Raw genomic sequence first — 41,065 nt, 5'->3', positions numbered from 1 at the left:
ACGTCATCGCCCAGGCCCTCAAGCCCGACTTCGACGCCCAGGCGCTGAGCGCGCGCGTGCGCGCGCTGGCCGCCAAGCACCCGCTCTACCCCAACCTGTAGAGCCCTGCCGTGCGGGGCCCCGTGCCCCGCACGGCAGTTCTGTACCAGGGCCCTGTACTCAACGAGGAGGACAGCCATGGCCATCAGCGTGTTCGACCTGTTCAAGATCGGTATCGGACCGTCGAGTTCGCACACGGTCGGCCCGATGAAGGCCGCCCGGACGTTCGCGGGACGGCTGCGCGAGGAAGGGCTCCTGGTCGCCACGGCGCACGTGCGCGCGGAACTGTACGGTTCGCTGGCGCTCACCGGCAAGGGGCACGGCAGTGACACCGCGGTGATCCTAGGGCTGATGGGGCACACGCCCGAGCACGTGGACGTGGACGCGGTCCCCGGCCTGGTCCAGCGGGTGCGCGAGGAGCGCACTCTGGAGCTGGGCGGGCCCGAGGGGCCGAAGGTGGCCTTCGACCCCGCCGTGGACGTGGACTTCCGCCGCAAGGAGAGCCTGCCCGACCACCCCAACGGCATGCGGTTCGTGGCGCTGGACGCCGCGGGCGCGGAGCTGGCGGCCAAGGTGTACTACTCCGTCGGCGGCGGCTTCGTCGTGGACGAGCGGGCGGCGGGCGCCGACCGGATCAAGGCCGACGACACCGAGGTCCCCCACCCCTTCGCCAGCGCCGAGGAGCTGCTGGCGATCTGCGCGGACACGGGGATGTCCATCAGTGCCGTGATGCTCGCCAACGAGCAGGCCTTCGGCCGCACGGCCGCCGAGATCCACGCGGAGCTGCTCACGATCTGGACGGCGATGCGCCAGTGCGTGCGCCGCGGGGTCATGACCGAGGGCAGCCTGCCCGGCGGTCTCAAGGTGCCGCGCCGCGCGCACCGGCTGTACCGCCAGCTGGGCGGGGCGTGCGACGAGTCGGGGCTGCTGGCCCCCACCACGGCCGACCCGGACCCGATGCGGGGCAGCGACTGGATCACCCTGTACGCGCTGGCGGTCAACGAGGAGAACGCCGCGGGCGGCCGGGTGGTGACCGCGCCGACCAACGGAGCGGCGGGGATCGTTCCGGCGGTGCTGCACTACTACCTGCACTTCAGCCCGGGCGCCGGGGACGACGGGGTCGTGCGGTTCATGCTCACCGCCGCCGCGATCGGCCTGCTGTTCAAGCAGAACGCGTCGATCTCCGGCGCGGAGGTGGGCTGCCAGGGGGAGGTGGGCTCGGCGTCCTCGATGGCCGCCGCGGGCCTGGCCGAGGTGCTGGGCGGCACACCCGCCCAGGTGGAGAACGCGGCGGAGATCGCGATGGAGCACAACCTGGGCCTGACCTGCGACCCGATCGGGGGCCTGGTACAGGTGCCGTGCATCGAGCGCAACGCGCTGGCCTCGGTCAAGGCCATCAGCGCCGCCCGCATCGCCCTGCGCGGCGACGGCAGCCACTTCGTGTCGCTGGACAAGGTCATCCGGACCATGCGCGACACCGGCCGCGACATGATGGACAAGTACAAGGAGACCTCGCGCGGCGGCCTCGCCGTCAACGTCATCGAGTGCTGAGGCGCCAGGGGACCGCGGAGGCTACTCGTCGCGGTCGGTGTCGCGGGGTACGAGCACGCTGAGGCGGTAGGTGGTGGGGTGGGCCCCGCGCCCACAGAGGACGTCGACGCGCAGGTCCTCGTCCCGGACTTGGGCCAGGTCCGTGCGCACGCGCCCGTGGCGGCCGCGCCACTCCGCCTCGTCGGTGGTCTCGAAGACCACCTCCCAGCGGCCCTCGCTCTCCCGCTGTTCCCGAGCCGCGCGGCGGCGCGCCTCGCGTTCGCGTCTGCGTCTCTGCCCCGGCATGGACCCCATCGTAGAGCGGTCCCCCGCCGTAACGGGGTCAGCGGAACGATTCCTGTCCGGCTTCGCGCGGGCGCAACCGCCGTTCGTCCACCACCACGTCCAGCAAAGCGAGTTCGACCACGTAGGCGACGTTCGCCTCCCACAGCCCGGCGCCGTTACGCCCTCGCCACCGCTTGAGCAGCCCCTTGCACCAGCTTCCGCCGTGCCGCACCCAGCACAGCTTCATCCCTCGCGGCACGTAGTCGGGAAAGCAGTGGATGCGCGGAGACCGGTCGTGCAGGACACGCACCAGGGATACCACCTGCGGGTCGTGTACTAACGGCGCAGATCACACGGTGGTCACCTACACGAAGGCGGCGGCGCCAGTGAAAACGGTGACGCCCCTACTCGTGACGTTCCAGCGTCTCGGCCATCACCTCGGACATGGGCACGGTCGGGGAGTCCCTGCGGGCCTCGACGAGCCGCCGCGTTTCCTGCTCGCCGTGCCGTCGTGGGTACACCAGGGTCACGTCCTCAGGCGATCTGGAAGCGCTGGTCACCCAGCTCCACCTCCACGTGCAACTCTCCACCGAGCGCCTCAACGTACCGGCGGAGAGTGTCGACCTGGGCACGGTCGATGTCACCGCGTTCAATGCCCGAGACACGGTTCTGGCTGACCTCCAGCCTGCTGGCGAGCTCGACCTGCGTGAGCTGGGCCGCCTCACGCAGTTCACGCAGCCGATAGGCGAGAACCTCTTCCCGCATCTGCCTCTTGTGCTCGTCCACCGCGTCACGATCGACCGGCCGCTTGGCCAGCATGTCCTGAAAACTCGTCCCCATCACAGTTCTCCCTTCAACCGTTCAACGTGAGTGTCGAGCAGATCATCGGCGATCGGGATGTTCTTGCGGTACCACTTGTCCCAGTCCCCGGCCTTGTCTCCCGCCACCAACATGATCGCCTCGCGCTTCGGGTCGAAAGCGAACAGGACACGCAACTCCGTACGACCGGTGGAACCTGGCCGAAGCTCCTTCATGTTCCTGTGGCGTGAAGCGTGCACGGTATCCACCAGCGGACGCCCCAACGATGGCCCGCTCTCCGCGAGGAGTTCGAGGGCCGCGACCACCTGCTCGTAGGAGCCCCTGGCCGAGGTCGTCCAACCACGGCGCTATCAGTTCGATTTCTATCTTCCACACCATGGTAACGGTACAACCCACAGGTTGTATAGGCTGTAGGTTCTACACATTCGCTATGGGCCGCCCACTCGAAGGAGGAAGAGGGGGCCACGGCGGCGGGATGATGTCAGGTCAGGCTGAGGACCGGGGCACCGGGCTCCGGGCGCGCGAACCGATCCGAGTGCGGCCACAGCAGGAGCGGGAGGGCGTCGACGTCGACGGCCTCGTGCAGGCCGGTGGGCGTGGCGACCCAGAACGACTGCGTCGCCTCGCCCCACCAGGTGACCAGATGGCGGTGCCGGGCCTGGATCGCGGCGGCCTGGGCGTGCTCACGGGCGGGCACCTCGCGGTGCGGCACAACATCGACGTCCAGGTATTGCCCTACGAGGCAGGCGAGTACCTAGGGATGGAGGGAGCGTTCACCGTCCTCGACTTCCCAGAGCCCAAGGACACACCAATCGTGCACGTGGAGACCGCCACCACAAGTCTCTTCCTCGAACGCTCCGAGGAAGTCGAGGAGTATAACGTTGCCTTTGGCAACCTTCAGGGGATAGCGCTGTCTACGTCCCGATCGGCCAAGTTCATCAGCGGTGTCGCCGAGTCACTGGAGAAGCGGACATGAGCCACCGGCTGGAATTCCAGAAGAGCAGTTACAGCGGCGCCGGTCAGAACTGTGTGGAGGTCGCCCAGATCCCTGCGAGCTTCCGCAAGAGCAGCTACAGCGCACAAGGCCAGGACTGTGTCGAGGTCACGCACCTCCCTGAGAGCTTCCGCAAAAGCAGCCACAGCGGCCGGGGCCAAGACTGCGTCGAGGTGGGCGACCTGCCCTGCGGCGCGGCGATCCGCGACTCCAAGCACCCCGGCGCCCGGCACCTCCCCTTCCCCGCCGCCGAGTGGGCCACCTTCCTCACCACCGCCCTCTCCGAGTAACCCCTCACGCGAAGGCCCCCATGAACCTCACGGAACGCTACGCACGGCTCCACGACGGCATCGGCCTGACCATCCAGGCCGCCGAGGACGCCTACCGACTCCCCCGGCACCTCGACATCCTCCTCAAGGAGTGGGTGAACAGGGCGTGGGAGAACCGACGACTCAGCATCAACTCGTGCGACAACGACCTCGACGTGGCCGACGCCGTGAGCGGTCTGACCTCGTTCGGGTCGTCCTACCTGGAGCTGCGCCGAGAACTCTTCTCCGACCTGCACCACTTCCGCGTCGAGCCGCCGTGGCGCGAGGTCGGCGGCGGGCTCACGGTCCGCGCGCCACTGAACTATTTCCGCAGGCCCCATACCGAGTTCGCCCTGCGGTCCGCCCGCCCCGCGGGGATGAGCGTCCAGCGGGTGTGGACGTTCTTCGTGTTCGTCAGCGCACGCGACGAGGACGACCAGAACCGCACACGGACGCACGAGTTCGATATCACTGAGGTCTCCGACCACGTGGCCCGCGTCCCGGACTCCCTCAACCAACACGGCGACTGGATGGAACAGCTCTTCTACGGTCTGAGAACCCTCACGGGCAACCACTACCGCCTGCGCACACTAGCCAGCGAGATCGCCCAGGACGCTTGATGGCAGCTACGCCCTCAGGACGAGGGCGAGGGCCTGTCCTGACGCCCCGCCGTCAGGCGTTCGCGCCGCCCATGTCCATGTGGACGAACTCCCACAGGTGGCCGTCCAGATCGGCGACCGTGCGCGAGTACATGCCGGACTCGTCCATCGTGGAGACCGCCCGGCCTCCGGCCGCGTCCGCCGCCGCGGCCAGGGTGTCGGCCTCCTGCCTGCTGCCCACGGTCACCGCCGTGATCACCTCCGAACCGGCGGCGGCGGTGGACGGCGCCCCCTCGGGCAGGAAGCTCCGGAAGAAGGACTCCTCCAGCAGCATCACGAAGGCGGAGTCGCTCACGATCATGCACAGGGCCTGCTCGTCGGAGAACTCCGGGTTGAAGGAGAACCCCATGGACGCCCAGAACGCGTGCGTGGCGCCGATGTCGCGCACGGGCAGATTCACGAAGGTCAGTCTCGTCATGGCGCCAACGTAACCCCGCACCGTGCTCCTGGCGCGCCTCCCACACCGACTTCGCCGACCTGTTCGCTCCTGCTCCGCCTCACCGGGCGTGCCGCGCTCCGGTCGGTGAACCCCGCGCCCGGTCAGGCCAGGCTGCGGCGGGGGTTCTTGGCGGGAGCCGTCATCGACATCCGCACCACCGCCGGGACCCGTTCCAGCTCCAGCGCGCGGCGCAGGTTGGCCAGGGCCTCGGACCGCACCCGCCGCCACACCCCCGCCACGTCCGCGTCGTCCTCCAGCGTCAGCGCCAGGCGCACGTGCGGCGCGTCGCTGGACTCGGTCAGCCGCGCCCGAGCCCGGCGCACGCCCGGGTACTCGGCGACCTCCTGCTCCAGGGCGCCGCGCGCCACGCTCTCGCTGACCTCCACCCGGCCCCCGGGGTCCTGCTCCAGGACCAGGCGGCCCAGTGTGTCGTTCATGCCCTGCGCGAGCAGCCAGCGCAGCGCCAGGAAGGCCGCGACGAAGGACAGCGCCACCGCGACGTAGGGCACCCACTGCCGGTCGAGCACCTCCAGGGCCGCCGGGCCCAGGAGGGCCTCTCCCGCCAGGTCCGTGCCGAGCAGGCCCTGCCCCAGCGCGAGCGCGAGCAGCCCGCCCGCCAGGAGCACTCCGCCCACCAGCGCCAGCCCGATCCGGTTACCCCGCGCCGACCTGCGATTCCTGTCCCGCGCCATCGTCAACCCTCCGCGTGCCGCACGTGCGTGACGATCCGCATGCTGCGCAGCGGCGCCAACTCCTCCAGCCGCCGCTCCACCGCCGCGGTCACCGCCTCGGCCAGCCCCTCCGAGGTGCGCATTCCGGTGCGCACATGCACCCGCAGCCGGTGGCCGCGGACCGCCACGTGCGCGCCCTCGACGCCGTCGACCTCCTGGGCCGCCGCGCTCACCGCCCGGCGCAGCGCCGGGCGGGTCAGTCCGACGACCAGGGCCGGGTCGCCCGTGCGCAGCACCGTCCACCGGCTCCGGCCCGGCGCCAGGGCCAGGACGATCAGGGCCAGCCCGATCAGCGCCAGGACGGCGGAGGCGATCTGCACCGACGGCTGCGACCAGGTCGTGGTGGCGGCGAACTCCCCGGCGCGCCCCACCGGGATCAGCTGCAGCGGGCTGCCGGCCAGGGCGGAGATGACCTCGGCCGCCGACACCACGGCCACCATCAGAATCGCCAGACCCGTGATCACCGCGGGCCACGACCGGCGCGGGCGGAACGTGTGGACCGCCACCCGCGTCGCCTTCCGCTCCACGCCCTGGTCCGGGCGGCCGAGCACCTCTTCGACGGTGGTCATGTCAGCGCACCAACTCCGCGATCTCGATGTCGATGTGGTGGACGTTCCTGCCGGTCATCCACTCGACCCGGTCCTTGACGTGTTCGCGTACCCGGGCCGCGACCTCGCGCGCGGCCCGCGGGTAGCGCACGGCGATCCGCAGCCGCAGCAGGACGACGTCGCCGCTCGTCCTGGCGCGGGCGGGGCGGGCGCGGACCGCGCTCGCCCCGTCCACCTCGCCCACGGCGCGGGCCGCCGCCTTCTCGATGACGCCCGAGGCGATGTCCGTCCGGCCGCCGGGGTCACGGGCGGCACCGCCCTCGCGGTGCCGCCCCGCCGATCCCGGCGGCTCGACACGCTGGCGGGGTACCGTGTCGGTTCGTGTTCCGGCCACAGCGCCCCTCAGGCCGATCGCCGCGTGAACATCTCGGCCAGGTCGATCTCGCCCTCCATCGCCCGGCCCGCGACGAAACCGACCAGTCCCAGGACCAGGACCAGCGCGAAGGCCGTGAATCCGCCGAACGCGCCGGCCAGACCCAGTACGGTCCCGTAGGACAACCCAACGATCGGCCACATGGCTTCCCCCTCTTGTCCAGCTGTGTCCAGCACTGCCACCTCAACCGCTCGCGCGGCTGCCCTCCCCGAGCCCGGCGACCACGTCCTCGACGTAGACGTGGACGGGCCGTCCGGCCGCCAGCGGCGCCAGGACGTCCCGGATCTCGGCGGTGATGTCCGGGATCGCACGGCCGAACCGGACCACCACGCCGACCTCGACGTGGTCCCCGCGGACCGCGATCCCGCGCACCCGGCCGCCCGGTACGGGAGTCTGGAGCGTTCCGAACCCCCCGGCGGACAGCTCCACGACATCCGGGCAGTCCCTGACGGCCCGCGCCATGCCCCGGGCGACCTCGCCCGGGTCCCGGGTGTCGGCCGCCACTACTGGACCCGGGGCTCGGAGGAAGCGTCCTCGTCGCCCTGGTCGTCGTCGGGCAGGTGGATGTCGTCCACCTTGATGTTGATCTCGGTGACCTCCAGGCCGGTCATGCGCTCGATCGCCGTGGTGACGTTGCGGCGCACCGCCGCGGCCAGGTCCTGGATGGCGGCGCCGTACTCGACGACGACGTCGATGTCGACGGCCGCCTGGCGCTCACCCACCTCGACCGCCACGCCGCGCGCGACTGACGAGTCCCCCCTGGTCATGGCGTCCCTGACGGCACCGACCGCGCGGGCGGCCCCGCCGCCCATGGCGTAGACCCCGCCGATCTCGCGGGCCGCCATGCCGGCGATCTTGGCCACGACGCCGTCGGCGATCTGCGTCCGGCCCGCCCCTTCGTGCGAGGCGCTGTCCCTGCGTCCGCCTGCGCGCGCTTCCGGCACGCCGGCCTCGGTCCTCGTATCCGACACTGGTTCCCCTTCCGCGGTGGTCGAACGGCTGTGACGCGACGGTGTCAGCGCTCGAAGACGCCCTTGACCCGCTCAGCCGCCGACTCGGCCGCCTCGCCGGCCTTGCCCTTGAGCTCCTCGGCCTTCTCCTTGGCCTGGTCCGCGGCGTCCTTGGCCTGGCCCTTGGCCTGGTCGACCTTGCCCTCGGCCTCCGTGCCCCGGTCCCCGGTGGCCTTGCCGACCGCTTCCTTGCCCTTGCCGACCGCGTCGTCGAAGTGCTTGCCCATGAGTGCCCCCTGCCGGATCACACGACCCGGAATTAGTTGACCGAAACCCGCCGACCGTGCACTCCGCACGACCGCACGAGTATGGAACCATTCACACCATATACACACCGTGAGTCACAGACAAGATACTCTAAGCGAAAATTCGCAGGTCACGAGGGTCATGTCAATACCATCTGTGCCCCAATTCCTGACCGGAAACCCACCCGGGCCCAGAAACGCCGAAGGGGCGCCCGAAGGCGCCCCGATGTGTCCGAAAAAAAGTTCCCGATCCCGGCGGGTCAGCCGAAGATGACGGTCTTCTCGCCGTTCATGAGGACACGCCGCTGCGCGTGCCAGTTCACCGCCCGCGCCAGCGCCACCGACTCCAGGTCCCGACCGATCGCCGTCAGCCGCTCCGGACTGTCGGTGTGGGCCACGCGGGACACCTCCTGCTCGATGATCGGCCCCTCGTCGAGGTCGGCGGTGACGTAGTGGGCGGTCGCGCCGATGAGCTTGACACCGCGCGCGTGCGCCTGGTGGTAGGGGCGAGCGCCCTTGAAGCTCGGCAGGAACGAGTGGTGGATGTTGATGATCCGGCCGGACATCTTGGTGCACAGCTGCTCCGAGAGCACCTGCATGTACCGGGCCAGCACGATGAGGTCCACGTCGTAGGAGTCGACCAGCTCCAGCAGCCGCGCCTCCTGCTCCAGCTTGGTCTGGGCGTTGACCGGCAGGTGGTGGAAGTCCACACCGTAGGAGGAGGCCAGGAACTCCAGGTCCGGGTGGTTGGAGACCACGGCCGCGATGTCGACGTCGAGCAGGCCGCTGCGCTGGCGGTAGAGCAGGTCGTTGAGGCAGTGTCCGAACTTGGACACCATCACGATCATGCGCGGGCGCGCGTCGGTCGGCTGCAGGCTCCACTCCACGACCGGGTCGCCGGACCCCGCGCCGAAGTCCCCCGCCAGAGCGGCGAACGCGCCCCGCAGGACGTCCTCGCCCACCACGCCGTCCTCCCCGCGCTCGGCGAGGAACTGCATCCGCAGGAAGAACCGACCGGTGTAGTGGTCGCCGTACTGCTGACTCTCGGTGATGTTGCAACCGTGGTCGGACAGCAGGTTGGCCACCGCCGCGACGATGCCCCGGCTGTCGGGGCACGAAAGGGTCAGAATGTACTCGCGCTCACTCATGGAAGGGTTCCACTCCTGGGATCGAACCGGCTGATCAGCCGTGACCTCCCAGGGTAGCGACCCCGCGCAAACCGCGGGGCCCGATCCCGCGCCGCCGTGCCCGCCGAGGCGCCCGTCCCGCGCTCGTCCCCCGTCATGAATTCGTGCGCCCCGGACAATATGAAAGACATTCATGTTCTGGCATCCTCGTGGCATGACACGCCTGCGCGAGACCTACGACGCCGCCACACGCGATCTGGAACCCCCCTTCGCCATGGTCGACCTGGCGGCGCTGCGCGCCAACGCCGCCGACCTCACCCGGCGCGCGCACGGCCGCCCCGTCCGCATCGCCAGCAAGTCGGTGCGCAGCCGCGATCTGCTCCGCACCGCGCTGGAGCTGCCCGGCTACGCGGGGATCATGGCCTTCACCCTCCCCGAGGCACTCTGGCTCGCCTCCGGCGGCCCGGACGATCCCCTGGCCCGGGACATCCTCGTCGCCTACCCCACCGCCGACCGCCACGCCCTGGCCCGGCTCGCCCGAGACCCCTGGGCCGCCCGGGTCGTCACCCTGATGGTGGACGACACCGCCCACCTGGACCTGATCGCCTCCGCCGTCGCCGAGGCCGCGGCCGACACCCCGGAGCCCCCGCGCATCAGGGTGTGCCTGGACATCGACACCAGCTGGCAGCCGTTCGGCTCCGCCGCGCGCATCGGCAGCTACCGCTCCCCCGTGCGCACGCCCGAACAGGCCGCCGCGCTCGCCCTGGCCGTCCGACGCCGCCCGGAACTGGTCCTCGACGGCATCATGGCCTACGAGGGCCAGATCGCCGGCGTCGGCGACGCCCCGCCCGGACGGCCCCTCTACGGCCGCCTGCTACGCGGTATCCAGCGCCGCTCCGCGATCGAACTGGCCCGCCGCCGCGCCGCGATCGTCCGGGCCGTGCGCGCGGTGGCCGACCTGCGCTTCGTCAACGGCGGCGGCACCGGCAGCCTGCACACCACCGGCCGGGAGCGGGCCGTCACCGAACTCGCCGCCGGGTCCGGCCTCTTCCACCCGCACCTGTTCGACCACTACCGGTCCTTCCACGGGCGCCCGGCCGCGCTCTTCGCGCTGCCCGTCGTGCGCCGCCCCGCCCGCGGCGCGGCCACGGTGCTCGGCGGCGGCTACCCCGCCTCGGGCCCGGCCGACCGGTTCCGGGCGCCCCTGCCGTACCTGCCCGAAGGGCTGTCCCTGACCGCCAACGAGGGCGCCGGAGAGGTCCAGACCCCCCTGCTGGGCGCCGCCGCCGACCGGCTCCGCATCGGCGACCGCGTGTGGATGCGCCACGCCAAGGCCGGAGAGCTGTGCGAGCGCTTCGACACCCTCCACCTGGTCGACTCCGACACCGGCGCCTACCTCGGAGCCGCCCCCACCTACCGCGGCGAGGGCCGAACGTTCCTCTGACGCGCCCGGAGCGAGTACATGAGCGGGACCTGCGGCCGGTCCGGCGGGAACCGGTACACCCCGTTCCGGTCGCGCCGCAGTCCCGGATAGCGCCGGAACAGCGTGAAGGGGTGCGCGACCGCCCGACAACGGTTTTTCACCGGGCGCACACGAAGGGGGCCCGTGCGCCGCACGGGCCCCTCGACCGATGTTCTAGCCGCGCCTGCGGCGGACCGCCCAGGCGACCACGCCGGCGGTGACGATCGCGCCGAGTCCGGCAGCCAGCAGCATGGCCTCGGTGGACATCCGGCCGCGGGACTCGTAGGTGGTCACGACCTCGTCGTCGCCCTTGAGGCGGATGCTGCCCTCCTCGGGTTCCACGAGGTGGCTCTCGACCCGCACGGTGCCGCCGACCACCAGGGCGCGTGCCTCGTCCACCAGACGGGTTCCCCGCCGCTTGGCCTTGGCGACCTGCCGACGCGCGATGTTGGCGGGGCGGGCCTGCTCGCCGAGCTCGTCCAGGGTCTCGGCCAGTCGCCGCTGCTCGCGGTCGATCTCGGCCTGGACCTCGGCCGGGGTCTGGCGCGGTTCGGTGTCGCTTCCCGTCATGGGCACCCTCTCTCCATCAGCGCATCGTGGTCTGGGAACCCGTGTCCGAGCCGGTGCCCCGGCCCTCGTCCTCCGCGCCGTCGGACGGACCGGAGAACCTCAGCGCGCCGTCGATTCCGTCGACCACGCGGAAGAAGTCCCGCGTGGACAACCACAGTTTATAGATGATGGCGATCTCGAACGCGAGAAGCAAAACGCCCGTGACCGCGGCGATCCAGCCGACCAGCGACGGCATCGCGAAGATCGCCATCGCCAGCGGTGCGACGACGAACACCGCCATCTGGAACTCGATGCCGCCGACCAGGTGCGTGCGGATGCGGCGGTCGTTCAGCGCCCCCCAGAACCGCTGGTACCACGGGAAGCGCGTCCGGAACTCCTGGTGCAGGTCCACCTTGGGCAGGGTCAGGTCCGGCTGCTTGCCCGCCGCGCGGTGGTTGCGCGCCTCACGCTCGTTCTGGCTGTGCAGGATCTGCTCCAACACGCCGATGCCGTGGCGCAGGACGGCCTGCTCGCCGCCGTCGCTCATCGGCCGGTCCCCGTCCGCGGGCTCCAGCATCGACAGCGTGGCGCGCGCCCGCTCCAGGGCGGCGGCCAGGTGCGAGCGCATCTCGCGCCGCAGCTTGTACACCTGCAGCGCGTTGAGGTAGCGCAGCATGTCGACGAAGACCACGGCCAGAGCCAGCCACACGTAGACCACGGGCGCGGAGTCGGGGTTCTCGTCCTGGGCGAGCACGTACTGCCCGCCCATCAGCGCCACCGCGCACACCAGCACCCGGAAGCGGTCGGAGACGTAGTCCATCCACGCGCCGATGAGGGTCTCGGACCCGGTGAGACGCGCGAGCTTGCCGTCCACGCAGTCCACGACGAAGCACAGGAAGTAGAGCAGCGCGCCCAGCGCGAGCGCCTGCCGGTAGCCCAGCGCGAAGCAGACCGCGGCGCCCAGCCCGAGGAAGAGCGCGGCCACCGTGAGCTGGTTGGGCGTGACCGACGTCCGGTTCGCCACCACGCGCACGAGCCGGACCGCCATCGGGTCCACGAGGAAGACCGTCCACCAGGAGTCGCGCTCCTTGAGGGTACGGGTCCTGACCTCGTCGAGTGTGAATCCAGGCATCGTCGCCAATACTCCCCAACGCGAAGCGGATGTGTTCCGGAAACCTGCTGCTGGAGGTCATCTGCAGCCAGAACATGAGTGCGGTCAACAATAGGTGATCAGAGGGCTGGTCACCGCCCCCGAGAACCAACCGAACCGGAATCGCAACAGACCACGGGCACGTGGTCCGAGGGGATGGCTACTCTGAGGGACGGACGACCCCTAGAGGAACGGAACACCACGTGAGCGACCCGATCCGTCTGGAGACCGGAGACCCGGCGCCGGACTTCACCCTCGACGACGCCGACGGCAAGCCGGTGACCCTCAGCCAGGTCCTGGCCGAGACCGGCAAGCGCGTCGTGCTGTACTTCTATCCGGCGGCCATGACGCCCGGCTGCACCACGCAGGCCTGCGACTTCCGCGACAACCTGCGCGACTTCGACTCCGCCGGACTCACCGTCCTGGGTATCTCCCCGGACACCACGGACAAGCTCGCCAAGTTCCGGGACAAGGAGGGCCTCACCTTCACCCTGCTCGGCGACCCGGACAAGGAGACCCTGCGCGCCTACGGCGCCTTCGGCGAGAAGAAGAACTACGGCCGGGTCGTCCAGGGCGTCATCCGCTCCACGATCGTCGTCGACACCGACGGCAAGGTCGAGCGGGCCTTCTACAACGTGAAGGCGACCGGCCACGTCAACCGTATCAAGCGCGAACTGGGCGTCTAGGGCCGGATCCGGGCCGTACGGGCGAGTCGGCCCGCTGCCGGGAACGGTATGGTGGTCCCCGGCGGGGCCGTAGTCCAATTGGCAGGAGACGCCAGCTTTAGGTGCTGTACAGTGCGGGTTCGAGTCCCGCCGGCCCCACGTCGCACGAGGCGCGCGAACCACCCGGTCCGCGCGCCTCGCCGTGTTCCACCCGCCCCCGAGAACGCATCCGTCGGGGCGTCGCAGTCCGCCCCCACGATGGTTGAAGGTGCAGGCGCGGTCCTACGGCACCCCAGGGGGTGAAGGGTAGGCCGTTCAGCCCGCTCCAGCCCCAGGGGGTTGATCCGGGCCAAAGCGAGGAACGAGCGGAGGCCCAAAGCAAGCACGGCTGATCGGCGCGCCGGTGCCTGCAGGAGGAGTCTCTGCCGCCAGCGAGCCTGGAATAGGGCTGCGGCCGAAGGCCGTCCGTTGAGGGTGGTGGCGGGCGACGGGCGGGACAGGCAGTAGCGACGACGAAGGACCCGGCGTGAAGCGCCGATCAGCGCCGATCAGCGCCCCATCAGCGCCCACAGCACGATGGCCAGCAGCACCGCCACCCCGAGCACCACCGCGGCGACCACCGGAAGGAGGCTGTGCTCGGCGTGCCTGCCCGAGTGGGTCAGGCCGAGCGTGTCCGTGGACTCGCGGATCGACGTCATGATCGAGTTCATCGCCTCGGGGCTGTGCCGCAGCCGCTCGTTGAGCGACTCGGCCAGGACCCGGCCGCCGGCGCGGAAGTGCTCCTTGGCCTGTTCCCGCGCGGACTCGTGGACCTCGCCGTCCCCGTCCGCCTCGTCGTCGACGTCCTCGTCGGCGTCCACGCCCTTGCCCACGGGCCGGGACGCGGCTCCGCCCGGCCGCGGCTCGGCGGGGGTGGCCTTGCCCTGGGCCGCCGTCTCGGGGCTGGTCTCGGGTGCCCACGGGGCCAGCGCGGCGATGCGCAGCATCTTGGTGGCGTTCTCCGCGGTCAGCCGCTCGCCCGGCTCCACTCTGAGCAGGCCCGCGAGCACCGGCGCCAGCGGACCGGCGTTGGCGGCCTCCGCGGGCTCGTCCAGCTGCTCCTGGCGCAGGATCTTGATGTAGCCCTTGCGGTCGTAGGGCGGGTGGCCCTCCACCGCGGCGTACAGGGTGGCGCCCAGCGACCACAGGTCCGACTCGGGTCCGACCGGCCCGGCCTTGGCGCGCTCGGGCGGGATGTAGGCCGGTGATCCGATGATGCGGCCGGACTCGCTCAGCGCGGACTCGCCGTTCCACGCCGCCAGCCCGAAGTCGGTGAGCACGACCCGCCCCTGCGGGCTGATCATCACGTTGTCGGGTTTGACGTCGCGGTGCACGATGCCCTCGGCGTGCGCGACCTTGAGGGCGTCGATGAGCTGCAGGCCGATCTCGGCGACCCTCTGGTAGGGCAGCGGGCTCACTCTGAGCAGCTCCTCCAGCGTGGAGGCCTCCACCAGCTCCATGACGATCCACGGCCGGTCGTCCTCGTCCACGACGTCCAGGACGGTGACCAGGCTCGGGTGGGTGAGCCGGCCGGCGACGCGGGCCTCGCGGGTCGTGCGCTGGAGCAGCGCCTCGCGCTCCGCGCGGCTCAGGTCCGCTGGCAGCCGCAGCTCCTTGACCGCGACCTCGCGGTCGATGACCAGGTCGGTGGCGCGCCATACCGTGCCGACACCGCCCCGGGCGATCTCCGAGACGAGCTGGTAGCGCCCCTTGAGCAGCCGGCCGTCAGCTCCGGAGCCGTCCATGGTGGCACCTTCCGGGCGTGCTGAGCCGGGCGACGCCTCGGGCCGCCGGGTGTGGGGGTTGTCTAGGGAGGACACGGTTATCCACGGGTCCATTCACCGGCCATGGTGGCCTCCTGCGGAGCATTGCGGTCGCTGTCACCACGTAGGTGCACGGATCACTCGTTATACCAGCAGGACGCCTGGCCCACGTTGGTAGTTGCCATAAGACTGGCACATAGGTTCGCTTTCGTTATGTCCGGCGAAACCCTGTGTATGCAGTGACTTTCCTCTCCCTTACCCTCCCTTGCCCACCTGGGGAAAGAGGGCCCGACAGCGGTGCCGTGCGGGCTCCCGGCCACAGCGCTCCGGGAGCCCGCACGCCCCGGTCACGTCGGGGGCAGGCCGCGGTTCAGGACCACAGGGACTCCGGGCTGCGGACCTCGACCGGTCCGGCGCCGATGTCGGCGAGCGGCCCGCTCAGGCGCTCGGCGTCGCCGACCACCACCACGACCGCCTCCTCGGGGTGCAGGTACTCCTGCGCGGCGCTGTTGAGCTTCTCCTCGGTGAGCGCCTCGTACCCGGCGCGGTGGCGGTCCACGTAGTCGTCGGGCAGGTCGTGCACCACCATGTCGACCAGGGCGGAGGCCATGGCGCGCGCGGTGGAGTAGCTGACCGGGAGGCCCACCGTGTTGGAGTCGCGCACCGAGGCCAGCTCCTCGGCGGTGACGCCGGAGGAGCGCAGCTTGGCGATCTGCTCCAGGGACGCGGTGATCGAGTGCGCGGTGGTGTCCGCCTCCACCTGCGTGGTGGCGAAGAAGACCCCGCTGTCGCGGCGCAGGTCGAACCGCGAGCCCGCCCCGTAGGTGTACCCGAGGCGCTCGCGCAGCTCCATGTTGAGCCGGGAGGTGAACAGCCCGCCGAGCACCTCGCTGATGCCCTCGGCCCGGGGCAGGTCCACCTGCGAGCGGGACGGGGCGCGGTGCGCGATGACCAGGGCCGACTGCACCGAACCGGGCCGGTCCACGATGAGGACCCGCGGCAGCTCGCCGGGCGGCGGAGCGGGAGCGGCGACCTCGCGCACCGGCGTGGCGGCCGCGTCGCCGAACACGGTCTTGCCCAGGTCCTCCAGGTCGACGCCGCTCAGGTCGCCGACGACGACGAGCGTCCCGGCCACGGAGGCGATGGAGTCGGCGTGGAAGGCAGCGACGGTCTCGGGAGCGACCTCGGCCAGCTTGACCGGGCCGCCGGCCAGCGGCGTGGCGTAGCGGCCGGTGAAGAGCTGGCCGCCCAGGCTGCGCATGGCCAGGGTGGAGGCGGAGGCCGCCTCCAGCCAGAAGCGCTCCAGGAGCTGGTCGCGGCGGCGGACGATGTCGTCGGCGGTGAGCGCGGGGCGGCGCACGGCGTCGGCGAACAGCCGCACGGCCTCGCCCAGGCGGTTGGCGGGGGCGTCCAGGCCGGTGATGAACCCGTCCCAGTTGACCCGCGAGACCCACTCGGCGCCGTGGCGCTCCAGAGCGGGAGCCAGGGAGCTGTTGCCGTCGGGGCCGTCCTCCAGCACCTCGCTGGTCAGGGAGCTGACGCCCATGGCGTCCAGCGGCTCGACGGCACCGCCGTAGGGGTGGACCAGGCGCAGCGACGCGAGACGCTGACCGGGCACGTCGATGGCGACGACGGTGCCGCCTCCGACGGTGATGCGCCGGGGCTTGGGAAAGGTGTAGGACGCTGGGGTACCGATATCGGGACGGAGCATGCTCTGTGGCTCTTTCTGCGGCTTGCGGTGACGCGGTGACAGGGCCAGGTGGTGGCGGGGGCGCTGCGGTCCCCGCCGGTACGGCCTAGGAGGCCGGTGCGGCGTCGGCTCCGGCCGTGTCGGGGTCGAAGCGGACGACGAGCAGGTTGTCGTCGACCAGCAGGCGCTCCGCCGCGGCACGCACCTCCTCCGCGGTGATGTCGGCCCAGCGCTCGGGCCAGGTGTAGGCGAGTTCGGGGTCGCCGAACAGCTGGGTGCAGGAGCTGATCGAGTCGGCCAGCCCGGAGGGGCTGGAGATGGACTGCAGGTGGTCCCGCTCCAGGACGGCGCGCGCCCGGTCGAGCTCCTCCTCGGTGATGCCCGCGGCCAGCTTGACGATCTCCTCGCGCATGGCCTCCTCCAGGACGTCGCCGCTGACGCCCTCACGGGCGAGCATGTTCACCAGCAGGAGGCTGTCGGTGTAGCGGAACGGCAGGATGTCGGCCGCGCCGCCGCCGTCGTCGGCGGCGATGGGGCGGTCGACCACCAGCGAGCGGTACAGGCGGCTGCCCTGCCCCTGCCCCAGGACGGCCGAGGCCAGGTGCATCACGTCGAACTCGCGCTCGCCGTAGGCGGCCACGCGGTAGCCCAGGAACACCCCGGCGGCGGGCACGGTCTCGGTGACGGCGTCGCGGACGGGGCCGCCCAGGGGCTGCGGCAGCGAGGCGTCGGGGGCCTCGGGCACGAAGTCGCGGGCCGGAAGGTGGCCGAAGTACTTCTCCACGCGCGCCAGCACGTCCTCGGGCTCCAGGTCGCTGACCACGGTGAGCACGCAGTTGTCCGGCCCGTAGTGGGCCTTGTGGAAGGACTTGACGTAGTCCAGGTCGGCGTCGTCCAGGTCGGCCATGGAGCCGATCGTGGGGTGGTGGTAGGGGTGGCCCTCGGGGTAGCCCAGGCGCAGGATGCGCTCCAGGGCGGTGCCGTAGGGCTGGTTGTCGTAGCGCTGGCGGCGCTCGTTCTTGACCACGTCGCGCTGGTTGTCCAGGACCTCCTGCGTCATCCCGTCGCGCAGGGTCTCCAGACGGTCGGCCTCCAGCCACAGGACGCGGTCCAGGGCGTGCTCGGGCACCGTCTCGTAGTAGTTCGTGCGGTCGGTCGAGGTGGAGGCGTTGATGTCGCCGCCGAGCCGCTCGACCTCCTCGAAGTGCTCGCCCTTGGCGACGTTGCCGCTGCCCTGGAACATCAGGTGCTCGAACAGGTGCGCGAACCCGGTGCGGCCCGGTACCTCGTGGCGGGAGCCCACGCCGTACCACAGGTTGACGGAGGCGACCTGGCCGGTGGAGGCCGGTGCGGTCACCAGACGCAATCCGTTGTCGAGCGTGTACTGACCTACCCGTCCCGCTGCTCCGATGGTCGTCACCAGTGCTGCACCCCGATTCCGCGCCGTAGCTGAACTGCCGTCGTCACCGCCGACTGCCGTGTGACGCCTACGACCCTACGGCCTCACCGGAGCATCGGGACACCCGAACGGGCAATCGGACACCGTTCGCCCCGAACGTCCCCGGCGCGGGCCGGACCGGGCTCAGTCCTGGTATCCGGTGGTGTCCATCGAGGCGGCGATCTGGTCGTAGACGGCGTCGTACTGGGAGTCGGCCGACCACACGTACAGCAGGACGTCGCTGATGGGCAGGAACCACATGCGCACCTCGAACGCGTCGTCGTTGACGCACGTCACGTCCCACAGCGTGTGGTTGGACTTGAGGCCGTCGGCGTGCTCGAACACGTCCTGGTAGGTGATGGCGGCCGAGTCGACTCCGATGTCGCCGGAGGCGGCCGTGTTGAGGCTGCGGCACTGGTCGGTGTCGGCGGCCCAGCCGTCGTCGTCGTGGAAGGCGTCGTCCCGGCCCGGCCAGTCCTGCGGGTGGTTCTCCGCGGCGTGGGGGGTGAGGCGGATCGAGCCGTAGGCGCACGCGGGCTGCCCGGGCGGCGACATGCACAGAGATCCGCCCTCGTTCTGCGTCTCCCAGTCGTCGGGCACGTCGATGGTGACGCCCTCGATCTCGGTGTTGGTGAAGCCCTCGGGGCCGGGGCGCTCCAGGGCGGGCATGACCCCGCTCTCACCGCGTTCGAGTTCGGCGGCGCCGCCCTCCGCACCGCCCGAACAGGCGCTCAGCACCAGCACCGCGACGGCCGCCGCCGCCCCCGCACCAGCGCGTGCGCCGTGCGCTCGGAGCCGCAGCCCCCGGCCGTGCCCGTCCGTCGTGCCAGCCATGCCTCGTCCCTCTCAGCCGTGCCCGTGCTCGAACCACAGTTGACCTTAGGCCCTCCCGTCACCCACCACCGCCCTGGGGCCGCTCCGCGGACCAGCGGGCCACCCTCAACCGACACCTCCGGCGCAACACCACCCTCCCGTCACCCACCACCGCCCAGGGACCGCTCCGCGGACCAGCGGGCCACCCTCAACCGACACCTCCGGCGCAACACCACCCTCCCGTCACCCACCACCGCCCAGGGACCGCCCCGCGGACCAGCGGGCCACCCCCAACCGACACCTCCGGCGCAACACCACCCTCCCGTCACCCACCACCGCCCAGGGGCCGCCCCGCGGCGACACGGACCTCCCCCGACGGGCACCGGCGGCGCGGCACCCCTCGTGCGGTTCGAGTCCGGGGAGTTGTGGACAGGGGCTACTACTCTGGGCCCATGGTCGACCTCTCGAAGATCACGGAACCCTTGTCCCTCGCCCGGTTCGGGCCGCGCCCCCAGGGGCCGCTCGTCCTCGAACTGGACCTGACCGAAGGGGTCGCCGACGAAGCCGCGCCCGACCCGCTCAGTCAGATCATGAACCGGCGCCGCCAGCACTACCTCGACGTCATCGAGGGGATCCGCCGCGGCGCCCGCGACTCCGGGGTGGCCGCCCTCGTGGTGCGGGTGGACGCGCGCTCGCTCGGGTTCGCCAAGGTCCAGGAGCTGCGCGACGCCGTCGCCGACTTCCGCGCCACCGGCAAGCCCGCCGTGGCCTGGGCGGACTCCTTCGGCGAGGCCGGGGCGGGCAACCTGCCCTACTACCTGGCGTGCGCGTTCTCCCGGGTCGTCATGGCACCCACCGGTGTGCTGGGGCTGACGGGTCTGATCCTGCGCAGCACCTTCGTCAAGGGCGCGGTGGACAAGCTCGGCGTGGGCTTCGAGGTCGGCGCGCGCCACGAGTACAAGAACGCCGCCAACGGTGTGACCGAGACCGGCTTCACCGACGCCCACCGCGAGGCCAGCGACCGGATCGTCACGTCGCTGGGCGACCAGATCGTCGCGGCCGTGGCCCGGGCGCGCGACCTCACCGACGAGAGGGTCCGCGGCCTGATCTCCAGCGGCCCCCTGCTGGCGGGCGAGGCGGTGGAGGCCGGGCTCGTGGACGCGCTCGCCTACCGCGACGAGGTCTACGCCGACCTCCTCCAGCAGGTGCGCCACAGGCACCCCAAGGCCCCCGAACCGGAACTGCGCTTCGTCACGCGCTACCACCGCAAGCACACGCCCGTGCCCCGGCCGCACATCGGGAGCGGGCCCGGCTACATCGCGCTGATCAGCGCCAGCGGGTCGATCACCCTGGGCCGCTCCCGGCGCTCGCCGCTGGGCGGCGGCACCGTCATGGGCTCGGACACCGTCGCCGCGGCCTTCCGCGCCGCGCGCCGCGACCCGCAGGTCAAGGCCGTGGTGTTCCGGGTCGACAGCCGCGGCGGCTCGCCCACCGCCTCCGACGCGATCCGCCGCGAGGCCGCGCTGACCAGCGAGCAGGGCATCCCCGTCATCTCCGCGATGGGCGACTTCGCCGCCTCGGGCGGCTACTACGTCACCCTGGGCTCGGACGCCGTCGTCGCCCAGCCCGGAACGCTGACCGGCTCGATCGGCGTCATCACGGCCAAACCGGTCCTGGGCCCGCTCATGGAGCGGTTCGGCGTGACCACCGACTCGGTGAGCACCGGAGAGCACGCCGGGATGTTCCACACCGACCGCCCCTTCACCGAGTCCGAGTGGGAGCGGGTCAACGCGCTGCTGGACGAGATCTACGAGGACTTCGTCTCCAAGGTCTCCCGGTCGCGCGGTATGACCCGCGACGAGGTGCACGAGGTCGCCCGCGGGCGGGTCTGGACCGGTGAGGACGCCCACCAGCGCGGTCTCGTGGACGAACTCGGCGGGCTGGAGACGGCCGTGCGCCTGGCCAGGGAGAAGGCGGACGCCGGCGCGCTGCCGCTGCGCCCGTTCCCGCGCCAGCACCCGCTGGACCGGTTCCGGCCGCACGAGTCGAGCGAGGACCTGGCCTCGGCGCAGCCGCAGAGCGGCCTGGAGGCGTGGAGCGCCTGGGGCCCGCTGGAGCACGCCGCACGGGCGCTGGGCCTGCCCGCGTCCGGCGCGCTGACCATGCCGGGCGGCTGGGAGGTCCGTTGACCGGCGGCTCCTACCTGGACGCGATGGCGACGCTGGCGACCGGCGTCGCGGTGGTCACGGTCGCCGACGGCCGTGACGACGTCGGCGCCACCGTGAGCGCGTTCTCCTCGGTGTCGGTGGACCCGCCCGTGGTGTCGGTCAGCGTGTCCTCCGACGGCTATATGGCCGAGGTGATGGAGGAGGTCGGCGCCTTCGCGGTGAGCGTGCTGGGCGCCGGGCAACGCGCGCTGGCGGGACGCTTCTCCGCCGAGGGACGGCCGAGCGCCCGCCTGCTGGTGTCCGGCCAGCCGCACCACCGGGGCGAGCGCACCCGCGCGATCGTGCTCGACGACGCCCTGGCCGCCCTGGAGTGCTCGGTGCGCCAGCGCGTGGAGGTGGGCGACCACGTGGTCTTCTTCGCCGACGTCACGGGATTCCCCGAGGTCCGGGGCACGGGCCCCTCCCTCGTCCGCTGGTCGGGCCGCTACCACTCCGTGGGCTGACCGCCCGCCCGGGCTGTCCCGCCCACCACGCCCCGAAGGGGAAAGGTGCGCGGGACCGCTCACCGGACCCCCAAAGGTAGAAGGTGAGCGGCCCCGCCCGCCGGGGTCACAGGGGGCCAAAGGTGAGCCGCCCAGGCGGCTCACCTCAGGGGGCTGGTCGGGTTAAGGACCGCGCCGGAGGCGTCCGTTGAGGGTGGTGGCGGGCGACGGTGTGGGCACGAGCGGGGGCCCGGCCCACCAGCCCGAAGGATCAAGGTGAGCAGGGCCGCTCACCGGACCCCCAGGGGGTGAAGGTGAGCGGTCCCGCCCACCAGGACCACAGGGGGGTTGCTCGGGCCAAAGCGAGGAACGAGCGGAGGCCCAAAGAAAGCACGGCGAGCGCGCCGACGGGTCCTGGAGTGGCTGGAGGTGCACTCCCGAGGAACGAGGGCGTGCACCGGAAGCCGCGAAGGCCCCGTCTTAGGGGCGCGCGAGCCCCTCCTCCTCCAGCCACTCCTGCGCGACGTCGGCGGCGTTCTCGTTCTCCACGACCACCCGCTCGTTGAGCCCGGTGAGCGCCTCGGTGGTCAGGGCGGCCGAGACCGAGTCGAGCGCCTCCCGGGCGGTGGCGTCGACCTGGTCGGCGTGGATCAGCGGCGTGATGTTCTGCGCCCCGAAGAGGTTCTCCGGGTCCTCCAGCACCACGAAGTCCTCCACGGCGATCTGCGGGTCGGTCGTGAACAGGTTCGCGGCCTGGATGTCACCGTCCAGCAGCGCCTGGGTCAGCAGCGCGACCTCCAGCGAGCGGAACTCCTGGAACTCGATCCCGTAGACCTCCTCCAGCCCCACCACGCCCTGGTGGCGGGTCTCGAACTCCGGCGGACCGCCCAGCACCAGTTCGTCGGCGACGTCGGCCAGGTCCGCGAGGCTGGTCAGGCCGTGCTCCTCGGCGACCTCGCTCGTGACGGTCACCGAGTCCTTGTTCTCGGCGCTGGAGGATTCCAGGATCTCCAGGGACTCCGGCAGCGCCTCCTCCACCAGCGCGTTGGTCTCCTCACCCGTGCCGGTGGGCGCGTCCTCGTCGAGGTAGGCCAGCGTCGCCCCGTTGTACTCGGGGAACACCGACAGGTTGCCCGACTCGATCTGCGAGTAGTAGACCTCGCGGCTGCCGATGTTGAGCTGGTACTCGACGTCGACGCCCTGCGCCTCCATCGCGCGCCCGTAGATGTGGGCGAGCAGGGTGCTCTCGGGGAAGTCGGCGGAGCCGATGACGACGGTGCCGGTGTCGCCGCCGGGCGACGCCTCATCCTCGTAGGGGTCGCTTCCACCGCACGCGCTCAGCGCCAGTGCCAGGGGGAGCCCGACGAGGGCGATCCTCTTGTGCATGTCCAAACCTCTCTCTCGGGACCGTCGCGGCCCTGGGGCCGGGATCGGCGCGGCTATCGGGCCGACGCGGCCTCGGCACGGAGTCCGGGCGCCACCAGCACGCGGCGCAGCCCGGCGAACAGGAGTGTGGTGGCCACGGCCAGCAGCACCACGAGGATCGAACCGCCCAGCATCATCGACAGGTCCTGGCGGGCCTGGCCGTCGACGATGTAGCGCCCCAGACCGCCCACGCCCACGTAGGCGGCGATGGTCGCGGTCGCCACCACCTGTACGGCCGCGGTGCGCATGCCGATGAGGACCAGCGGCGCGGCCACGGGCAGCTCCAGCCTGAACAGGACCTCGCGGCCGCGCATCCCCATGCCGAGCGCCGCGTCCCTGAGCCGCGGCTCGACGCCTCGCACGCCCTCGTGGGTGTTGACCAGGATCGGCGGGACCGCGAGCGCCACGAGCGCGCACAGGACGGGAACGAGCCCGATCCCGGCCAGCAGCACGATGAGGAAGAGCACGCCGATGGTGGGCAGGGCCCGGGCGAAGTTGGCCAGGCTCGTGGTGAGGAAGCCGCCCACACCCGTGTGCCCGGTCAGCAGGCCCAGGGGCACGGCGATCGCGGTCGCCACCAGCAGCGCCACCACGGAGTAGTACGCGTGCTCGGCCAGACGCACGGGGATGCCCGCCGGGCCCGTCCACTGGGCGGGGTCGGTGAACCACTGTTCGACGCCGCACAGCACGCCCGTGTCGATCGCGCACAGGATGTCCATGGCTACCTCTCCCCCGCGGTGGTCGTGAGGTCTGCGGCCACGGCCGCGTCCTCGGCGGGCACCGCCGCAGCGGCGCGGCGCCGTCGCCGGCGCGCGCGGATCCCCCGGCCGCCGCCCACGCCGCCGTCACGGCGGGCCCACGGCGTGAGCAGGCGCTGGGCGAGCACCAGCACGGCGTCGGTGACGAAGGCCAGCAGCACCGTCAGCACGATGCCCACGACGATGGGCGCGTCGAACTGGCGGCGGAAGCCCTCGCTGAGGATGAGCCGGCCCAGTCCGCCCAGCCCGATCAGCGACGCGACGCTGACCATGCTGATGGTGGCCACCGAGGCCACCCGCAGACCGGCGATGATCACCGGCACCGCCACGGGCGTCTCGACGAAGACCAGTCGGCGCAGCGGCCCGAACCCCATGGCCACGGCCGCCTGGCGCACGTGCTCGGGCACCTGGCGCAGCCCGTCGACCACGTTGGGCAGCAGGATCACCAGGGTGTACACGGTCAGTGGCACGATCGCCGTCCAGTCGCTGAAGCCGGTGTAGGGCAGCATCAGGAAGAACAGCGCGATGGAGGGCACCGCGTACAGGACGTTCACGCCGGTCAGGACCGGCGGGTACAGGCGCTTCCAGCGGGCGCACGCCAGCCCCAGCGGCAGCGCCACGAGCAGGCCCAGCAGGATGGGCGCGTAGGACAGGCGCATGTGCTCCAGCAGGCGGGGCAGGATGCCGCGGTCGGGTTCGCCGGGGTAGCTCCAGTTGGCCACGGCCCAGTCGAGGACGCCGGCGGCCCAGTCCCACGCCGCGTTCACTCGGACACCGACCAGATCGCGGCGCCGAGGTCGTCCTGGGACACGAAGCCCACGACGCACCCGTCCTCGTCCACGCCGACCGCGCGTCCCGCCGGGGAGAGCACGGCCGCGTCCAGGGCGGCGCGCAGGGAGTCGGTGGCGACGTTGAAGGTGTGGCCGTAGGGCGCCAGGTCCAGGCCGCCGAGCACGACCCCGGTGGGCGCCTCCGCCAGCTGCCGGGCGCTCACCCATCCCAAAGGCGTGCGGTCGCGCGCCACGACCAGGGCCCAGGGCACACCGGTCGCCTCCACCGCCGTGCGGGCGCGCTCGACCCGGTCCTCCTCCTCGAAGACGCCGCCGTCGTCCAGCGTCAGGTTCCGCGCGGGGAAGAAGGACAGCCGGCGCACGCCGCGGTCGTAGCCGATGAAGGACTCCACGAAGTCGTCCACGGGCGCCGCGAGCAGCCGTTCGGGGGCGTCGTACTGGGCGAGCACGCCGCCCGGCCGGAACACGGCGATGCGGTCGCCCAGGCGCACGGCCTCGTCGATGTCGTGCGTGACGAAGACGATCGTCTTGCGCAGCTCCTTCTGCAGGCGCAGGAGCTCGTCCTGGAGGCTGGCGCGCACGACCGGGTCGACCGCGCTGAAGGGCTCGTCCATGAGCAGGACGGGCGGGTCGGCGGCCAGGGCGCGGGCCACACCCACGCGCTGCTGCTGACCACCGGAGAGCTGGTGGGGATAGCGGCGCCCCTGGGAGGGCTCCAGTCCCACGAGGTCCATGAGTTCGGCGGCACGCGCCCGCGCCCTGCCCCTCCGCCATCCGAGCAGCAGGGGCACGGTGGCGATGTTGTCCAGGACGGTGCGGTGCGGGAAGAGTCCGGCCTGCTGGATCACGTAGCCGATGGAGCGCCGCAGGACCGCCGGGTCCTGCCCGCGGATGTCGTCGCCGTCGATGCGCACGGTTCCGCTGGTGGGCTCGACCATGCGGTTGATCATCCGCAGGGAGGTGGTCTTGCCGCTGCCCGAGGGCCCCACGAATACCGTGGTCCGCCCGGTCTCGACGGTCAGGTCGAGTCCGGCGACGGCGACCGTGCCGTCCGGGTAGTGCTTGGCCGCGCCCTCGAACGTGATCATCGGGGTCGTCTCCATTCGGGGCAGGGGGTGCGGAACGTCCGCCTCCGCGGGCGGTCTGGCGCCGCCAGAGTCGCACGTTACCCACGCTTAGCGGGATCAAACGGTCGACACGCCGCGCTCGGCGCAGAAAGCGGACAGGTGTTCGCACGCACCCGCGCGGGTCCGGTTCAGGCGCGCTCGGCGATCCAGGAGGTCAGCTGGTGGAGGTCGTCCAGGACGGCGTCGGCCCGCGCGGCGCCGGGGTCGACGGCGTGGCGGTAGCCGTACAGGCCGCGCCGCAGCAGGACCGTGCGCATTCCGGCGCGTCCGGCGGGCAGGACGTCGTTGTCGACGCGGTCGCCGACATACAGGACCTGGTCGGCGGTGAGTCCGGGCCGCGACCGCTCGGCCAGTTCGAGGGTGCGGTCGAAGAACGCGGGGTCGGGCTTGGCCACGCCCCAGTCGTCGGAGATGCCGATGCCGTCCACCCCCAGCTCCATGGCGGCCAGGACCGGACCGGCCTCGGTGGGCTGGTTGCCGGCGATCACCAGGGAGAGCCCGGCCTCGCGCATGGCCTTGAACGCGGGGCGCACGTCCGGGTAGAGGTCGCGTTCGCCGAAGTGCTCGCGCTCGCCGTCGGGGTCCTCGGCCCGCCAGCGCTCGCTCTCGACCGCCAGGTCGAATCCGGGCACGAGCAGGCGGAAGCCGTCGGTCAGCGTCCCGCCGGAGGCGATGACACCGCCGATGGTGCCGAAGAACGCCATGTGCGGGATGCCGAAGCGGTCCGCCCAGCGCGCGAAGATGCGCGTCTCGTCGACCAGCGTCTCACCGACGTCGAACACCACAGTACGAATTGCCACAGTCGCAGAGTCTAGGCCCTGTTCGTCCCCTTTCCCCGTCCGCCCCTAAGCGGTCCCGCTCACCGCCCCCGGGTGGCCAAGGCCCAGTGGTCCCGCTCACGGGACCACGGGGAGTTGATCGGGCAAAGCAGGGGAAAGCACAGCGAGGGCGCCGACGGGTCCCGGAGTGGCTGAAAGGCGGCGACAGCCCCGTTTACCAGGGCCACCGAGCGCCCGGCCACGGCCCAAAGCGGTCCCGCTCACCGTGGCCCCAGAGGGTTGAAGGTGGCCGTTCAGCCTGCCCCAGCCCCAGGGGGTTGGTCGGGCGTGAGGGGCGCGCCGGTGCCTGCAGGAGGAGTCTCTGCCGCCAGCGAGGAACGAGCCAGGCAGTAGCGACGACGAAGGACCCGGCGTGAAGCGCCCCGAACCTCCGGGCCAAAGCGAGGAACGAGCGGAGGCCCAAAGAAAGCACGGCTAGGGCGCCGACGGGTCCTGGAGTGGCTGGAGGTGCACTCCCGAGGAACGAGGGCGTGCACCGGAAGCCGCGAAGGCCCCGTCTCAAAGGCGCCCTAGCGCTCGGGCGGACGGAGGACGGCGAAGGCGTCGGTGACCTCCAGCCCGCGTACCCGGAACCGGAACAGCGCCGCGGGTCGCCCGCCCGAGCGGCCGGAGGGGACCGAACGCCCGGTCTCCTCGATCTGGCCGCGCCGCAGGAGCACCCGGCGCAGGTTCGTGGCCGCCACGTCGTGCCCGAGTGCCGCGCGGTAGTAGCCCGACAGCTCCGACATCGTGAACTCGGGCGGCGCCAGCGCGAAGCCCACGTTGGTGTAGCTCAGCTTGGAGCGCAGCCGCTGGCGGCCCGAGCGCACGATGGAGGCGTGGTCGAAGGCCATCGGCGGCAGATCGGCGGCGGCGTGCCATCCGGTGTCGGCGGGCACCACCGGGTCGATGTGGGCGGGCGCGAGCCCGAGGTAGGCGGTGGCCAGCGTCCGCCGCAGCGGGTGCCGGTCGGGGTCGCTGCGCGTCTCCAACTGCTCCAGGTGAGACAGATCACGCACATCGACCTTCTGGGCGAGTTGGCGGCGGATGGAGGCCCCCAGGCTCTCGTCCGGACCGAGCCGTCCGCCGGGCAGCGCCCACTCCCCCTCACACGGGGGCAGGGCCCTGCGCCACAGCAGAACGCACAGCTCACCGTCCCGAATCTGCAGGACGACCGCGAGCGCCTCGTGGGCGGACAGCGTCGCCCCGCCGGTCGTGGTGCGGACGGGATCCGCCGCCTGTCCGTTTGCTTCCGGGATATCCACCCTGTCCCTTCCGTTCCCCGCCATGTTATTCTTCAGTAGGTTTGTGCCTGACAGACGAAAACCGCTCAACTGCACAGACCAGCCACGGCACGGCGCCAGTGCGGCGTGCCCACAGCCTCGAGGAAGTAGTAGGACATGGCACCGGTCACCGCTCCTGCGGACACCATGACCAGGCAGGAATGGGCCGCTGAGGTCCGCCGCCTGGCAGACGAGCGCGACGCCGTCATCCTCGCGCACAACTACATGCGCCCGGAAATCCAGGACGTCGCCCACCACACCGGCGACTCCCTCGCGCTGTCCCGTCTGGCCGCGACCGTCGACGCTGGCACCATTGTCTTCTGCGGCGTGCACTTCATGGCCGAAACCGCGAAGATCCTCGCGCCGGAGAAGACCATCCTGCTGCCCGACCCCGACGCCGGGTGCTCGCTGGCCGACACCATCACCGCCGAGGACGTGCGCGCCTGGAAGGCCGAGCACCCCGGCGCGGTCGTCGTCGCCTACGTCAACACCACGGCGGCGGTCAAGGCCGAGACCGACATCTGCTGCACCTCGTCCAACGCCGCCGACGTCATCCGCTCCATCCCCGAGGACCGCGAGATCCTCTTCCTCCCGGACCAGTTCCTGGGCGCCCACGTCAAGCGGGTCACCGGGCGGGACAACATCCACATCTGGATGGGCGAGTGCCACGTGCACGCCGGCATCGACGGCCACACCCTGCGCGAGCGCGTGGCCGCCGAGCCCGACGCGGAGGTCTACGTGCACCCCGAGTGCGGCTGCGCCACCTCCGCCCTCTACCTCGTGGGCAGCGGCGCGGTCCCCGCGGACCGCGTCAAGGTCCTGTCCACCGGCGGCATGCTCACCGCGGCGGAGAACACCACGGCCTCGAAGGTCCTCATCGCGACCGAGACCGGCATGCTCCACCAGCTGCGCAACGCCAACTCCACCACGACCTTCGAAGCGGTCAACTCGCGCGCCGAGTGCCACTACATGAAGATGATCAACGCCGACAACCTGCTCGGGGCTCTGCGCCACGGCACGACCGAGATCACGGTCGACGAGCTCACCGCCGAGCGCGCCCGGCGCTCGGTCGAGCGCATGATCGCGATCGGTTCGCCTTCCAGGGGCGGCGAGTAGCGGCGGGCGACCGGCCTGGTCAGCCCGGCTCTGTGCCGGATCCGGCGGCCGCTCAGGCGGACTTCGGGTTACAGAAAGCTTACCTTCAAGCCACAGCTCGCCATTTCACCCACGCGACACGCCTCCCCCCGCTACGTTCACGGAAGGAAGCGGGGGGAGAAACGTGACCAGAGTTAACGAATCCGACGAACCGGCGGAAGTCGAGGCGCTCTACGACGCCTTCGCACCCGCGCTGTACCGGTACGCCTGGTCACTGCTGGGCGGCGGCGCCGATCCCGAACGCGCCACCGCCGCGGCGCCCGCCGCCGGTCAGGGCGGCCACACCTCCCAGGACACCGGCGGCGATCCGGTCGCCGAGGCCGTCCACGACGCCCTGGTCGCGGGCGTGCTCCTGGATGGCGAGCGCGCCGACCCCGCCGACCGCGGCCCCTGGCTCTACGCCCTGACGCGCTCCGCCTGCCAGCGGCGCGGCTTCGCGCACACCTGCCCCTACACCCGCCTGGCCACCGTGCCCGACGAGGCACCGGTCGCCCGGATGTTCTCCCGTCTGCCCGCCAGCCACCGCGAACTGGTCGAGCTCAACCTGCGCCACGCCCTGTCCACCGGCGCCGTCGCCCGCGTCCTCGGGCTGGACGACCAGATCTGCGGCGAACTCTCCCGCTCGGCGATCCGCCGCGCGGCCGAGGGCCTGGAGGGCATCGACCCGCACCAGCGCCCCCTGGCCCTGGGCGAGGAGGACCCCGCCACCACCGGATGGCGCACCAAGGTCCAACAGGTCTCCTCCGCCCTGGCCCTGCTGCGCCCGCCCGGCCCGCCGCCCGCACTGCGCGCCCTGGTCGTGCGCACCTGCACCGACCCCGCGCTGGCCGAGGAGCGCGAGCGGATCGCCGCGGGCATGCACCCGCTGACCAGCGACGGCTACCCGCTGCACCGTTCACGCCTCACCAGACCGGTGGTGGAGGAGGCCGGAGCGCCCGTCGAGCCCGCCGCCGAACCGCTGCCGCGCGCGCTGCCCGGCGACCGGCTCACCACCCGGGACCACCCGGTGCGCACCGAGACCCTCACCCGGCTCGCGGGCCCCGACGGCACCGGCGACGACAGCGAGGGGACGGCCCGCCGCCGGTGGCCGCTCCCCGCCGTCTCCGGGGTGGCGACGGTCGTCGTGGCGGTCGCCCTGTGGTCGTGGGCCAGCGCGGTCGGCGGACCCACCGCCGTGATCGGCACCGGCCCGGCCGACGCCGAGCAGAGCCCGTCGACGGAGGTGGAGGCGGTCTCCACGGCCTCGGACGGCAAGCCGGCGGCCGGCCCCACCGATCGGACCACCCCGGCACCCGGCACGGTCACGACCCAGGAGACCGCCGAGGAGGCGCCCGCCGGGGGCGAGGCGGACCCGACGGCGACCGAACGGGACGAACCCGACGCACCCGGGCAGGAGGCGAGCGGCGGCGGTTCGGTGGAGTCGCCCACGCCCGGCATCCCCAGCGAGTCGCCCTCGGAGGCGCCGCCCGCGGGCAGCGTGGACCAGCCCGACGAGGACGGGCTGCCCGAGGAGGACCCGGGCGGCGGACTGCTGACCGGGCTGTGGGACTTCCTCGTCGGCGGTGGCTGAGTCGGCGGAACCGGTCGGCCGGGCGGGTCCGGTGTCAGAAGGAGGCGAGCAGGCGTTCGGCGGCGACGTGCAGCCGGCGCTCCACCTCGTCGACGTCGCGGCGGCCCTTGAGGATCTCCACCAGCTCGAAGATCCACACGCTGGTCAGTGAGCTCACCAGCACGTAGCCGGTGCTCTCGCGGTCGACATCCGCGGCGTCCGGGGCCTCGTCGTCGCGTCCCACAGCGCCCTCCAGGGACCCGGTGGCCACCCGCCACACGAGGTCGGAGATCCGCACGTCGAGCTCCATCTTGACCTCGGCCATGATGAGCGAGCGGACCAGCGCGTCGGCGAGTTCGGGCTCCCGCATCAGCCCCCGCGTGGCCCGCAGGAAGACGTCGACGGCACGGCCGGAAGGAGTGTCCGCGGTGGGCGGACGCCGGACGATCCCGCCCTCCAGCAGGTCGAGTTCCTCGGTGACCACGGCCACGACGAGGTCCATCTTGGAGGGGAAGTACCGGTAGAGGGTGCCCAGGGCGACCCCCGCGCGCTCGGCGACCGAACGCATCTGCATGGCCTCCACACCGCCGCGCACGGCGAGTGCGGCAGCCGTCTGAACGATGCGCTTGCGCCGCTGGGTCTGGGTTCGCGACATCGCTCCACTCGATGCGTGCACCGCCACAGGATCTCTCTCCTTCGTCGTCGCCCCGGGCAACGCCAACCCTGACCCGGACGATCCACCAGCTGCCGCGGCCGACGCCCCGCGAGGAACACCAGCCTGATGAGAACACGTTATCCAACGCATTCCCTCTCGCGCAGCGGTTGGAACCCATGACGCGCGCCTCATCGCCCGACGTAGTAGTAACAATACGAGGCTTCGCCCCAGGGTTTCGGGTCACCCCGGACTGCTTTGTAGAATATGTTCTAATTGCGTGGGATCAGGTGACTTTCCCACCCGTCGCCCACCATCGCCCGGCCGGGAGTGCCCCGCACGAAGCCGGACTTCCACCCTCAACCGAGGACCTGCGACCCCAGCACCCTCCGCCGTCCACCATCGCCCGGCCGAGTGCTTCAGACGGAGCCGGACGACCACGCCCATCCTTCCCGGGAGCGCTCCCGCACCCCCCGCCGCCTGGTCGGCGACCAGCGCGCGCCTACTATCGAACCAGATTCGGTTTCTAGTGGAAAGGGCGCCCCCCGATGCCTGACGTTCCCCCGGTCGAGGACCTCGGCGACGGCGTGTGGAGTCTACCGATCCCCATCCCCGGCAACCCCCTCGGTTTCACCTACGTCTACCTCCTCACCGGTTCCGAGGGCCCCGTCCTCGTCGACACCGGCTGGAACCACGACGAGTCCTGGGACGCCCTGGTCGAGGGCGTCAAACAGACCGGCCACACCATGGACCAGATCCGCGGCGCCGTCCTCACCCACTTCCACCCGGACCACACCGGGCTCGTCGGACGGCTGCGCGAGCACTCCGACGCCTGGACCGCCATGCACCCGGCCGACATCACCGTCACCGCCCGCCTGGCCGCGGCGAGCGAGGCGGAACGCGCCGACTCCATCGCCGACCAGCTCCTCCGCGCCGGATTCCCCACCGAGGACATCGACGCCTTCCGCGCCGACCCCCACGTCCTCGCCCCGCCCGCCGTGCCCGACCTCGCCCTGGACGACGGCGCCACCGTCGACCTGCCCGGCCGCGACCTGCGCGCGGTGTGGACCCCCGGCCACACCCCCGGCCACCTGTGCCTGCACCTGGCCGACGGCGGCCTCCTCTTCACCGGCGACCACGTCCTGCCCCGCATCACGCCGCACGTGGGGCAGTTCCCCCTCCACTCCCCCGACGGCGACCCCCTGGGCGACTTCCTGCGCGCCCAGGAACGCGTGAGCCGCCTGCCCGGCGCCGACCGCCTCCTGTGCCTTCCCTCACACGAGACCCGCTTCCGCGGCACCCCAGCCCGCGCGGCCGAGATCACCGCCCACCACGAGGAACGCCTCGACCAGATCGCCGCCCTGCTCGACCAGGGCCCCGCCACCCTGTGGGAGGCCACCTCCCGCCTGCCCTGGCGCCGTTCCTGGACCGGCATGCGGCTGATGGCACGCCACATGGCCGCCTCCGAGACCGCCGCCCACCTGCGCACGCTGGAAGTGCGCGGACGCGCCGTCCGTACCGGCGCCGAGGCCTCCGGCACGGCGCCCCTGCCCCGCTGGGGTGCCGTTCCCGCGCCCGGGCGCCCCGCATAGGATCCGTGTACCAACCAGCCCGGCGCCGACCCGGACGTGACTGCCGAGTAACATATGGGGCGCCCACGCCTGTTCAACGGCGAACACGCGCACCCGCGCCGGCGGTGACGACCACCCCGCCGACGCTCCCGCGACGCACGGCGGCGACCGGGCCCGCGACCCAACGAAGAGGTGGACTCTTGACCCAGTCGGGCCACAGCACGGGACCGACCCCCCGGCCTGCCGACGACCGCCCCCTGCGCGTCGCCCTGCTCTCCTACCGGAGCAAGGAGCACTGCGGCGGCCAGGGCGTCTACGTCCGCCACCTCTCCCGGGAACTGGCCGCGCTCGGCCACCGGGTCACCGTCTTCTCCGGTCAGCCCTATCCCGTCCTGGACGAGGGCGTGGCCCTGGAGAAGGTCCCCTCCCTGGACCTCTACAACGACGCCGACCCCTTCACCACCCCGCCCCTGCGCGAGTGGCGCGACTGGATCGACGTCCTGGAGGTCGCCACCATGTGGACCGCGGGCTTCCCCGAACCGCTCACCTTCTCCCTGCGCGCCAACCGCGAACTGCGCCGCCGCCTGGCCGACTTCGACGTCGTCCACGACAACCAGACCCTCGGCTGGGGCCTGCTCGGCATCCGGTCCGCCGGCCTGCCGCTGGTCACCACCATCCACCACCCCATCAGCGTGGACCGCCGCATCGAGCTCGCCGAGGCCCGCGGGCTGCAGAAGCTGTCCAAGCGCCGCTGGTACGGGTTCGTGTCCATGCAGGCCAGGGTCGCCCGCAGGCTCGACCCGATCCTCGTACCCTCCCGCTCCTCCGCCGACGACATCGCCCGCGAGTTCGGGGTCGACCCCGCCACCATGGAGGTCACTCCGCTGGGCGTCGACACCCGCTACTTCCACCCGCGCCCCGAGGTCGAGCGCGTCCCCGGCCGCATCGTGTGCACCGCCAGCGCCGACAGCCCCCTCAAAGGCGTGGGCACGCTGCTGCGCGCGGCCGCCAAGCTCGCCACCGAGCGCGAGGTCTCCCTGACCATCGTCAGCCGGCCCAAACCGGGCGGCCCCACCGACCGGCTCGTGGACGAACTGGGCCTGCGCGACCGCGTCGAGTTCGTCAGCGGCATCGACGACACCGCCCTGGCCACCCTCATCGCCTCCGCCCAGGTGGCGGTCGTCCCCTCCTTCTACGAGGGCTTCTCCCTGCCCGCCGTGGAGGCGATGGCCTGCGCGACCCCGCTGGTCGCCAGCCACGCCGGGGCCCTCCCCGAGGTCGTGGGCACCGACGGCGACGCCGGGCGCCTGGTCCCCCCGGGCGACCCCGACGTGCTGGCCGGCGCGCTCGGCGCCCTCCTGGACGACGACCGGGAGCGCGAGCGCATGGGCGCCGCCGCCTGGCGGCGCGTCCAGGAGCGCTTCACCTGGAGCGCGGTCGCCGAACTCACCGCCCAGCGCTACGCCGACACCATCGCCGCCGTCACGGGCCGCCGACCCTCCGACGGCGACACCCGCCCCGCCTCCGTGCGGGCCCGCGCGAACGGCGCCTGACCCCGGCGGGCCGCGCAGCACGTCCCGCACCATCCACGAGGAGCCTCCACTGATCACCGTCGACTTCAACCTGTTCCCCGTCGGCCCGGGCCGACGCGTGCTCGACCTGGGCTGCGGCGGTGGCCGCCACGCCTTCGAGATCTACCGCCGCGGCGCCGACGTCGTGGCCTTCGACCAGAACGTCGGCGACCTCGCCGAGGTCGACGCCATGTTCACGGCCATGCGCGACGAGGGCGAGGCCCCCGAGGGCGCGACCGCCGAGACCGTCAAGGGCGACGCCCTGGACATGCCCTTCGACGACGCGAGCTTCGACCGGGTCGTGGCCGCCGAGATCTTCGAGCACCTGCCGCACGACACGGCCGCGATGCGGGAGCTGTTCCGCGTGCTCAAGCCCGGCGGGATCGCGGCGGTGACGGTGCCGAGCTTCCTGCCCGAGCGCCTGTGCTGGGCCCTCTCGGAGCAGTACCACACCAACGAGGGCGGGCACATCCGCATCTACACGCGCGCCGAACTGGAGGCCAAGCTCAAGGCCACCGGGTTCGAGATCGGCCCGCACCACCACGCGCACGCCCTGCACGCGCCGTACTGGTGGATCAAGTGCGCGGTGGGCACCGACAACGACGACCACCCGCTGGCCCGGGCCTACCACCGGATGCTGGTGTGGGACATGCTCCAGGCTCCCAAGGCCACCCGTGTGGCCGAGCGGCTGCTCAACCCGGTGATCGGCAAGAGCGTCGTGGTGTACGTGCGCAAGCCGCGTACCGCCGCCTGATGGGGGCCGCCGCCCCCGCCGCCGAGGCCCTGCGCCTGCCCGGCCTGCTCAGCGCCGAGGAGCTGTACCGGTCCGCCGACTACCTGGTGCGCAGCCAGGAGCCCGACGGCGCCATCCCGTGGTTCCCGGGCGGGCACACCGACGTTTGGGACCACGTCGAGTGCGCCATGGCCCTGACCGTGACCGGGACGGCCGTGCCCGCGCACGCCGAGGCGGCCCGCCGCGCCTACCGGTGGCTGGAGCGCACCCGGCACACGGACGGCGGCTGGCCCGCCAAGTTCCGCCAGGGCACGGCCGTGACCGGCCTGCGCGAGGCCAACCACGCCGCCTACCCCGCGGTCGGCCTGTTCCACCACCTGCTCACCACCGGGGACAGCGGCTTCGCCGACCGGATGTGGCCCGTGGTGGACAGCGGGCTGGAGTTCGTCCTGGCCCTGCGCGGCGAGCACGGCGAGATCCTGTGGGCACGCGACGAGGACGGCTCCACGGGGGACCACGCCCTGCTCACGGTGTGCGCGAGCGTGCACCACGCACTGCGCTGCGGTGCAGCGCTCGGCGCCCGGCTCGGCCACGACCGCCCCGAGTGGACGGAGGCCGCCGACACGCTGGCCGTGCTCATCAACGAGCACGAGGACCTGTTCGCCGACCGCGCCCGCTTCTCGATGGACTGGTTCTATCCGATCCTGGGCGGGGCCGTGCGGGGTGTGGCCGCCAAGGAGCGCGTCCAAGACCGCTGGGACCGGTTCGTGGTGGCGGGCCTGGGCGTGCGCTGCGTGAGCGACCAGCCCTGGGTCACCGCCGCGGAGTCCGCGGAGCTGGTGCTGGCCCTGGCGGCCATGGGCGAGCAGGAGACGGCGGTCCGGATCCTGCGGAACGTCCAGCACCTGCGGGACGCCGACGACGGCGTCTACTGGACGGGGTACCAGTTCGCCGAGCAGGTGCGCTGGCCCGTCGAGCGGAGTACGTGGACCTCGGCCGCGGTGATCCTGGCGGTGGACGCCCTCACGCGCACCACGGAGGGCTCACGGGTGTTCCTGCACACCTGGGACGACGCCCCCCGGCCGTGACGGGGGCCTGAGGGCCCCTCGGGCGGCCCTGAGGCGACCCTGAGGGTCGCCGGGACAAGGCTCCCCCGGCAGCCCGAGGCGTCCTCTGGCACGGGGCGGCCCGGCGGGAGCCCGCGGGCCCACCGGAACCTCCGCCGCGCACGCGACGGCTCCGTCCTCGTGTGTCTCCGAGCGCCCGGTAGGCGGACCTCCGCGGCGCGCGGGGCGCGCGACGGAGCCCCCGCCCCGCCTGAGGGCGGGACGGGGGCTCCGGTGGGTGCTCCTGAGAGCGCCGTTCGGCGCTACTCCTCCTCTTCCTCACGTGGGGGCGGGAGGATCGTCCCGCCGTCACCGGGCTCGCCCGTACCGGGGTCCCCGGTTCCCCCGTCGCCGGTACCCGGCTCCGGCGGCGCCGGATCCTCGGGGACCTCCGGCTCGGGATCGATCGGGACCTCGGGTTGCGGTTCCACCGGTACGTCCGTGACGTCGTCGTCCTCCGCCGGTGCGTCCGGGGCCTCCGTGGACACGTCCGGTGCCCAGTTCTCGTTCGTACCGACGAACGCCGGGCCGGGGAAGGAGGCGGGTTCGAGGTCCGCCACCGCCGCCGACATGTAGGCGTTCCAGATCGACGACGGAAGCCCGACGCTGGAGATGTTCTGCCCCGGGATGGTGAAGGCGCTGTTGCTGTCGCTGTACACGCCGACGGACGTCGAGAGCTGCGGCGTGTAGCCCACGAACCAGGCCGCGGCGGTGCCGCCGTTCTGCTCGTCCCTGACGGTTCCCGTCTTGCCCGCGGTGGGGTGGTCCGGGTCCCACAGGTTCGCGTTCCGGCCGGTCCCGTTGTTGGCCACGCCCTCCAGGGCGTAGGTGAGGTCCGCGGCGACGTCCTCGGAGAAGGCCCGGTTGCTCTCCACCTCCGGGCGCTCGTTCTCACCCTCGGAGTTGACGATCTCCCTGACCACGTGCGCCTCGACGTGCGTGCCGCCGTTGGCGAAGGTCGCGTACCCGCTCGCCTGGTCGATGGGCCGGACGCTGTTCGCGCCCAGCGGCATGACCGGGACGAGCTGGTTGTCCTTGATGCTGTCCTGTGGCAGACCCGCGTCGTAGGCCGTCTGGCGGATCTCCTCGAAGCCCACCCTCTGGGCGAGTTCGATGTACCCGAGGTTGTTGGAGACCTGGGTCGCCTGGCTGAGCGTCATGATGCCGCCGGGCGCGTTGCCCGCGTTCTGGATGGACTGGCCGTTGATCTCCTGCGGACCCCGCCCGTCCACGGTGGTGTTGAGGCCCACGCCCTGCTTGAGCGCGGTGGCCAGCACGTAGGGCTTGAACGCCGAACCGGCCTGCGCCGAACCGAGGAACGAGCTGTCGTACTGGTTGTCGTTGTAGTCGTGCCCGCCGAAGAAGGCCAGCACCTCACCGGTCGCCGGGTCCACGGTGCTCAGACCGATGTTGATGCCCTCGGGCATGTCCTCCTGGGGCACGATCCCGGTGACCGCGTCGTAGGCGGCGTCCATCATGTCCTTGTCGAACGTGGTGACGATCCGGTAGCCCTGACGGTTGATCATGTCCTCGGTGTAGCCGAGCCGCTCCAGCTCGCTCATGGCCTCCTGGAGCATGTACCCCCGGTACCCGCTCAGGTCCATGCCGGGCGTGGCGCGCTCGGCCTCCGGGGTCGGGAACTCCATCTCGTCGGCCTCGGCCTGGCTGATGCTGCCGGTGGTGACCATGCCGTCGATGACGTACTGCCAGCGCTGCTCCATCTCGGGCGTGGTCTCCACGTCGGCCGTTCCGAAGTGGCTCGGCTGCTGGATCGCGGCCGCCAGGAAGGCGGCCTCTCCCCGGCTGAGGTCCTGCACGTCCTTGTGGTAGTACGCCTCCGCGGCGGCCTGCACGCCATACGCCTGGCGACCGAAGTAGATGGTGTTGAGGTACTGCTCCATCACCCACTCCTTCGTCTCGCTCTGGTCGATCTTGATGGCGATGATGATCTCTTGGATCTTCCGGCTGACCGTCTGTTCGCGGGAGACGCCCTCGTAGTAGTTGCGGACCATCTGCTGGGTCACGGTGGACCCGCCCTGCACCTGCTGGCCGGTGACGGTGGACCACACCGCACGGGTGGTGCCCCGCACGGAGACGCCCGGCTCCGTCCAGAAACCGCGGTCCTCGGCGGAGATGACCGCGTCGACGATGTAGCCCTCGCCCTCGGTCATCTGGTCGTAGGAGATGATGTCGCGGTCGTCCCCGCGCTCGGCGAAGGCGGTCTCGCCGTCGGAGTAGTAGAAGGTCGAACTCTCGGTGAGGGCGTCGGCCTGGGCCGCGTCGGGGACCTCGATCGTCGCGTAGAGGTAGGCGAAGGCCGCGCATCCGGCGATGACGCCCAGGCCCGCGATGATGAGGAACACGCGCAGGATCCGCCACCACAGCGGCTTCTTGCCCTTGCCGGCCTTCTTGCCCTTGCCGCCCTTGGGGCCGCCCGGCCCCGTCGGACCACCCGGACCGCCGGGACCCTTGGGGCCGCCCGGGCCGGTGGGCCCGCCGGGCCCGTGGGACAGCGCCGCGGAACCGGCGGCACCGGAGGCCGCCGCTCCGGTGGCCCCGGACGCACTCTGATCAGCGGAGTGCCACTGGTCGGCGGAGGAACCCCGCCCATCGGAGGCGCCGTGGCCACCGGAGGGGTGCGCGGCGTCGTATCCGGGACCTGCGTCACCGGGTGTGTGCGGACCACCGGGAGCTCCGGTGCCACCGGAGTACGAGGCGGCGCCCACGACTCCGGGCAGCCCCGCGGCTCCCCCGGTTCCCGCAGCACCGGCCGCTGAGGCGGGCCCCGTGGCGGACGTGTCGTCCCGGGCTTCCCCGGCCCCGCCGCCGGACTCCGCGGCCGTCTCGGTGCGGTTCCGGCCCTCCTGCGGCGTCGAGGCGTGCTCGGAGAGCCGTCGGGCCTCCGGCCACAGCGAGGGCTCCGTGTCCTCGGGCGCGGTCCCGAACGACGGCGTGCCCTCGGCGGGCGTGGCGGACGTGCCGGGTCCGCCCGTCGGCGCCGCCGAGTCCGCCGCGGACCAGGACTCCGTCGTGTCCGTGCCCTCGTCAGGACGGCTCATGGCCTCGGTGACCGGCTCGGTCTCGTCCTGTGCCGGGACGGGAGCGGTCGGGGGCAGGGACGCGGCGGCCGCGGCCGCCGCGTCGGACGGTGGCGACGGCTCCGGGTCGGACGATCCCGATCCGGTCTGCCCGGCGGCGGTCGTCGGCTTGGCGAACCAGTCGGTTCCGCCGGCGGCGGAGTCCGTCGTCGCGGGCGCCTCCGACTCCTCCGGAGCCCCGTCGGAGCCCGGAGCGTCCGGTGCGGCCGGAGCGGCCGGGTCCGTCGGTCCGGCCGGGTCGACCGTGTCCGCCCCGATGACGGGCATCTGCTCCGTCGCGGGTTCGGTGTCGGCGTCACGGCCGGAAGCGTCACCGGATGCGGACGACGCGTCACCGGATGCGGCGGAGGGGGCGCCACCGGGCTCGTCGGTGTCGCCGGCCTCGTCGGTGTCCCTGGTCTCCCGAGCCGGTCCCGCGTCCGAAACAGGGTCCGCGTCGGCGCCGGAACCGGTGTCGGCCTGGCCGTCACCGTCGGCGTCCGCGTCGAAGCCCTGCTCGGCCAGACTGCGGGCCACCCGCTCGCGGAAGAACGAGCCGCTGGTCTTGAAGGTGATGGGGCTGATGAACTCGGGTTCCGGCTGCTCGGGCCGGTCGTCCGCGGAGTCCTCGGAGTCCGACGGCGCGGAATTCGCGCCCTCGGTGACGGGTGCCCTACCCTCGGGAGTGCTCTGTCCGGACAGTGCCTCTGCAGAGGTGTCTCTGGTCTCCGGCGTATGTTCCTCGGGACGCTGTCCGTCCGTCCCGTCCGCGCCGTGTGTGCTCTCGCTCAGCTCCCCGCCCCCATGGCAAATCACGTCCGGCACCGTGCCGTCCTGATGTTTGACGCGCGGGTACCCCGGATCGGTTCAGTTCGAGTCTGGGCCGAAGCGGTATTTCGGGGATTTCGCCAACGTCGCTTCGCCCTCGTCGCCACGATACCCGCCCGTAACCGTCACAAGGCCGAGTCCATAACCACATCGTCGCTTCTTACCGAAGGCTTACCCTGCGTCAGAGTGTATTGCCCTGGCGCTGGTGTTGACGGGTTTCCGGCACGACGCGAGTCGTCGGCGGCCGTGATCACGCGCGCGGGTGCCGAGAACCTCGCCCCGGAGACGCTCGTCACCCGCACGCCGTCCTCGTCAGGCGACTCGCCGCAGGACCCGCATGGACCCCAGCACGCGTACCTCCTCGAACAGCCCCGACTCCAGCGCACGGCAGTAGATGTTGTAGGGCGGCCGGCCGCCGTCCGCCGGGTCGGGGAACACGTCGTGGATGACCAGAGCCCCTCCGGGGGCTACGTGCGGGCTCCAGCCCGCGTAGTCGGCCTGCGCGGCCTCCTCGCTGTGTCCGCCGTCGATGAACAGCATGCCGAGCGGGGTGCCCCAGACGCTCGCGACGTCGGACGAGCGGCCGACCACGGCGATCACCTCGTCGTCCAGGCCCGCCCCGGTGATCGTGCGGCGGAAGTGCGGCAACGTGTCGAACTTGCCGGTCGCCTCGTCGACGAGCGAGGTGTCGTGGTACTCCCAGCCCTCCTGGTGCTCCTCCGATCCCCGGTGGTGGTCGACCGTGAGCACCTTGCCGCCCGTCGCACGCGCGGCGGCCCCCAGGAAGATGGTGGACTTTCCGCAATACGTTCCGATCTCCACGATCGGTCCCAGATGGGCGTACTCGCACGCGGTCTCATAGAGAACCGTGCCTTCGTCAGTGGGCATGAAGCCCTTCGCGGCTTCCGCGGCGGCGAGAAAATGCACCGGAATCGTTGTCGTCATGCCCGAATTCTCCCACCGAACCGAATTCGGTAGTCGATCGCCCCTGCCGTGGGCGCATTGAGTTGTCCACAGGCGCGGGTGCGGGCCTGGCACACCACACCCCACCACCCCCACACTGGAAACCGGGGGGACCCCCGCCCCCGCAACACCCACCCACCACCCCGCGTTCACAAACGCACAAGCATGGGCACAAAAAAAGGGGGAGAAGACCACGAAAGCCCTCTCCCCCTCCAACGAAAAACCGTGGCAGCAACCTACTCTCCCACCCCACCACAGGGCAGTACCATCAG

44 protein-coding genes and 1 tRNA gene are annotated in these 41,065 nt (G+C 71.9%); 15 read left to right on the top strand and 30 right to left on the bottom strand.

Annotation, left to right across the window (positions count from 1 at the left end; genetic code table 11):
* The first annotated feature begins 177 nt into the window (after window positions 1–177).
* On the top strand, window positions 178–1,590 hold the full coding sequence (locus ADL05_RS22710; protein ID WP_053619032.1) for an L-serine ammonia-lyase: 1,413 nt from the start codon (window positions 178–180) through the stop codon (window positions 1,588–1,590).
* Between the two features lie 21 nt (window positions 1,591–1,611).
* On the opposite strand, the gene ADL05_RS22705 is transcribed toward ADL05_RS22710, so the two are convergent.
* The 6 genes from ADL05_RS22705 to ADL05_RS22685 form a co-directional block, all read right to left on the bottom strand.
* Window positions 1,612–1,875 (bottom strand): hypothetical protein, encoded by a 264-nt coding sequence (locus tag ADL05_RS22705; protein ID WP_053619031.1) that lies wholly within the window; start codon window positions 1,873–1,875, stop codon window positions 1,612–1,614.
* Between the two features lie 37 nt (window positions 1,876–1,912).
* On the bottom strand, window positions 1,913–2,164 hold the full coding sequence (locus tag ADL05_RS22700) for a hypothetical protein (RefSeq protein ID WP_156365974.1): 252 nt from the start codon (window positions 2,162–2,164) through the stop codon (window positions 1,913–1,915).
* Between the two features lie 94 nt (window positions 2,165–2,258).
* Window positions 2,259–2,384, bottom strand: coding sequence for a hypothetical protein (locus ADL05_RS32190; protein WP_255351860.1), 126 nt, complete (start codon window positions 2,382–2,384; stop codon window positions 2,259–2,261).
* Between the two features lie 4 nt (window positions 2,385–2,388).
* Window positions 2,389–2,694 (bottom strand): XRE family transcriptional regulator, encoded by a 306-nt coding sequence (locus ADL05_RS22695; RefSeq protein ID WP_053619029.1) that lies wholly within the window; start codon window positions 2,692–2,694, stop codon window positions 2,389–2,391.
* The gene (locus ADL05_RS22690) at window positions 2,694–2,978 is read right to left on the bottom strand and encodes a type II toxin-antitoxin system RelE/ParE family toxin (RefSeq protein ID WP_197285898.1); all 285 of its coding nucleotides are present in this window, start codon (window positions 2,976–2,978) and stop codon (window positions 2,694–2,696) included. The genes ADL05_RS22695 and ADL05_RS22690 overlap by 1 nt, the downstream gene beginning before the upstream one ends.
* Window positions 2,979–3,154: 176 nt before the next feature.
* Complete coding sequence (locus tag ADL05_RS22685; RefSeq protein ID WP_231640871.1) at window positions 3,155–3,385, bottom strand: hypothetical protein; 231 nt, start codon at window positions 3,383–3,385, stop codon at window positions 3,155–3,157.
* Here ADL05_RS22685 and ADL05_RS22680 point away from each other — a divergent pair.
* From ADL05_RS22680 to ADL05_RS22670, 3 genes are read left to right on the top strand one after another with little or no spacing between them, the layout of a single operon-like run.
* Window positions 3,377–3,649: a Scr1 family TA system antitoxin-like transcriptional regulator gene (locus ADL05_RS22680; protein WP_231640870.1), complete on the top strand. Its 273-nt coding sequence runs from the start codon at window positions 3,377–3,379 to the stop codon at window positions 3,647–3,649. The two genes, ADL05_RS22685 and ADL05_RS22680, sit on opposite strands and share 9 nt — an antisense overlap.
* Window positions 3,646–3,957, top strand: coding sequence for a DUF397 domain-containing protein (locus ADL05_RS22675; protein WP_082376781.1), 312 nt, complete (start codon window positions 3,646–3,648; stop codon window positions 3,955–3,957). Before ADL05_RS22680 ends, ADL05_RS22675 begins: the two co-directional genes overlap by 4 nt.
* A 20-nt stretch (window positions 3,958–3,977) precedes the next feature.
* Entirely contained in the window at window positions 3,978–4,595 is a 618-nt protein-coding gene (locus ADL05_RS22670) for a hypothetical protein (protein ID WP_053619026.1), read from the top strand.
* A 52-nt stretch (window positions 4,596–4,647) separates the two neighbouring features.
* Here the strand turns inward: ADL05_RS22670 and ADL05_RS22665 are convergent, their stop codons facing one another.
* From ADL05_RS22665 to purU, 9 genes are all read right to left on the bottom strand, one after another.
* Window positions 4,648–5,052, bottom strand: a complete 405-nt coding sequence (locus ADL05_RS22665) for a hypothetical protein (RefSeq protein ID WP_053619025.1) — start codon at window positions 5,050–5,052, stop codon at window positions 4,648–4,650.
* 122 nt (window positions 5,053–5,174) lie between these two features.
* A complete protein-coding gene (gene amaP / locus ADL05_RS22660; RefSeq protein ID WP_053619024.1) occupies window positions 5,175–5,765 on the bottom strand; it encodes an alkaline shock response membrane anchor protein AmaP in 591 nt (196 codons plus the stop codon).
* Window positions 5,766–5,767: 2 nt separating this feature from the next.
* Window positions 5,768–6,373, bottom strand: a complete 606-nt coding sequence (locus ADL05_RS22655; protein ID WP_053619023.1) for a DUF6286 domain-containing protein — start codon at window positions 6,371–6,373, stop codon at window positions 5,768–5,770.
* A gap of 1 nt (window position 6,374) precedes the next feature.
* On the bottom strand, window positions 6,375–6,746 hold the full coding sequence (locus ADL05_RS22650) for an Asp23/Gls24 family envelope stress response protein (RefSeq protein ID WP_053619022.1): 372 nt from the start codon (window positions 6,744–6,746) through the stop codon (window positions 6,375–6,377).
* Window positions 6,747–6,754: 8 nt separating this feature from the next.
* A complete protein-coding gene (locus ADL05_RS31245) occupies window positions 6,755–6,928 on the bottom strand; it encodes a hypothetical protein (RefSeq protein ID WP_179822257.1) in 174 nt (57 codons plus the stop codon).
* A gap of 40 nt (window positions 6,929–6,968) precedes the next feature.
* The gene (locus tag ADL05_RS22645) at window positions 6,969–7,289 is read right to left on the bottom strand and encodes a hypothetical protein (RefSeq protein ID WP_082376780.1); all 321 of its coding nucleotides are present in this window, start codon (window positions 7,287–7,289) and stop codon (window positions 6,969–6,971) included.
* Complete coding sequence (locus ADL05_RS22640) at window positions 7,289–7,756, bottom strand: Asp23/Gls24 family envelope stress response protein (RefSeq protein WP_053619021.1); 468 nt, start codon at window positions 7,754–7,756, stop codon at window positions 7,289–7,291. Before ADL05_RS22640 ends, ADL05_RS22645 begins: the two co-directional genes overlap by 1 nt.
* Window positions 7,757–7,800: 44 nt before the next feature.
* Window positions 7,801–8,022 carry a CsbD family protein gene (locus ADL05_RS22635; protein WP_053619020.1) on the bottom strand — a complete coding sequence of 74 codons (222 nt, stop codon included), beginning with the start codon at window positions 8,020–8,022 and terminating at the stop codon, window positions 7,801–7,803.
* A 278-nt stretch (window positions 8,023–8,300) separates the two neighbouring features.
* Entirely contained in the window at window positions 8,301–9,188 is an 888-nt protein-coding gene (gene purU, locus ADL05_RS22630) for a formyltetrahydrofolate deformylase (RefSeq protein WP_053619019.1), read from the bottom strand.
* 193 nt (window positions 9,189–9,381) lie between these two features.
* Here purU and ADL05_RS22625 point away from each other — a divergent pair, with 193 nt between their 5' ends.
* Window positions 9,382–10,611: an alanine racemase gene (locus ADL05_RS22625; protein WP_053619018.1), complete on the top strand. Its 1,230-nt coding sequence runs from the start codon at window positions 9,382–9,384 to the stop codon at window positions 10,609–10,611.
* 192 nt (window positions 10,612–10,803) lie between these two features.
* On the opposite strand, the gene ADL05_RS22620 is transcribed toward ADL05_RS22625, so the two are convergent.
* Both ADL05_RS22620 and ADL05_RS22615 read right to left on the bottom strand, forming a co-directional pair.
* Window positions 10,804–11,199, bottom strand: coding sequence for a DUF3618 domain-containing protein (locus tag ADL05_RS22620; RefSeq protein ID WP_053619017.1), 396 nt, complete (start codon window positions 11,197–11,199; stop codon window positions 10,804–10,806).
* A gap of 16 nt (window positions 11,200–11,215) precedes the next feature.
* Window positions 11,216–12,310, bottom strand: coding sequence for a CDP-alcohol phosphatidyltransferase family protein (locus tag ADL05_RS22615; RefSeq protein WP_053619016.1), 1,095 nt, complete (start codon window positions 12,308–12,310; stop codon window positions 11,216–11,218).
* Between the two features lie 221 nt (window positions 12,311–12,531).
* On the opposite strand from ADL05_RS22615, the gene bcp reads away from it, so the two are divergent.
* Window positions 12,532–13,014 (top strand): thioredoxin-dependent thiol peroxidase, encoded by a 483-nt coding sequence (gene bcp, locus ADL05_RS22610; RefSeq protein ID WP_053619015.1) that lies wholly within the window; start codon window positions 12,532–12,534, stop codon window positions 13,012–13,014.
* Window positions 13,015–13,077: 63 nt separating this feature from the next.
* Window positions 13,078–13,152 (top strand) — tRNA-Leu (locus ADL05_RS22605).
* A 389-nt stretch (window positions 13,153–13,541) separates the two neighbouring features.
* On the opposite strand, the gene ADL05_RS22600 is transcribed toward ADL05_RS22605, so the two are convergent.
* From ADL05_RS22600 to ADL05_RS22585, 4 genes are all read right to left on the bottom strand, one after another.
* A complete protein-coding gene (locus tag ADL05_RS22600) occupies window positions 13,542–14,777 on the bottom strand; it encodes a serine/threonine-protein kinase (protein WP_053619014.1) in 1,236 nt (411 codons plus the stop codon).
* Window positions 14,778–15,165: 388 nt separating this feature from the next.
* On the bottom strand, window positions 15,166–16,506 hold the full coding sequence (locus ADL05_RS22595; protein WP_053619013.1) for a pitrilysin family protein: 1,341 nt from the start codon (window positions 16,504–16,506) through the stop codon (window positions 15,166–15,168).
* Between the two features lie 85 nt (window positions 16,507–16,591).
* On the bottom strand, window positions 16,592–17,905 hold the full coding sequence (locus ADL05_RS22590) for a pitrilysin family protein (protein WP_053619012.1): 1,314 nt from the start codon (window positions 17,903–17,905) through the stop codon (window positions 16,592–16,594).
* Between the two features lie 162 nt (window positions 17,906–18,067).
* A complete protein-coding gene (locus ADL05_RS22585) occupies window positions 18,068–18,757 on the bottom strand; it encodes a hypothetical protein (RefSeq protein ID WP_053619011.1) in 690 nt (229 codons plus the stop codon).
* 431 nt (window positions 18,758–19,188) lie between these two features.
* Here ADL05_RS22585 and sppA point away from each other — a divergent pair, with 431 nt between their 5' ends.
* Window positions 19,189–20,925, top strand: a complete 1,737-nt coding sequence (sppA, locus tag ADL05_RS22580; RefSeq protein ID WP_053619010.1) for a signal peptide peptidase SppA — start codon at window positions 19,189–19,191, stop codon at window positions 20,923–20,925.
* Between the two features lie 23 nt (window positions 20,926–20,948).
* Complete coding sequence (locus ADL05_RS22575; RefSeq protein ID WP_197285900.1) at window positions 20,949–21,407, top strand: flavin reductase family protein; 459 nt, start codon at window positions 20,949–20,951, stop codon at window positions 21,405–21,407.
* Between the two features lie 459 nt (window positions 21,408–21,866).
* Here the strand turns inward: ADL05_RS22575 and ADL05_RS22570 are convergent, their stop codons facing one another.
* The 6 genes from ADL05_RS22570 to ADL05_RS22545 form a co-directional block, all read right to left on the bottom strand.
* Window positions 21,867–22,772 carry an ABC transporter substrate-binding protein gene (locus tag ADL05_RS22570; RefSeq protein ID WP_053619008.1) on the bottom strand — a complete coding sequence of 302 codons (906 nt, stop codon included), beginning with the start codon at window positions 22,770–22,772 and terminating at the stop codon, window positions 21,867–21,869.
* A gap of 53 nt (window positions 22,773–22,825) precedes the next feature.
* A complete protein-coding gene (locus ADL05_RS22565; protein WP_053619007.1) occupies window positions 22,826–23,530 on the bottom strand; it encodes an ABC transporter permease in 705 nt (234 codons plus the stop codon).
* Window positions 23,531–23,532: 2 nt separating this feature from the next.
* Complete coding sequence (locus ADL05_RS22560; protein ID WP_082376777.1) at window positions 23,533–24,336, bottom strand: ABC transporter permease; 804 nt, start codon at window positions 24,334–24,336, stop codon at window positions 23,533–23,535.
* A complete protein-coding gene (locus ADL05_RS22555) occupies window positions 24,333–25,448 on the bottom strand; it encodes an ABC transporter ATP-binding protein (protein WP_053619006.1) in 1,116 nt (371 codons plus the stop codon). Before ADL05_RS22555 ends, ADL05_RS22560 begins: the two co-directional genes overlap by 4 nt.
* Before the next feature lie 167 nt (window positions 25,449–25,615).
* Window positions 25,616–26,287 carry an HAD family hydrolase gene (locus ADL05_RS22550; protein WP_231640869.1) on the bottom strand — a complete coding sequence of 224 codons (672 nt, stop codon included), beginning with the start codon at window positions 26,285–26,287 and terminating at the stop codon, window positions 25,616–25,618.
* Between the two features lie 548 nt (window positions 26,288–26,835).
* The gene (locus ADL05_RS22545) at window positions 26,836–27,570 is read right to left on the bottom strand and encodes an NUDIX domain-containing protein (RefSeq protein WP_053619004.1); all 735 of its coding nucleotides are present in this window, start codon (window positions 27,568–27,570) and stop codon (window positions 26,836–26,838) included.
* Between the two features lie 135 nt (window positions 27,571–27,705).
* Between ADL05_RS22545 and nadA the strand changes: the two genes are divergently transcribed.
* A complete protein-coding gene (nadA, locus tag ADL05_RS22540; protein ID WP_053619003.1) occupies window positions 27,706–28,704 on the top strand; it encodes a quinolinate synthase NadA in 999 nt (332 codons plus the stop codon).
* 163 nt (window positions 28,705–28,867) lie between these two features.
* Window positions 28,868–30,313: an RNA polymerase subunit sigma-24 gene (locus ADL05_RS22535; RefSeq protein ID WP_053619002.1), complete on the top strand. Its 1,446-nt coding sequence runs from the start codon at window positions 28,868–28,870 to the stop codon at window positions 30,311–30,313.
* A gap of 34 nt (window positions 30,314–30,347) precedes the next feature.
* On the opposite strand, the gene ADL05_RS22530 is transcribed toward ADL05_RS22535, so the two are convergent.
* Entirely contained in the window at window positions 30,348–30,974 is a 627-nt protein-coding gene (locus ADL05_RS22530; RefSeq protein ID WP_053619001.1) for a TetR family transcriptional regulator, read from the bottom strand.
* Between the two features lie 518 nt (window positions 30,975–31,492).
* Between ADL05_RS22530 and ADL05_RS22525 the strand changes: the two genes are divergently transcribed.
* The 4 genes from ADL05_RS22525 to ADL05_RS22510 all read left to right on the top strand — a co-directional run bounded on the left by ADL05_RS22525 (window position 31,493) and on the right by ADL05_RS22510 (window position 35,907).
* Complete coding sequence (locus ADL05_RS22525) at window positions 31,493–32,536, top strand: MBL fold metallo-hydrolase (protein WP_053619000.1); 1,044 nt, start codon at window positions 31,493–31,495, stop codon at window positions 32,534–32,536.
* A 179-nt stretch (window positions 32,537–32,715) separates the two neighbouring features.
* The gene (locus tag ADL05_RS22520; RefSeq protein WP_053618999.1) at window positions 32,716–34,068 is read left to right on the top strand and encodes a glycosyltransferase family 4 protein; all 1,353 of its coding nucleotides are present in this window, start codon (window positions 32,716–32,718) and stop codon (window positions 34,066–34,068) included.
* 106 nt (window positions 34,069–34,174) lie between these two features.
* Window positions 34,175–34,840 (top strand): class I SAM-dependent methyltransferase, encoded by a 666-nt coding sequence (locus tag ADL05_RS22515; protein WP_231640872.1) that lies wholly within the window; start codon window positions 34,175–34,177, stop codon window positions 34,838–34,840.
* Window positions 34,840–35,907, top strand: coding sequence for a prenyltransferase (locus ADL05_RS22510; protein WP_053618997.1), 1,068 nt, complete (start codon window positions 34,840–34,842; stop codon window positions 35,905–35,907). Before ADL05_RS22515 ends, ADL05_RS22510 begins: the two co-directional genes overlap by 1 nt.
* A gap of 281 nt (window positions 35,908–36,188) precedes the next feature.
* Here ADL05_RS22510 and ADL05_RS22505 read toward each other — a convergent pair whose 3' ends face one another.
* Entirely contained in the window at window positions 36,189–39,827 is a 3,639-nt protein-coding gene (locus ADL05_RS22505) for a transglycosylase domain-containing protein (protein WP_053618996.1), read from the bottom strand.
* Between the two features lie 315 nt (window positions 39,828–40,142).
* Window positions 40,143–40,775 (bottom strand): class I SAM-dependent methyltransferase, encoded by a 633-nt coding sequence (locus ADL05_RS22500; protein ID WP_053618995.1) that lies wholly within the window; start codon window positions 40,773–40,775, stop codon window positions 40,143–40,145.
* Window positions 40,776–41,065 lie beyond the last annotated feature (290 nt).

The sequence above is a fragment of the Nocardiopsis sp. NRRL B-16309 genome, assembly GCF_001279585.1.
GTDB lineage: Bacteria > Actinomycetota > Actinomycetes > Streptosporangiales > Streptosporangiaceae > Nocardiopsis.
This window is presented reverse-complemented; position numbering and strand designations above follow the sequence as displayed.

Bases quoted from the DNA above. Each gene is read 5' to 3' on its own strand.
- ADL05_RS22710 (WP_053619032.1), top strand. From the start codon at position 178: ATGGCCATCAGCGTGTTCGACCTGTTCAAGATCGGTATCGGACCGTCG.
- ADL05_RS22705 (WP_053619031.1), bottom strand. From the start codon at position 1,875: ATGCCGGGGCAGAGACGCAGACGCGAACGCGAGGCGCGCCGCCGCGCG.
- ADL05_RS22695 (WP_053619029.1), bottom strand. From the start codon at position 2,694: ATGGGGACGAGTTTTCAGGACATGCTGGCCAAGCGGCCGGTCGATCGT.
- ADL05_RS22675 (WP_082376781.1), top strand. From the start codon at position 3,646: ATGAGCCACCGGCTGGAATTCCAGAAGAGCAGTTACAGCGGCGCCGGT.
- ADL05_RS22670 (WP_053619026.1), top strand. From the start codon at position 3,978: ATGAACCTCACGGAACGCTACGCACGGCTCCACGACGGCATCGGCCTG.
- ADL05_RS22665 (WP_053619025.1), bottom strand. From the start codon at position 5,052: ATGACGAGACTGACCTTCGTGAATCTGCCCGTGCGCGACATCGGCGCC.
- amaP (WP_053619024.1), bottom strand. From the start codon at position 5,765: ATGGCGCGGGACAGGAATCGCAGGTCGGCGCGGGGTAACCGGATCGGG.
- ADL05_RS22655 (WP_053619023.1), bottom strand. From the start codon at position 6,373: ATGACCACCGTCGAAGAGGTGCTCGGCCGCCCGGACCAGGGCGTGGAG.
- ADL05_RS31245 (WP_179822257.1), bottom strand. From the start codon at position 6,928: ATGTGGCCGATCGTTGGGTTGTCCTACGGGACCGTACTGGGTCTGGCC.
- ADL05_RS22635 (WP_053619020.1), bottom strand. From the start codon at position 8,022: ATGGGCAAGCACTTCGACGACGCGGTCGGCAAGGGCAAGGAAGCGGTC.
- purU (WP_053619019.1), bottom strand. From the start codon at position 9,188: ATGAGTGAGCGCGAGTACATTCTGACCCTTTCGTGCCCCGACAGCCGG.
- ADL05_RS22625 (WP_053619018.1), top strand. From the start codon at position 9,382: ATGACACGCCTGCGCGAGACCTACGACGCCGCCACACGCGATCTGGAA.
- ADL05_RS22620 (WP_053619017.1), bottom strand. From the start codon at position 11,199: ATGACGGGAAGCGACACCGAACCGCGCCAGACCCCGGCCGAGGTCCAG.
- ADL05_RS22615 (WP_053619016.1), bottom strand. From the start codon at position 12,310: ATGCCTGGATTCACACTCGACGAGGTCAGGACCCGTACCCTCAAGGAG.
- ADL05_RS22600 (WP_053619014.1), bottom strand. From the start codon at position 14,777: ATGGACGGCTCCGGAGCTGACGGCCGGCTGCTCAAGGGGCGCTACCAG.
- ADL05_RS22595 (WP_053619013.1), bottom strand. From the start codon at position 16,506: ATGCTCCGTCCCGATATCGGTACCCCAGCGTCCTACACCTTTCCCAAG.
- ADL05_RS22585 (WP_053619011.1), bottom strand. From the start codon at position 18,757: ATGGCTGGCACGACGGACGGGCACGGCCGGGGGCTGCGGCTCCGAGCG.
- sppA (WP_053619010.1), top strand. From the start codon at position 19,189: ATGGTCGACCTCTCGAAGATCACGGAACCCTTGTCCCTCGCCCGGTTC.
- ADL05_RS22575 (WP_197285900.1), top strand. From the start codon at position 20,949: ATGGCGACGCTGGCGACCGGCGTCGCGGTGGTCACGGTCGCCGACGGC.
- ADL05_RS22570 (WP_053619008.1), bottom strand. From the start codon at position 22,772: ATGCACAAGAGGATCGCCCTCGTCGGGCTCCCCCTGGCACTGGCGCTG.
- ADL05_RS22565 (WP_053619007.1), bottom strand. From the start codon at position 23,530: ATGGACATCCTGTGCGCGATCGACACGGGCGTGCTGTGCGGCGTCGAA.
- ADL05_RS22555 (WP_053619006.1), bottom strand. From the start codon at position 25,448: ATGATCACGTTCGAGGGCGCGGCCAAGCACTACCCGGACGGCACGGTC.
- nadA (WP_053619003.1), top strand. From the start codon at position 27,706: ATGGCACCGGTCACCGCTCCTGCGGACACCATGACCAGGCAGGAATGG.
- ADL05_RS22525 (WP_053619000.1), top strand. From the start codon at position 31,493: ATGCCTGACGTTCCCCCGGTCGAGGACCTCGGCGACGGCGTGTGGAGT.
- ADL05_RS22510 (WP_053618997.1), top strand. From the start codon at position 34,840: ATGGGGGCCGCCGCCCCCGCCGCCGAGGCCCTGCGCCTGCCCGGCCTG.
- ADL05_RS22500 (WP_053618995.1), bottom strand. From the start codon at position 40,775: ATGACGACAACGATTCCGGTGCATTTTCTCGCCGCCGCGGAAGCCGCG.